Origin of the sequence: Shewanella sp. DNRA4, assembly GCF_012843185.1 — a bacterium.
GTDB lineage: Bacteria > Pseudomonadota > Gammaproteobacteria > Enterobacterales > Shewanellaceae > Shewanella > Shewanella xiamenensis.
The window spans coordinates 1-57,671 of sequence record NZ_JABAIP010000004.1 but is presented as its reverse complement, the minus strand read 5'-3'; the positions used below and the strand labels follow the sequence as shown (position 1 = coordinate 57,671).

Annotated in this window: 46 protein-coding genes and 1 rRNA gene (1 of these 47 running past the window's edge); 21 read left to right on the top strand and 26 right to left on the bottom strand. The window is 46.8% G+C overall.

Translation table 11 applies throughout. From position 1 onward, the window contains the following. On the top strand, positions 1-495 hold the 3' end of the coding sequence (locus HG547_RS05425) for a methyl-accepting chemotaxis protein (RefSeq protein WP_144345285.1). The gene continues 1,377 nt to the left of window position 1, outside the view; only the last 495 of its 1,872 coding nucleotides appear in the window; its start codon lies beyond the left edge, outside the window; it ends in the stop codon at positions 493-495. A 62-nt stretch (positions 496-557) separates the two neighbouring features. On the opposite strand, the gene HG547_RS05420 is transcribed toward HG547_RS05425, so the two are convergent. Continuing rightward, on the bottom strand, positions 558-1,523 hold the full coding sequence (locus HG547_RS05420; RefSeq protein ID WP_037426682.1) for a LysR family transcriptional regulator: 966 nt from the start codon (positions 1,521-1,523) through the stop codon (positions 558-560). Positions 1,524-1,638: 115 nt separating this feature from the next. On the opposite strand from HG547_RS05420, the gene HG547_RS05415 reads away from it, so the two are divergent. Next, positions 1,639-2,847 carry a multidrug effflux MFS transporter gene (locus HG547_RS05415; RefSeq protein WP_037423563.1) on the top strand — a complete coding sequence of 403 codons (1,209 nt, stop codon included), beginning with the start codon at positions 1,639-1,641 and terminating at the stop codon, positions 2,845-2,847. 72 nt (positions 2,848-2,919) lie between these two features. On the opposite strand, the gene HG547_RS05410 is transcribed toward HG547_RS05415, so the two are convergent. Continuing rightward, complete coding sequence (locus tag HG547_RS05410) at positions 2,920-3,756, bottom strand: putative porin (protein ID WP_099457259.1); 837 nt, start codon at positions 3,754-3,756, stop codon at positions 2,920-2,922. Positions 3,757-3,955: 199 nt separating this feature from the next. On the opposite strand from HG547_RS05410, the gene HG547_RS05405 reads away from it, so the two are divergent. Then, positions 3,956-4,549: a tRNA-uridine aminocarboxypropyltransferase gene (locus HG547_RS05405; RefSeq protein ID WP_169547225.1), complete on the top strand. Its 594-nt coding sequence runs from the start codon at positions 3,956-3,958 to the stop codon at positions 4,547-4,549. A gap of 299 nt (positions 4,550-4,848) precedes the next feature. Here HG547_RS05405 and pdgA read toward each other — a convergent pair whose 3' ends face one another. Then, the gene (pdgA, locus tag HG547_RS05400; protein ID WP_169547224.1) at positions 4,849-6,966 is read right to left on the bottom strand and encodes a diguanylate cyclase PdgA; all 2,118 of its coding nucleotides are present in this window, start codon (positions 6,964-6,966) and stop codon (positions 4,849-4,851) included. 282 nt (positions 6,967-7,248) lie between these two features. Between pdgA and HG547_RS05395 the strand changes: the two genes are divergently transcribed. Both HG547_RS05395 and HG547_RS05390 read left to right on the top strand, forming a co-directional pair. Next, positions 7,249-7,602, top strand: coding sequence for a hypothetical protein (locus HG547_RS05395; protein ID WP_037426688.1), 354 nt, complete (start codon positions 7,249-7,251; stop codon positions 7,600-7,602). A gap of 66 nt (positions 7,603-7,668) precedes the next feature. Then, a complete protein-coding gene (locus HG547_RS05390) occupies positions 7,669-8,307 on the top strand; it encodes a class I SAM-dependent methyltransferase (RefSeq protein WP_144345282.1) in 639 nt (212 codons plus the stop codon). On the opposite strand, the gene HG547_RS05385 is transcribed toward HG547_RS05390, so the two are convergent. Next, complete coding sequence (locus HG547_RS05385) at positions 8,304-8,618, bottom strand: hypothetical protein (RefSeq protein ID WP_211164562.1); 315 nt, start codon at positions 8,616-8,618, stop codon at positions 8,304-8,306. The two genes, HG547_RS05390 and HG547_RS05385, sit on opposite strands and share 4 nt — an antisense overlap. Before the next feature lie 87 nt (positions 8,619-8,705). Here HG547_RS05385 and HG547_RS05380 point away from each other — a divergent pair, with 87 nt between their 5' ends. Together HG547_RS05380 and HG547_RS05375 are read left to right on the top strand one after the other, a co-directional pair. Next, complete coding sequence (locus HG547_RS05380; protein WP_169547223.1) at positions 8,706-9,683, top strand: transposase; 978 nt, start codon at positions 8,706-8,708, stop codon at positions 9,681-9,683. 328 nt (positions 9,684-10,011) lie between these two features. Then, complete coding sequence (locus HG547_RS05375) at positions 10,012-10,512, top strand: hypothetical protein (RefSeq protein WP_169547222.1); 501 nt, start codon at positions 10,012-10,014, stop codon at positions 10,510-10,512. Positions 10,513-10,804: 292 nt separating this feature from the next. On the opposite strand, the gene HG547_RS05370 is transcribed toward HG547_RS05375, so the two are convergent. Further along, complete coding sequence (locus tag HG547_RS05370) at positions 10,805-11,695, bottom strand: LysR family transcriptional regulator (protein ID WP_050991407.1); 891 nt, start codon at positions 11,693-11,695, stop codon at positions 10,805-10,807. Between the two features lie 280 nt (positions 11,696-11,975). Between HG547_RS05370 and HG547_RS20905 the strand changes: the two genes are divergently transcribed. From HG547_RS20905 to HG547_RS05350, 4 genes are all read left to right on the top strand, one after another. Further along, entirely contained in the window at positions 11,976-16,871 is a 4,896-nt protein-coding gene (locus tag HG547_RS20905; RefSeq protein WP_169547221.1) for a S8 family serine peptidase, read from the top strand. Between the two features lie 205 nt (positions 16,872-17,076). Then, positions 17,077-18,489, top strand: coding sequence for an amidohydrolase (locus HG547_RS05360; protein ID WP_169547220.1), 1,413 nt, complete (start codon positions 17,077-17,079; stop codon positions 18,487-18,489). A gap of 136 nt (positions 18,490-18,625) precedes the next feature. Then, on the top strand, positions 18,626-19,957 hold the full coding sequence (locus tag HG547_RS05355) for a pitrilysin family protein (protein WP_169547219.1): 1,332 nt from the start codon (positions 18,626-18,628) through the stop codon (positions 19,955-19,957). Next, positions 19,954-21,447, top strand: coding sequence for a pitrilysin family protein (locus tag HG547_RS05350; protein ID WP_248278699.1), 1,494 nt, complete (start codon positions 19,954-19,956; stop codon positions 21,445-21,447). The genes HG547_RS05355 and HG547_RS05350 overlap by 4 nt, the downstream gene beginning before the upstream one ends. 81 nt (positions 21,448-21,528) lie before the next feature. On the opposite strand, the gene HG547_RS05345 is transcribed toward HG547_RS05350, so the two are convergent. Next, on the bottom strand, positions 21,529-23,556 hold the full coding sequence (locus HG547_RS05345; RefSeq protein ID WP_169547218.1) for a S9 family peptidase: 2,028 nt from the start codon (positions 23,554-23,556) through the stop codon (positions 21,529-21,531). Between the two features lie 245 nt (positions 23,557-23,801). On the opposite strand from HG547_RS05345, the gene HG547_RS05340 reads away from it, so the two are divergent. After that, positions 23,802-24,356: a hypothetical protein gene (locus HG547_RS05340; protein ID WP_169547217.1), complete on the top strand. Its 555-nt coding sequence runs from the start codon at positions 23,802-23,804 to the stop codon at positions 24,354-24,356. Positions 24,357-24,820: 464 nt separating this feature from the next. Here HG547_RS05340 and HG547_RS05335 read toward each other — a convergent pair whose 3' ends face one another. After that, the gene (locus tag HG547_RS05335) at positions 24,821-25,444 is read right to left on the bottom strand and encodes a hypothetical protein (protein ID WP_169547216.1); all 624 of its coding nucleotides are present in this window, start codon (positions 25,442-25,444) and stop codon (positions 24,821-24,823) included. A gap of 315 nt (positions 25,445-25,759) precedes the next feature. Beyond that, positions 25,760-26,737, bottom strand: coding sequence for a transposase (locus HG547_RS05330; protein ID WP_169547215.1), 978 nt, complete (start codon positions 26,735-26,737; stop codon positions 25,760-25,762). A 216-nt stretch (positions 26,738-26,953) separates the two neighbouring features. Here HG547_RS05330 and HG547_RS05325 point away from each other — a divergent pair, with 216 nt between their 5' ends. Then, on the top strand, positions 26,954-27,268 hold the full coding sequence (locus HG547_RS05325) for a hypothetical protein (RefSeq protein ID WP_211164560.1): 315 nt from the start codon (positions 26,954-26,956) through the stop codon (positions 27,266-27,268). A 258-nt stretch (positions 27,269-27,526) separates the two neighbouring features. On the opposite strand, the gene trmL is transcribed toward HG547_RS05325, so the two are convergent. Beyond that, entirely contained in the window at positions 27,527-27,991 is a 465-nt protein-coding gene (trmL, locus tag HG547_RS05320; RefSeq protein WP_011624457.1) for a tRNA (uridine(34)/cytosine(34)/5-carboxymethylaminomethyluridine(34)-2'-O)-methyltransferase TrmL, read from the bottom strand. A 196-nt stretch (positions 27,992-28,187) separates the two neighbouring features. Here trmL and HG547_RS05315 point away from each other — a divergent pair, with 196 nt between their 5' ends. Continuing rightward, entirely contained in the window at positions 28,188-29,042 is an 855-nt protein-coding gene (locus tag HG547_RS05315; RefSeq protein WP_169547214.1) for an EamA family transporter, read from the top strand. Continuing rightward, entirely contained in the window at positions 29,043-29,999 is a 957-nt protein-coding gene (locus tag HG547_RS05310; protein WP_169547213.1) for a LysR family transcriptional regulator, read from the top strand. Here HG547_RS05310 and HG547_RS05305 read toward each other — a convergent pair. Continuing rightward, a complete protein-coding gene (locus HG547_RS05305; RefSeq protein WP_169547212.1) occupies positions 29,964-30,833 on the bottom strand; it encodes a patatin family protein in 870 nt (289 codons plus the stop codon). The two genes, HG547_RS05310 and HG547_RS05305, sit on opposite strands and share 36 nt — an antisense overlap. Positions 30,834-30,913: 80 nt before the next feature. Beyond that, positions 30,914-31,876: a LysR family transcriptional regulator gene (locus HG547_RS05300; protein WP_169547211.1), complete on the bottom strand. Its 963-nt coding sequence runs from the start codon at positions 31,874-31,876 to the stop codon at positions 30,914-30,916. Positions 31,877-31,997: 121 nt separating this feature from the next. On the opposite strand from HG547_RS05300, the gene HG547_RS05295 reads away from it, so the two are divergent. Further along, entirely contained in the window at positions 31,998-33,989 is a 1,992-nt protein-coding gene (locus HG547_RS05295) for a ligand-gated channel protein (RefSeq protein WP_169547210.1), read from the top strand. Positions 33,990-34,046: 57 nt separating this feature from the next. Here HG547_RS05295 and HG547_RS05290 read toward each other — a convergent pair whose 3' ends face one another. From HG547_RS05290 to HG547_RS05280, 3 genes are all read right to left on the bottom strand, one after another. Next, the gene (locus HG547_RS05290) at positions 34,047-34,988 is read right to left on the bottom strand and encodes a DUF4424 domain-containing protein (protein WP_169547209.1); all 942 of its coding nucleotides are present in this window, start codon (positions 34,986-34,988) and stop codon (positions 34,047-34,049) included. A 30-nt stretch (positions 34,989-35,018) separates the two neighbouring features. Next, positions 35,019-35,252, bottom strand: coding sequence for a hypothetical protein (locus HG547_RS05285; RefSeq protein WP_037423496.1), 234 nt, complete (start codon positions 35,250-35,252; stop codon positions 35,019-35,021). 117 nt (positions 35,253-35,369) lie between these two features. Then, the gene (locus tag HG547_RS05280) at positions 35,370-36,707 is read right to left on the bottom strand and encodes a coproporphyrinogen III oxidase family protein (RefSeq protein WP_037423493.1); all 1,338 of its coding nucleotides are present in this window, start codon (positions 36,705-36,707) and stop codon (positions 35,370-35,372) included. A gap of 386 nt (positions 36,708-37,093) precedes the next feature. Here HG547_RS05280 and HG547_RS05275 point away from each other — a divergent pair, with 386 nt between their 5' ends. Then, positions 37,094-38,020 (top strand): bile acid:sodium symporter family protein, encoded by a 927-nt coding sequence (locus HG547_RS05275; protein ID WP_169547208.1) that lies wholly within the window; start codon positions 37,094-37,096, stop codon positions 38,018-38,020. Positions 38,021-38,864: 844 nt separating this feature from the next. After that, entirely contained in the window at positions 38,865-40,922 is a 2,058-nt protein-coding gene (locus tag HG547_RS05270) for a TonB-dependent receptor (protein ID WP_169547207.1), read from the top strand. Between the two features lie 80 nt (positions 40,923-41,002). On the opposite strand, the gene HG547_RS05265 is transcribed toward HG547_RS05270, so the two are convergent. From HG547_RS05265 to HG547_RS05210, 12 genes are all read right to left on the bottom strand, one after another. Further along, positions 41,003-41,986, bottom strand: coding sequence for a formate dehydrogenase subunit gamma (locus HG547_RS05265; RefSeq protein WP_037423443.1), 984 nt, complete (start codon positions 41,984-41,986; stop codon positions 41,003-41,005). 76 nt (positions 41,987-42,062) lie between these two features. Beyond that, a complete protein-coding gene (gene fdh3B / locus HG547_RS05260) occupies positions 42,063-42,632 on the bottom strand; it encodes a formate dehydrogenase FDH3 subunit beta (protein ID WP_037423445.1) in 570 nt (189 codons plus the stop codon). A 29-nt stretch (positions 42,633-42,661) separates the two neighbouring features. Next, positions 42,662-45,514 carry a molybdopterin-dependent oxidoreductase gene (locus HG547_RS05255; protein WP_037429193.1) on the bottom strand — a complete coding sequence of 951 codons (2,853 nt, stop codon included), beginning with the start codon at positions 45,512-45,514 and terminating at the stop codon, positions 42,662-42,664. 17 nt (positions 45,515-45,531) lie between these two features. Continuing rightward, the gene (locus HG547_RS05250) at positions 45,532-45,732 is read right to left on the bottom strand and encodes a twin-arginine translocation signal domain-containing protein (protein ID WP_037423451.1); all 201 of its coding nucleotides are present in this window, start codon (positions 45,730-45,732) and stop codon (positions 45,532-45,534) included. A gap of 379 nt (positions 45,733-46,111) precedes the next feature. After that, complete coding sequence (locus HG547_RS05245; RefSeq protein ID WP_037423454.1) at positions 46,112-47,140, bottom strand: formate dehydrogenase subunit gamma; 1,029 nt, start codon at positions 47,138-47,140, stop codon at positions 46,112-46,114. Positions 47,141-47,189: 49 nt separating this feature from the next. Beyond that, positions 47,190-47,786 (bottom strand): formate dehydrogenase FDH3 subunit beta, encoded by a 597-nt coding sequence (gene fdh3B, locus HG547_RS05240; protein WP_011074129.1) that lies wholly within the window; start codon positions 47,784-47,786, stop codon positions 47,190-47,192. A 26-nt stretch (positions 47,787-47,812) separates the two neighbouring features. After that, positions 47,813-50,662 carry a molybdopterin-dependent oxidoreductase gene (locus tag HG547_RS05235; protein ID WP_037423458.1) on the bottom strand — a complete coding sequence of 950 codons (2,850 nt, stop codon included), beginning with the start codon at positions 50,660-50,662 and terminating at the stop codon, positions 47,813-47,815. A 17-nt stretch (positions 50,663-50,679) separates the two neighbouring features. Then, positions 50,680-50,877, bottom strand: a complete 198-nt coding sequence (locus HG547_RS05230; protein WP_011074127.1) for a twin-arginine translocation signal domain-containing protein — start codon at positions 50,875-50,877, stop codon at positions 50,680-50,682. Positions 50,878-51,044: 167 nt separating this feature from the next. Then, positions 51,045-51,722, bottom strand: a complete 678-nt coding sequence (locus tag HG547_RS05225) for a molecular chaperone TorD family protein (protein WP_037423461.1) — start codon at positions 51,720-51,722, stop codon at positions 51,045-51,047. Between the two features lie 10 nt (positions 51,723-51,732). Further along, positions 51,733-53,409, bottom strand: coding sequence for a 4Fe-4S binding protein (locus tag HG547_RS05220; protein ID WP_348981356.1), 1,677 nt, complete (start codon positions 53,407-53,409; stop codon positions 51,733-51,735). A 171-nt stretch (positions 53,410-53,580) separates the two neighbouring features. After that, positions 53,581-54,237, bottom strand: a complete 657-nt coding sequence (locus tag HG547_RS05215) for a DUF3306 domain-containing protein (protein ID WP_037423464.1) — start codon at positions 54,235-54,237, stop codon at positions 53,581-53,583. Then, entirely contained in the window at positions 54,237-54,701 is a 465-nt protein-coding gene (locus HG547_RS05210) for a DUF3305 domain-containing protein (protein ID WP_037423466.1), read from the bottom strand. Before HG547_RS05210 ends, HG547_RS05215 begins: the two co-directional genes overlap by 1 nt. Before the next feature lie 298 nt (positions 54,702-54,999). Between HG547_RS05210 and HG547_RS05205 the strand changes: the two genes are divergently transcribed. From HG547_RS05205 to HG547_RS05195, 3 genes are all read left to right on the top strand, one after another. Next, a complete protein-coding gene (locus HG547_RS05205) occupies positions 55,000-55,896 on the top strand; it encodes a formate dehydrogenase accessory sulfurtransferase FdhD (RefSeq protein ID WP_037423471.1) in 897 nt (298 codons plus the stop codon). 54 nt (positions 55,897-55,950) lie between these two features. Continuing rightward, a complete protein-coding gene (locus tag HG547_RS05200) occupies positions 55,951-56,856 on the top strand; it encodes a helix-turn-helix transcriptional regulator (protein WP_037423474.1) in 906 nt (301 codons plus the stop codon). 718 nt (positions 56,857-57,574) lie between these two features. Continuing rightward, a 16S ribosomal RNA gene (locus HG547_RS05195) occupies positions 57,575-57,671 on the top strand; the annotation flags it as partial.

Here is a 57,671-nt window from a genome sequence, read left to right as displayed (position 1 = left end):
ATTCAAGGGATTGCTGAGCAGACTAACCTGTTAGCCCTCAATGCGGCGATTGAGGCTGCCCGTGCGGGTGAGCAGGGCCGTGGCTTTGCGGTGGTGGCCGATGAAGTGCGGGTGTTATCACGCCGAACACAAGATTCGACCCAAGAAGTACATGCGACCATTGAAACTCTGCAACGTACAACGGCGAAGGCGGTGAGTTTGATGGAAAGCAGCCAAGTGTTAGCGGGTCATAGTGTTGAAGACGCTAATGCCGCAGCGAAGGCACTGGAGGAGATTACTCAAGCCGTACATGTGATTTCGGACATGGCAGGCCAAATTGCGACCGCGGCTGAAGAGCAAACCCAAGTAACGGGTGAAATCACTCAAAATACGGTGGCCATTAAGGATGTGACCGACGAAATTACCGAAGCAGCGAAGTCGGATCTGACCCAAGCTCAGGCATTAAAGGCGCGTGCTAATGATCTCAATGCGCAGGTCGCGACGTTTATTCTGTAAGTTTGCTTGAATAAAACAGCCCAGAATACGTCAGTGTTCTGGGCTGTTTATTACTCACTCAATTAACCCTGCGGCAGCATCAGCTTTTCGACACTCTGGCAGATAGTGTCGCGCATCCATTTATGGCCTTGATCTTCATCGTTGCGTTGATGCCACAGTAACACATAGGCCATTGGCATAAACTCAAAGGGTAAAGGCAACAGCTTTAATGGATAGAGTTTACAGGCATGTAGGGCAAAGCTAGAAGGTAAGGTAAAAATCAAATCACTGTGGGCGCAAACACTCGCCGCGCCATAAAAATCTGGCACAGTGGTGCTAATTTTGCGCCTGTGCCCTAGGTCTGCCAGAAAATAATCCAGCGCCCACCAATCACTCCCTTCACAGCGCACTTGCACATGCGCCATCTCTAAGTACAAGGATAAATCCCATTGGGGCGAGGTGAGAGCGGCCATCAAGGGATGAGCTTGGCGCACCAAACATACCTGTCTATCGGTAAACAGGGTTTGGCAGGCAATGCCTTCTGGTAGTCGGTCAGTGTGTGAATCTGAGAGTGGGTGTAGATCCCGTCCTGAAATCCCAAAGTCAATTTGCCCTTGCTGCAAGTCATGCATAGATTTTTCGGTCCAGACATAGGAATCGAGCTTGATATTGGGCGCACTATTTAATAGTGGACCTATAAAATAGGGGATCAAGGTTTCGTAGGCACTTTCGACCATGGCAAAGGAAAACTGCCTATTACTGCTGGCTGGAGTAAACGTCGGTGGCTGAGTCAGTTGATATAAGTCCTGCAGAATATTCGGCAGCTTTTGTCCAATATTGAGCGCATGTGCTGTGGGTTTTAGGCCATGGGCAGTACGTTGGAATAGGGGATCATCTAACGTTTCTCGCAGGCGATTCAAGCTCTTGCTCAACGCCGACTGGCTAATGTGTAATCGGCTCGCTGCGCGGGTGACACTTTGCTCTTCGAGCAAAACCTTCAATATCACCAGTAGGTTGAGGTCGATTCTGGCTAAGTTGTCGAGATTCATAGATATTCCTCAAAGGAAATTCACTTTGGAAATTATACCATTTCTGTTCATACCTTGAGTTATTTAAACTACCGCCCACTGAAATACCTTTTACTGTTAAACCGAGATACATGTTATGCGGCGCAATCTGTTACCTATTTTGATGTCTTTGGTGCTACTCAGCCCATTGGCAATTGATATTTACTTACCTTCTATGCCCACCATGGCGGCAGAGTTCGCCGTATCTGCCAGCGAAGTGCAGTCGACACTGGTATTATTTTTATTTGCTATGGGCGTTGGGCAGATATTGATTGGCCCATTAGCAGACCGTTATGGTCGTCGCCCTGTGGCACTCTTTGGCGTGTTGTTATATGGCGCCAGCAGTTTGCTTGCGGCCGCCGCGATTGAATTCCATTGGTTACAAATTGCCCGGGTATTACAAGGTTTGGCTGCCTGTTCGACCTCCATTGTGGTCTTTAGTGCAGTGCGCGATTGTTACTCACCAAAAGAAGGCGCCAAGATTTACAGTTACTTAAATGGGGCTATCTGCGTGATCCCTGCACTGGCGCCAACCTTAGGGGGTCTATTGGCCATGCAGTTTGGCTGGCGATCAACCTTTGTATTTATGACCTTGTACGCGATTTTAATGATGCTCTTGGTCGGCTATCGTCTACCCGAAACTCGTCCAGCCAATACCGTTAGTACTGGCCCTCTTTATCGTTGGAGTCGCTATAAACCTGTGTTAAGTAATACGCATTTCTTGTTTTATGCTTTTGCTTGTATGTCAGCTATGGCGGCGATTTTAAGTTATGTGTCCTACTCACCCGTGTGGCTTATTGGCCATTTAGGGGTATCCGAGCTGGCCTTTAGTGGGTTATTTGGATTGAATGCATTAGTCAATATTGCCGCGTGTTTTGTTGCGCCAGTAGTGATCCGTAAATTAGGTAATCGTCCCACCGCGATCTTCGCATTAGCACTGCTGGTGCTCTCGGCGATATTAATTGTCACAGCGCAAGCCTTTGGCCCGAGTGTAGGAATGGCTGCAGCTTTTGCCTTTATGTTGCCTATGATGTTGTTGTGTATTGGTTTTGCATTCTTGTTAGGCCCAGCAACCAGTATGGCGCTCTCTGCCTTTGGCGAGCGAGCGGGAACAGCAACGGCAATGTTAGGTTTTATCCAAATGAGTGGCGCATCAGTGATTGCAGGCCTAGTGCAGCAAACAAGCCTGACTGCACCCTATGCGGTGGCGTTAGTGATGGGATTTTTCTCTATCGGGTTGCTGTCAATGATGGCGTTAAGCCGATTCGACCACTGGCACCAAGAGCAATTAGCCGCCGAGCATTAATACGCCCTAATCGGCTAATTAAAGAAACACCCTTTGCCCGTAGCTTATTTGACCATAGCTACGGGCATTTTTTTAGAAGCGACCGTTAATTCCCAAGCTTAAACTAACGCCATCTTCATCGGGCTCGAAGGATTTTGAGGCGCGGGCGATGGCACTAAATGAATCGCTAATACGCCAATGATATGTTGTGTTGATACCGTAAGGGTCGGTTTCTTCTTGGACGCTATAATTGGCGCCTACAGACCAAGATCGTGTGAGATACCAATCTGCTGACAACATAAGCGCTGTGGTTTCATCGCTGTCCCTGACATCGCCGTTAGGGGTATTCTTTACCGTGAACTCCGATTGGCCAAAATAGAGTTGTGCGGTTAAATCTACGCCTGCGGTGCTTTGTAATGGAAGAAAACTTCGAACACCGAGGCTCAAGGTATCAAGGTCTGCACTCGCTCTGTCATCGAAGCCAATATCATAGTCTTTGTCGCTCTTGGTATAACCCAAGTAAACGCTTGAAGTTGAATTGAAGTAATAACCTACTGAGACACCATAAGTATCACTGTCAAATAAGTCTGTGCCTAGATTTTGGTAATTCGCACCTACAAACCATTTGGAGGTAAACACGTATTGGCCGTTCATTCCATAAGCATCTAAGTCGCCCTCAAAACCAGCATATTTGGCACCAATATTAGATGTTTGCGCTAAAAATCCGCTAAGTGCATAGGGAGTCGTCTCTTGGCTCACCGCGGTAAAGTAATAGCGGTAACCCGCATTCCAAGTGCCCTCACTGAATTCTTCCGTTGAGCTAACGTAATCTAAGCTTGCATCGTGCTGATAAATATTATCTGTTGCGGCGAAGGTTGTTGAGCTGGCAAGAGCAAATAGAAGGGCGAGGTTAAGTCTTTTAATAAGCATTGCATTTCCTTTTGTTATGCTGACTGAGAGTGGTTTCCGGCAGTAGTGGAGACTTTTATCAGTCGTTGCGTCCTGTTAGCGGAAGATACACTTTGTTAATTTATTGTCAATAATGCTTTAGATTCAACCAGTAAACTGGATGTGATTCTTGATAATTCAAGCTGCTATACTGCTAGAAATTGTTTATCGAGAACGCGCTTTGAGCCGCCATTATTGCCCTACTTGCTGTTATCCAATCAATGCGTGCTTATGCTCCCATGTACAGCAGATAAAACCGCAGACGCAGCTGTTGGTATTACAGCACCCCTCTGAAGTCGAACATAAAAAGAATAGTGTTAGGGTGTTAAGCCTAGTGATACCCAATACTCAAGTGTATGTGGGTGAGTCTGAAGCGGATTTTGCCTCGCTGCGGGAGCAATTAAGCCGATGTCAGCGCCCTGTTTATCTTGTATATCCCTCAGAGCAGAGCGCGAGTGTTGAAAGTCAGTCTATATGCGCTGATTGTGTGTTGCTTTTAATCGATGGTACCTGGCGAAAAGCCTTTAAAATCTTGCAATTAAATCCATGGTTAACACAATTTTCGGCAGTGCATTTGGCCGAAGGCTATACGTCAAGATACAAGATCCGCAAATCAAGCCGCAGCGATAGTCTCTCAACCTTGGAGGCGTGTGCTTATATGTTAAAAGCGCTTGATGAGGGTTTAGATGTGAACCCGTTATTGGTCGCCTTTGATGCTATGGTTGCGATGCGATTGCAGGCGATGCCCGCAGAGGTGAGGTTACGCTATGATTAATTTCACTTTTTAGAATTGCGGCAAGTGATTTTCATTTTTTGCATTTTTGAGACTCTGTACGAATTAAAATAGTTAAAATCTTATTCAGATCACGCTAACGTAACGTAAAACAAGGTTTAATAGTGACGATTCATTTGCACAGCAAATGATGAGATAGCTTTGCCAGCCAATTGCTTTGCAGGGGAGTGATTCCATATTTTATGGTGTGCTGGCAGGGCTATCGAGCCTATCGATAGCCAATCTATATTATCTTAATAAACAATCAGTCACTGTGTTTAAGCGCCTTTAATCGTCTCTATTTAAGCAATGTATTTCTCGGCTAAATAGGACTGAGTAAACTGCTCAACATAACTTGGATAACCAAATAAAAAGCCTTGGGCAAAGCCTTGTCCCATATGGGTAATAATGTCTTTTTGCTGTTGTGTCTCAATGCCTTCCGCCACAAAGTGAATGTTGAGCGCCTGTGCTAATTGCACAATGGCATGGCAGAGTTTTTGGCCTGATACATCATTCAAACGTAGAACAAACTCAGCATCAATCTTGACACTATCAATGGGCAAGGTACCTAAGCGGCTTAAAGAAGAAAGGCCAGTACCAAAGTCATCAATGGCAATGCCTACACCTAAGGCTTTAATACGTTCTAGCGTATAGCGAGCCTGTTCTGGTTGGCGTAGCAGTGCAGATTCGGTGATTTCTAAAATTAAGGCTTCAGCGGGTAGGGCGACCATTTCCAGCGCACTGACGACTTGGCCGACAAAGTCTACATGCTCTAATTGCAACGGAGAGACGTTAACCGAAATCTTAAAATCGGGCTGATATTGTGCGCGCCATAGTGATGCTTGCTTGCAGGCTTGTTCGAGTACCCATTGTCCTATGCTGACAATGAGCCCCGTTTCCTCCAATAAAGGCACAAACTCAGCTGCCTCATAGTGCTCGCTGGGAGACTTTTGCCAGCGCAGTAGTGCCTCAGCACCAATGGGGGTGTTGGTGTGCAAATCCACAATGGCCTGATAGGCGAGTTTAAACTGCTTTAAACTGTGGGCATGTCTGAGATTATTGATGAGTTTTAACTTAAGCTCAGCCGCTTGGCTCATCGCTTTATCATAAAACACTAAATGAGGCTGGTTCTTCTTTGCGCAATACATGGCGGTGTCGGCCAAACTAATCAGTTGGCCAGCCTGATCACCGTGTGTAGGAAACAGCGCGATACCAATACTGGTACCGAGGAAAAACTTTTGCCCTTCGATTTCGAACGGACTGTCGAATAAACTTAAAATTTGCTCTGCGAACTCTTGGATTTCTTCCTTACAACTACAATCTTGTAGCACTAAGGTAAATTCATCCCCACCCATACGGGCAATATCCGCTTTTTCGATACAACCCGCTTCTAAACGGGCGGCAACGAGTTGTAATACTCTATCGCCCATTGAATGGCCAAAGCTGTCATTGATATTTTTAAAGCCGTTGAGGTCTAAAAACATCAGTGCGCCGAGGGCGAGAGGATCGTCTTTTAATTTCTCAAGTGCGCCATTAAGTATCTGTTTAAGATGAAAACGATTTGGTAACCCCGTTAACGTATCATACATGGCGCGGGTGGTAAGTTGTGTCTCGAGCAGCTTTTTGGTGCTGATATCACTAAAGATATTCACATGATATTGAATGCCATCCGCAGCGATGCGCCGACTACTCTGCCATGCGGGAAACGTGCTGCCATCTGAGCGTTGTTTTAAGGCTTCACCCTGCCAAAACCCGCGCTGTTTTAAGGCCTGCAAATACTCGCTTTGTTCACTGAGATTAAGCGGGTTGGCTTCTAAAAAATCGGGCGTTTTATTGATTAATTGTTCCGCGCTATAGCCACAAATACGACACATCGCCTTATTGACCGCCAATACCTTATTGTCGGTGTCGGTGATATAAACGGCCTCGGCACTTTCCTCCAAGGTCGTCGAGAGGATTTCTTTCGGGATATGGGCAAAACCATCGGCAATGGCTGGCCTGACTTGAGTTCTACGGTTTAATGCTTGTAACTCGACCAGTACAACAGGTTGTTGCTGTAAATAACAACGATAGAGGTTTACTCGGGTGGGCAGTTCATTCCCTTGATGATTAAGGTGGAGCCAACTGAATTCGACATTAACCCCCGAGACGGCTTCAAGGATCATCTCCCGCGCAAATTCAACACTGTTACGCCCAGATGATTGAATTCTAGGGGAAAAATCATAAGGTGTGGCATTGACAAAGATGTCATATTCAGTACCAAAGTAGTCTAAGGTGGCACTGTTTGCGCTAATAAAACTAAAGCCTTGGATCAGCGCGAGGGGTGTTTTATGGGGATGGGCTCGCCAAATAGAGATTTTCTCTTGCAACAGCGGATCATCTGTTGTGAGTTTATTTAGCAAGTGCTGCCATCGAATCATTAGGATACTCCCTCGGTGACACAGATTAAGGTCACATCCTTTCCCTTAGTTTTTGTTTATATCAAATCGTACATCATTCATATGGGGTTAAAAATAAACCGAATCGATGTTTTGCTCAAATATAAATTAAAAAATAACAGTTTAAGATAGGTTCATTTGATTTACTTCAGCGAAAATCATGCTAACTCATCACGGCAAAATAATGTTTTATGCTATGTTTTGCCATGCAGGCTCAGTTTGGCCTGGCCATTTGTGAATTAAGGACTCTAGAGAAGGTGTAGGATGCAAAGACTAGTCAAAACTATCGTTTTAGGTATGTGTCTCGCCGCAGTGTTGCCCGCGGCGCATGCTGCTGAACAACCCAAACCTCGGTTAACCTTGGAGCAAAGGGCTGATAAGGCGCGTATCGACTCTGAGCGGATTGAACAACTGCAACTTGAAAAGGCGCGCCAAGCAGCCAAAACAACCTCAGCACGGGAAGAAACAATAAAACAGCAAACCAATCCGCAGGATTGGGAAGTGCAACAAAAGCTCAAGGCGCAAAAGCAATTTGATGAAAGGGAAAGCCGTGAGCAAAAATATCTGCAAGAAGCCAAGGAAGCTGCGGCCAAAGAGCGTAAAATCCCTAAACCTTAGCTGTTAATCGCGATCTATTTAAAGGCAATCTCTGCCGTTTGCCTTACGACTTTTTAGGAACTGCTGTTGAATACCTGTCCGCTGTGCCATAGCACCGATTTAGTGGCTTATCATCAAGATAAACGTCGTTGTTACCAACAATGCCAGCGCTGTGCTTTGGTGAGTGTCCCCGCCGAGTTTTATCTAAGCTCTGAAGCCGAAAAAGCCGAATATGACAAGCACGAAAATCACCCTCAGGACCTCGGTTATCAGCAGTTTTTAGATAGAACTCTCGCTCCTTTGTTGACCCGCTTTACTCCATCGGCGTTAGGGCTCGATTTTGGTTGTGGTGAAGGCAAAGTCTTAAGTCTGATGGCCAAAGCGCGGGGTTATCGGGTCGAGAACTACGATCTTTATTACGCTAACCACCCCGAGTTACTGACTCGGCAATACGATTTTATTACCCTGACCGAAGTTATTGAGCATGTGAGTGATGCCGATGCTTTGCTGACTCTGTTGAAGGGGATGCTCAAACCTCAAGGCATTTTGGCCGTGATGACCAAGCGAGTGCTTAATCCCACGGCATTTAGCGCTTGGCATTATAAAAATGATCCCACTCATATTAACTTTTACTCCGAAGCCACCTTTCAATGGCTCGCCGAGCATTACGGCTGGCGGCTCGAAGTGATAGATAAAGACGTGGTGTTTTTGCACCAAGCCCACTAATGCGTTGGAGGCTTTTGCTGTCGCAGATAAGTTGGGATTTGCAACTTGTCTAAATCAAACTTCGATTGTGCTGGTTCGGGTAAAGGTAAGGCTGGACGCTTAATAAAATCATGCACATTGATATAGCTATCATCAACAATCTGCACAGGGTCTGGTTTTGCTGTCTGCTCTAATCCAATTCCCGTGGTAATCACCATGATTTCGAGCTCTGACTCGAGTTCAGGATCTATGGTAAGCCCAATAATAACAAGCGCATCCTTGGGTAATTGCTCATGCACTGTCGCACCGATTTGGTTGTATTTGCGCGGCAATCGCGCGGCAATCGGACACCCAACCTTAATCGCGCGGTAGTTAATCTCCGACTATGCTTTGGTTAAGCATTAAACAAGGAGGTTTGTATGCCGCGCCCTCGTAGAACCCAGATAAGCCTTGAAGACACGCCTTATTACCATTGCTGTAGCCGAGTTGTTCGGCGGGCTTTTTTATGTGGCGATGATAGTTACTCGGGTAAAAACTATGACCATCGCCGCGCTTGGGTAGAATCGCTACTGTTTGAACTTGAAGCCGTTTTTGCTATTGATGTGGCGGCCTTTGCGGTGATGTCGAATCATCTGCATCTGGTGCTACGAGTCGATATCGAGACGGCAAATCACTGGACTGACCGCGAAGTGCTTGAGCAGTGGCATAAGTTGTTTAAAGGCGATGCGTTAACGCAAAAGTTCGCAAAAGGTGAGTTGGTTGAAGCGCATGAGGTGAGCAGATTAAAGCATTCAATCGCCCTTTATCGTAGTCGTTTGTGTGATATTTCATGGTTTATGCGCTGCCTCAACGAACCGATTGCAAGGCAAGCAAATCAAGAAGATAACTGCACAGGCAGGTTCTGGGAAGGTCGTTTTAAATCGCAAGCCCTACTCGATGAAGCTGCGGTATTAGCCTGTATGGCCTATGTTGATTTGAATCCGATTCGAGCGCAACTTGCTGATACACTAGAACAATCCGACCATACCAGTATCCAACTACGTATTCGGGCCGTATTAAAAGGTGAGCAGCCGAGCAATCTCCTGCCTTTTATTGGCAACGAGTGCAACAACCAACCCAGTGGCATTGCGTTTTCATTAACTGATTACCTTCAATTGGTGGATGATACCGGCCGAATCATTCGCAATGATAAACGCGGAAACATCAGTGAAAGTAGCGCCAAGATACTGAACAGATTAAATATCCCCCATGATAATTGGCTCAAGCTGACCACCGAGTTTGGCAAACTATTTCATGGTCCAGTAGGCACATTGCAAGAACTGAGCGATTACTGCGAACATCTCGAAAAGCGACGACGGCACTTTGCTGCAAGTTGTCAGCATTTTCACAGTAACTGATAACTGCTTATATTACTTCGAAAGCAATGCTTACCTTGCATCCCAAAAACACGATGGGATAACTTACCTCGTCTAAAACACTCTATTTTTGAAAGAATTAACTCAATTTATTGCCTCAGATACTGCCCCTGTGACTTTTGCTCTCTCATTTAGGCAATTTTTAGATCTTACAAGTTGTAGACAAACGTAAAGTACATTATGTTGTTGATTTATATTGGGTGGCTAGGTTTATTCTTTTTATACTCATGAGTTTGCGTGTTTTCATTGTTCTAATGAGGTAAATGCGCATGCGAAAAAATACTAAGACCTTAGAGGCTAAGGAAAGCATATGCAACATTTGGATTCGTTTCAGGAAAAAACGATTGGAGCTATAAACCTTCTACATCAGCATGGATATGTTGAAGCGATGCTTACGCTAACTTTCGCAGCTATTGACCAGATGGCTTGGTTAACGTTTGCTGGCGATGAATCAAATGGAGCACATTTCAAGGATTGGGTTAAAAGATATATTGACCCTGATACAAATCTGGACTGCACTGCTGACGATTTATGGGCTGCGAGATGTGGTTTAGTGCATACAGCAACTGCTGAATCACGACACAACATAAAAGCGACTGCTAGCGCAAAGAAAATTTTTTATACAACTGGGCCTGCAAAATGCAGTGTCAGTAAATCTTCAGATGTAATTTTTATTGATGCTGATAAATTAGTTAAAAGGTTTATATGTTCCTGGCTTCAATATAGGCTTGATATAGCTTCCGATCCTAAGCTTAAAGATTTAGCGATAAATAAAGCAAATAAAATTTTGAGTTATGTTCAAAGCTTCTAACGGTCGCCATCAAAAATGCGCCCGTAGGGCGCTCGACTGGCAACAAGTTGCTCGCTTTTGTCCAAAATCTTGTCCGGTAAGGATGTCTATTCTTCGTTGTCTGATCATTTAACGGGGCGTAACTAATTCTGCATTCTTGATAAATTCCAAGGTTAATAAACTATATTTAACAGAATGTATGGCTAAAAATTATCTATAGCTTAATCGAGTGTTATCTTGTTTTTAATGCTCATTTTTATACTCATTTTAATGTCAGTGGCGCTGTATCTTCCGTAGTAAATCCAAACATCACTTAAAGTAGCAAACTTAAAAGGCGTTTTGCGGGAGCACTGATTTGGTTTTTAAGCATTACCACACTAAAAAATACGTTTAGTTTAGGCATATCGATGGGGGTTATTACTCGTACCGCATGCTTAATATCATCATCAAATAAGGTGATTTGTGGTGTTAATGCGACAATTTGAGAGTGTAATAGGGCGCCTTTTATCGGTGGGAAAGAATCGTAATGTAATAATCCCGAAAAGTCATTGCGATATTTATTAAACAGATCGCCAAATTGTTCACTGACGCCATAAGGTAAGTTTTTGGGTATGGCGAGTGGATATTTACGAATATCTTCTAGGGTTAAGCGATCTAAATACGTCAACGGATGTCCAGCTCTGGTACAAAAAACCGCTTCAAAAGAAGGTAAATTAAAGGATTGTATCGAGCTTTCGTGGCCAATAATCTCACCTTCAACATCAGTAATTAATAGTGTGAGTTCTCCGCGTAGCAATTTTTCCAGTTGTTGTTGCCAGGTACCAACTTCGAGATCGATATGAATGTCTGGGTATTGCTCAAAAAAACGTCCGAGAATCGGCCCTAGAATGGTATTTGCCGGTACAGGGCTTGCACCTATTGATAAATAGCCACTGCTCTTACCCTGCATATAGTGTAATTCTTTTCGAAGGGCTTCGACGTTTTGCAAAATATGCTGACTATGGCTGAGAACGAGCTCCCCAGCAGGGGTTAAAGAAGTTGATTGATTTCCCCTCAGCAACAGCTCTGTACCCAGTATATGTTCGAGTCGTTGAATGCTTCGGCTTAATGAAGGTTGAGCAAGATTTAATTTTTGGGCAGCTTTTTGAAAATTACGCTCTTTGGCTAAAATCTGGAAATTTTTAAGATGCTTAAACTCAATCACAAGTTATTTGTCAAGTAATTACAACATGTGTGCAACATACCCTTGTGGCTCAGTATCGACAAGTAGACGTTGGTGACAATTTGTATCTTTATCTTCATATGAATAATTAACAATTATGAGTAAGTGTTTGTTTTGATTTTTTAATTATTTGGCTCTGTTCTCGTATAGTTTTTTGTCATCAACTGATACGTAAAATGCATTGGCTTTAAAGTATTGCTGACGGTAACTATTCATTCTGCAAATAACAAATTTGCAACATAAATCTAACAAGGAATGAGTAATGAAATTGAAGAAGATCAGCATAATGACCTTTGCGGCGCTATATGCGACCGGAATAGGGACGTTAGTTGCCAATCCTTTAGATAGGAACCAAGCCGAGCAAAAACTTATTGGTATCAAGCTGGCACCCGAACAAATATTAGCCAATAAAAATAAACCAACCCATCCGGCTTTGAATCGCGCTAATAGACCGGGTCAAATTGGTATGAACGTCCATCGCGCTGTAAATGGGAGTAGCAATAAGGCGCCATTTGCATGGGAAAAGGACATTGATGGAACGCATACCTATATTATTCAATTAATGGATGCTCCTGTTTCACTTTATCAGGGTGATAGACCTGAGTTTGCCGCCACGTCGCCTCGTAGCAATCAGCCCGCAATACGTTCTAATGAGCGTTTTGGGACAATCGATTTAAAGAGCAAAACCGTTAAAAACTACCAAGCTTTTTTAACGCGATCTCAGGATGAAACGGCTAGCCAAATCAAGCGTGTTGCGCCAGATGCTGAAATAAAACGTCGCTTTAATGTGGCGCTAAACGGCATGACCATGGTGTTAACCCAAGAACAAGCCGCTGAAGTGGCTAAGTTGCCCAATGTTAAGGTGGTGACTCGGGCGAAGGAATACCAATTATTCACCGATGTCGGCCCTAAGCATATTGGCGCTGATATGATTTGGCAGGGCACGAGCACTCCCGATGGCGTTGCTATGCGCGGTGAGGGCATCATTGCCGGTATTATCGATACTGGGATTAACTCAGATCACCCCTCTTTTGCCGCAGTCTCGGCAGACGGTTATAAGCACGTAAACCCATTAGGCGAAGGAAAATATCTGGGCGACTGCCAAGAATATCCTTTGATGTGTAACAGTAAGCTTATCGGTGTTCGTTCTTACGATATCATTACCGATACCTATAAAGATCCGATTTTCCAACCCGATCTGCCGCCATGGGAAGTGGATTATAAACGCCCTCCAAACGGTGAAGATTACAACGGCCATGGTTCACACACTGCCAGTACCGTTGCGGGTAACGTGCTCTACAATGTGCCCTTTAAGCTCAATGGAACTGATGAAAAATCAGATGGTTTTGATACCTCTTTAGTCTTCCCCGAAATTTCAGGCGTTGCCCCAAGGGCCAACATTATTGCCTATCAAGTGTGCTATCCCGGTGGCGGCTCTTACGGCGAAAACTACGGTGGTTGTCCTGGCGATGCCTTAGTCGCTGCGATTGAAGATGCCATTATCGACGGCGTTGATGTGATCAACTTCTCCATCGGTGGACTTGAACATCTGCCTTGGTACGATGCGGTTGAAATGGCGTTTTTAGCGGCCCGCGAATCAGGGATCTCTGTTGCCGCCTCGGCGGGTAACTGGGGACGTTACGGGCCAGGTTATATCGACCATGTATCACCTTGGTTAACATCCGTTGCCGCCAGTACCCATGGACGCCAAATTGAACCTGTTGAAGGCAAACTGTCTTTTGTGGGGGAAAATGCTCCTGAAGATATGATTGGTTATGCCGTAACAGGTGATATCACAGGTAACTTAGTTGATGCAGCGGCTCACAATGATCCTCTCTGCTTACAACCCTTCCCCGCAGGCACCTTTAAAAGTGATGATGTTGTCATTTGTAAGCGTGGAGAAAATGGCCGAGTACAAAAAGGGATTAACGTTGCAGCGGGTGGCGCGGGTGGCGTGATCCTGTATAACGCCATTTCATTTGATGATGGTACTGGAGCTAATAGCCTAAATTTAAACCCTTTCCCTATCCCTGGAATGCATATCGATGCGGCATCAGGCAATCAGCTAGTGGAATGGGTTGCTAGCGCTACAGAGCCTAAAGTCACTATCACCGCGGGTAAGATTATCACCACTGAGCGTGAAGCCGATGTGTTAGCTGACTTCTCCTCCCGTGGCCCTAGCCATACCAACCCCAATGTGATGGTGCCGAACGTGTCTGCCCCTGGGGTGGATGTGTTTGCTGCCTACTCAGATGAAATGCCCTTCAATCTGTATCCATCGCCCAGCGATTATGTGGCAATCAGCGGTACATCGATGTCAGGCCCCCATGTTGCAGGTGCATTAGCACTGCTTACTCAGGCGCACCCACAGTGGACGCCTGCGATGATCCAGTCAGCACTGATGACCACCGCCGTGTTAGGTAAAGCTCCAACCTACGATAATCCGCCAAAATTAGTGGATGCAACATTCTACGATATGGGTAGCGGAGTGATTAACGTTGCTAGAGCGGTAAAAGCGGGTCTGGTGATGGATGAAAACGGTGACAATTATCGCGCAGCTAACCCGATGGAAGGCGGTGATGTAACCGCGTTAAACGTGCCTTACTTAGTCAATGCGGAATGTAAAAGTAGCTGCACTTGGATGCGTACCTTTACTGCTACGACTGATGGCGAGTGGAACGTGAGTGCGACGGAAATCACCACAGAAGGCGCGCCTTTCCTTGAGTTAAGTGTTTATCCGCAAAAGATTAAGTTAAAAGCGGGTGAGCAACAAAGCATTATGGTGACCGCGAAAATCCTCGATGTGACTTCAGTCAACGCTAACTCTTCCTCAAACGAAGTATTTGGAAAAATTGACTTGAAACCAACGGATGCCAGTTTGCCAGATCAATACTTGCCCGTTATGGCACGTTTTACTGGTTCTAGCTTGCCTGAAATTGTCGCAGGAAAAATTCACCGCGATACTGGCACTATGCTAACGCCTGAGTTGATGACCAAAGAAATCAGCGAGCTAAATGTCAAAGTGAGCGGCTTAACCGCAGGTACAGTCACAGAGCACAAACTTAGTGCCGCCTATGTTGACTTTACAAAGCCTGAAACATTGGAAAATAATCCAGGTGTTTCGGTGCATTTCTTTGACGTGCCGGAAGGTACTCGCCGCATCGTATGGGAAGAAGTCTCTGCAGATAATGCCGCATCAACGTCTTTAGATATTGGTATGGACTTGAATAACAACGGCAAAGTGGAATGGTATGACGAGGCGATTTGTTACTCCTATACCGATGTTACCGACTATTGCGCGATAAATGATCCCACACCTGGTCGCTATTGGGTGATGCTAGGCAACTTTAAGCGTCCATGGGGAGACGAGATTGATACTAAAGACAGCATTAAAGCGAGTCTGGCGATTATCTCCGACACTGATACTAAGCAACTTAATGTGACAGGGCCTGCCAGTACCAATGGTATCGATCCTTACCAATTACAAATGAACTGGTCTGCCACAGGTAGTAAAGCGGGTGATCGCTTATACGGTTTGGTTGAAGTGGGTAATGGTGCACAAAACGTAGGTAATATTGGCAAAATGGCCGTGCATTTAGTGCATGAGGGCGATGATGTCAGTATCACGACCAGCCAACAGCAGGCCAAAGAAGGCGATGTTGTTGAGGTCAAGATGGTGATGGCACCAAACCTACTCGGATTAGAGCGCGATGTGAATATTGCCTTAACGTTGCCCGAAGGTCTGCAAATATTGCCTGACACGTTAAAAGCGACCAGCAATAACCAAGATCTTAAAGCTGGTCTGACTGTTGCTGCACAGCAAATCACCCTGAAAGCGATGCAACAGGCGAGCAATGCGCAAAAACGTCAATATCTCTTTACCACGAGCGAGACCGATGAGAGTTGTCGAATTCCTATTGGTTCGAATCCCTATTATTTGGATTTATTTACTGAGGCTGGCATTCAGTCTGAAACTGCGATTGCTGGTCGGGTGAATGAAACGGTAACCGTGCCATTAAGTACCTTTGGTATTGATCGTATCCCGTTGTATAACAACCCTGAAGAATATTCACACAAAGATACCTTAAGTATTTCTCCTGGTGGATTTATTCAGCTCGATCAACTACCGCTGTTCTGGGCTGCTCATTATCCAATGGAAGAGCAATATTTCCCCGATACAGTGATTGCACCATTATGGCGTGGAGATGGGTTAACTATTCCAGAATATAATTTGGATACTGAGAGCTTTGACGGTGTATCACTTGCCGTTACGAACGACCGTCGCTATCTAATTGTTGAATGGGACAATATGCGTCAGGAGTTTGCCTTTGGTATTAACCATGATCCTGACTACGATGCCCGTTACAGTTTTGAGTTAATAGCCTCAACGCAGCTTAATTTTGCTCCCGGTGAACATGAGTTTATTTTCGCCTACGACAAATTAACGGGTAACAAAGCCCATTTAGGTTCAATTGGTTTACATGGTTACCATGGACCACGTGGCACCTTTGGTCCTGCGTATGGTTATATCGGTGATGGTTTTGCTTTTAATAATCTGGATGAGAAAATTGCAGAGGGCTTAGTGGTCTGTGCTAACTACACTGGACCGGAAGCAACGGCAATTGAAGTATCATTCTCAGCCCGTGTGGGCGCCAAAGCGGTAGGTCAAGATCTGCAGATTATTGCTAAAAGTGATTACACTGGCAGCAGTAGTGTGACCTCTACTGGAAGCCTCAAAGTACCTTCAAACCTTGCGATAGGTGCTTTAGGCGATATGTCTGTTGCTGAAAACACCAGCATCAGTTTTGAGGTGCTAGTGCAAGACAAAGAAAATACCGCTAATGGTATCCAAGTCACAGGCGCGCATATCACCTCAGTTGTTAATGGTAACCAAGTAACCATCACTCCCGAAAAAGATTGGCACGGCACAACCACTGTCACAGTGAAAGCCTTTGATAAGGTTTATCAAAATGACATGGTGCAAACGAGCTTTAACTTAGTCGTGAACTCTGATGGTGTAGAACCTACGCCACCAACACCTCCAACACCACCTGTTGAAGAGACTAAAGAGAGCGATGGCGGTAGCTTGGGTTGGCTTGCCATCCTGATGCTTGGCTTGATGGCCGTATCACGTCAAAAATGGAATGTTAATAAGTAAACTTCACCTTTAAGTAGTACCTTGTCTTTGGGCCTTCTAACGGAGGCCCTTTTTTATGCGTCCAAGTGTGGATTGTCATCGGCCATAAATGATGTGTTTATCCCACAATAATTCTTCGTTACAAGCCTTACTATTAAATCTATTAACAATTCTGTGATGTGCGTGTAGTTTAGATAGCTTATAAAAACAACAATAGGTTATCGCTATGACTGTATCCTCGGTATCGCGCGCTTTATCAACATCCTCTGTAGCCACATCTTTTGCACCTTATGTGAGTTCATTCGGTGTGAGTACATCAAAACTGACCAAGAGTTTACTCGCTTCCATCGTCACCTTGAGCTTAATGGGCGCTGGGCTAAGTTCTGCCTATGCGGCGCAGCCAGACGCGGCCAAGTTAGCGGCGGGTGTGGAGCAAAAGGTGCTCGACTGGCGCCGTGATTTTCACCAGCATCCTGAGTTATCTAATCGCGAGTTTCGCACCAGCAAGATTATCGAAAAGCATCTGAAATCCCTCGGATTAGAAGTACAAACGGGCATCGCCCATACTGGGGTTGTTGCTATCTTGAAAGGCGGAAAGTTAAAGGGCGGTAAGCCCGGCCCTTTGATTGCGATCCGCGCTGATATGGATGCCTTGCCCGTGACCGAAGTCGTCGATCTGCCCTTTGCCTCTAAAGCAACAGATACCTATCGCGGTCAAACCGTAGGGGTGATGCATGCCTGTGGCCACGATACCCATGTGGCTATGTTGATGGGCGTGGCCGAGAACTTAGTGAAAGTGAAGGATAGCCTTGCCGGCGATGTTATGTTTATCTTCCAGCCTGCTGAAGAAGGTGCGCCAGATGGCGAAGAGGGCGGCGCGGAATTAATGCTCAAACAAGGGCTGTTTGCCAAGCGTAAACCCGACCAAGTGTTTGGCATGCATGTGACTTCGAGTATGCCAAGCGGCATGATTGGGGTGCGTAGTGGCCCTGCCATGGCGAGTGAAGATTCCTTTACGATCAAAGTGAAAGGCCGCCAAACCCATGGTTCGCGCCCTTGGAATGGCGTCGACCCTATCGTCGCCGCGGCGCAAATTATTACCAATGTGCAAACTATTGTGAGTCGTCAGGTGGATATTACCAAAGCGCCCGCTGTAGTGAGTTTTGGTGCAGTAAATGGTGGCATTCGCTCAAATATTATTCCCGATGAAGTCGAGCTGATTGGCACCATCCGCACCTTTGACCAGCCTATGCGTGCCGATATTAAAGTGCGCTTGGCCGAAATCGCCGAGTTATCGGCAAAAACCTTAGGTGCCACCGCGACAACCGAAATCCATCAAGGTTATCCCGTAGTGGTGAACAATCCCGAATTGGTCGCCAGTATGCGCCCCGTGCTTGCCAGTGTGGTCGGCGATAAGATGCTGATTGAACCGGGATTAATCACTGGTGCCGAGGACTTTTCCTTTTATGCTTTGGAGTCACCTGGGATGTTTTTCTTCCTCGGGGTGACGCCAAAGGGCACAGATCCTGAAACGGCGGCCAGTAACCATTCGCCAGCATTTTATGTGGATGAAAGCGCGTTAAAAGTTGGCGTTGAGGCCATGACCAAGGTTGCCCTTACGGCACTGAAGGCGCAATAAACCGTTTAAGTCTTATTCCGTCAGCTTTTCGGTATAACTTGAGCTTACAAAAAATTGGGCGGGAAGATCTTTTCGCCCTTGATTTGTTAATCAATATGCCCTCTTATGTGAATTTTTACAGCAAGGAGCGAACAAGATGAAGCGTACGCTATCGGCGCTGGTGTTGGCGATGGGACTCTTTAATCCCTTAAGCCAAGCACAGGCCACCATGGCAGAAGACATCAAGAGTTTTACACTCGCCAATGGTATGAAAATCATGGTGCTAGAGGACTCTTCTATTCCCAATGCCAACATGTATCTATTTTGGAAAGTCGGTTCCCGCAACGAAGTGCCGGGGATTACCGGTATTTCACACTTTTTCGAACATATGATGTTTAACGGCTCGAAAAAATATGGCCCTAAGATGTTCGACCGTACGATGGAAGCCGCGGGCGGGGCTAACAATGCCTACACCACAGAGGATATGACGGTTTACACCGACTGGTTCCCAGCGAATGCGCTAGAAACTATGTTCGATCTTGAGGCTGACCGTATCGCCAACTTGGATATCAATCCAGAAATGGTGGAAAGCGAGCGTGGCGTAGTGCAGTCGGAGCGTTCGACTGGGCTTGAAAACTCCAACTGGAATACCCTCGAAGGCGAAATTAAAGGCGTAGCGTTTTTAGCGCATCCCTATTCTTGGTCTGTGATTGGCCATGAGTCGGATATTGCCGCTTGGACCCTAGAAGATTTAGTGCAATACCATAAAACCTATTATGCGCCGAACAATGCGGTCGTGGTGATTGCCGGTGATGTAAAGCTGGCTCAAGTTAAAGCATTGGCCGACAAGTACTTTGCGCCTATTCCTGCGCAAATACCGCCAAAGGCCGTGCGTACTGTGGAGCCTAAGCAAAAGGGTGAGCGCCGTACCTTCGTTCAAAAAGCCTCGGTCAGTACGCCTAATGTGATGCTGGCTTACCATATTCCGGCAGCGACTCACGCAGATTTTTATGCGCTGGATTTATTAAGTTCGATTTTAAGCCAAGGCAATAGCTCGCGTTTATATCAAGCGCTGGTGGATAAGCAAGTGGCTTTAGAAGCGCAAACCTATATGCCGATGTCGGTCGATCCCAATCTCTTTTACGTCATGGGTGTGGCTACACCAGAGGTGAAAGCATCGACGCTAGAGCGGGCACTGATTGAACAAATCGATGCCATTGCGACCAATGGCGTTAGCCAGCAAGAATTGGATAAAGTCAAAAATATCAAGTTGATGGATTTTTACCGCGCGATGGAAACCATTAATGGCAAGGCTAACACCATCGGCACCTATGAAATGTATTTTGGCAGTTACGATAAATTATTTAATGCGCCAGAGGCCTATAACAAGGTCACACCCGCAGATATCCAACGTGTTGCCCAAACCTATTTACGCAAATCGAATCGCACGGTAGCGGTATTGGCGGCAAACGAGGAGAACTCTCAATGAAATCGATGGCAATGAAACTCTCCTTTATAAGATCAGCCTTTGTAAGATCATCCTTTGTCAAATCATCTTGGCAACCGACTAAGTTAATGGTCGCATTGGCCCTAGGCACTAGCTTAGCCTTATCCGGCTGCGCTTCCACCACGGCACCCAAACGCGTCGATACTGGCAGCTTTGCCATGCCAAATTACGACAAGTTAGTGCTGGATAATGGCCTAACCGTGTATTTAATGCCGCAGCGCGAAGTGCCGTTAATCACCTTAAACGCAGTAGTGCGTGCCGGGGCGGTAAACGACACCACAGCGGGTATTGCCCAAATGACCGCCGAAGGTTTACTCCTTGGCGCGGCGGGTAAATCCAAGGCCGAGATTGAGCAGCAAGTGGATTTTCTCGGTGCTAGCTTAGGGGCCGAAGCCGACAAAGAAGGCAGTTATCTGGCCGCCGATTTTATGGCGAAAGATACCGATGTGATGCTCGGCCTATTCAGCGCCGCGCTATTAAGCCCAGACTTTGATTCGGCCGAGTTTGATAAACTTAAGCAACGCGCCATTGCGGGTTTGCAGCAGGATAAAGAAAGCCCGCGCGCCGTGATTGGTCGCTACTTCGATAAACTGGTGTTCGGTGCCCATCCCTACGGTAATGCCTCATCGGGTAATCGCGAGTCACTTGAGCAAGTCACAGTGTCGCAGCTACGCGCCTTCCATAAGAGCTACTATCAACCCGCCAATACCGCATTAACTGTAGTGGGGGATTTTGATGTGGCGGCGATGAAGGCCAAGCTAACCCAGACTTTTGGTCAGTGGAAAGGCAGTGAACAACTGGTTCAGCCCGACTTAAACCAAGGTTTACCTAAGTTAACTGAGGCCAAAGTGCTGCTGGTGGATAAGCCTGATGCGATGGAAACCACCTTTGTTATCGGCGGTTTAGGCATTAGTCGTGATAACCCAGACTATGTGGGGCTAACGGTAGTGAACACTATTTTAGGTGGTCGCTTCACCTCTTGGCTGAACGATGAACTGCGAGTGAATGCGGGGCTAACCTATGGCGCGCGCTCCGGCTTTAGTCCTTATACCGACTCGGGCGTGTTTACCATTAGCACCTTCACTAAGACGGAAACCACTCAACAGGCGATTGATTTAGCCCTGAAAACCTATGCTCGTTTATGGGAAAAAGGCGTCGACCAAGCGACTCTGGATTCGGCTAAAGCCTATGTTAAAGGTCAGTTCCCGCCTAAGTTCGAAACCTCGGACCAATTGGCAGGCCTGTTATCTGGTATGTATCTCTATGGCTTCGATGATAAGTTTATCAACGAGTTCCAAGCCAAAGTGGACGGCTTAACCTTAGAAGAAACCCAAAGGTTAGTGAAAACTTACTTCCCGCAAAAGGACTTACAGTTTGTGCTGATCGGCAACGCCAGCAAGATTGCGCCTATCGCGGCCAAGTATGGCCAAGTGCAAACCGTTGATATTAATGCGGTGGGTTTTGGTCAATAACCACTGGCGTTAGTCTATTTCGCCCAATAAAAAGGTCTGCATAGTGCAGACCTTTTGCTTTTCTGTTCTAGGTTCTAGGCGTTATTGCGCACCTGGCTTGGCGTAGTGAGCCATCCAATCTTTCACTTGGTTATACCAATAGATGGAGTTGTTAGGCTTCATAATCCAATGGTTTTCATCGGGGAAATAAATCATCCGCGATTCAACATTACGGGTTTGTAGAGTACGGAATAGCTCAAAACCTTGGCCGACAGGCACACGGTAATCGAGCTGACCATGGCTGACTAAGGTTGGGGTGTTAAAGTTGGCGGCAAAGTAATGGGGCGAAATGGCTTTATACAGCTCAGGATTATCCCAGTAGTTACCAAAGCGAGTGCTGTGGACGGCGAAGTCCGCCGACATTTGTGAATACATGTCGTATACCGCGGCATGGATCAGCAGCGCCTTAAAGGGATGCGGCTGGCCTAAAATAATCGAGGTTAAGTAGCCACCATAGCTGGCGCCGCCGGCGACCATACGATCGCTATCGATCCAGCTTTGTTGCTTAAACCAGTCTGCGGCTTTGAGCACGTCTTCGAGGGATTTATTTTTCCAATCTGGGTTAATGGCATCGGCAAAGTCTTGTCCGAAACCGCTAGAGCCGTGGAAGTTTGGCCATGCGGTGACATAACCCCAAGATGCAAAGGTTTGCGCATTCCAGCGGTAGTGGAAACCATCGCTAATGGCGTTGTGCGGGCCGCCGTGGATCAACATAAACAGCGGATACTTTTTGCTGCGGTCGAACCCAGGTGGATAGTGCACCCACATTTGAATGTCTTGGCCCTGGTAACCTTTGTAGGTGACCGACTCATAGGTGCCTAAATCGACATCCTTTAAAATATCGTCGTTAAACTGCTCTAAACGCTCAGTTTTACCATTGCGTGGGTTGATGCTAACTAAACGCGCTGGGTACAAAAAGCTTTGATTAGTCGCAATCAACTGACCATCTTTAGCGATAGTAGGCTGGCTAAAGTCGGTAGCTTGAGTGATGGCCTTGGCCTTACCACTCTTGGCATCGATATGATAAATACGGTTTGTCGCCGCATCATCAATGCTGGCATAGAACCCCTTGCTGTCGGGTGTCCAGTTGAAGTCGGACACTGAGCGATCCCAATCGGCGGTGAGTGTGGTGAGTTTGCGGCTGCTCACATCCAGCAACATCAACCTTGCTGTATCGGCATAAAATCCGGGGATTTTTTGGCGAGTAAAGGCTAAGGTTTTACCGTTAGGACTAAAGGATGGATTGAGATCCGGCGCGGGGTTTTCTGGAGTGATGTTTTCAGCCTTGTTGCCACCGATGGTGGCGAGGAACAAGTCTAATTTTGGATCGACCCGATTATCCGAACCATAGGCGCTAAAGGCGATTAAGCGTTCATCGGGGGAAATATCATAGCTTGAACTGCTTTGGCTTGAGCGTGGCAGTTCATGGCCTAAAGGCTGAGTCACGGCTTCAACCGCGCCACCTGTGGCTGGGATCCTAAACACATGGGCCTGACGGCGCTCATCTAACCAATGATCGAACTGCGAATAGGGCAGTGCATTCCACTGGCGGGCGGAGACTTTATTATCTTTATCAGTCTTAAGCTGGGCCTTCATTTGCTCCCAATTCTGTTCAGGAAAGATATTGCTAATAAAATACAAATGCTTGCCAACCCACTTGATGCCATTGACGCCGGTGGGAATGTCCGTGAGCTTGCTGGCTTCTCCCGGACCATCCATCGGTAGTAGGTAAATTTGGCCCGCGTCATCATCGTTACGTTCGCTGATAAAAGCTAAGGTTTTACCATCTGGCGAAAACACCGGCTCGCTGACTTTTAAGCCTTTGGCGGTAATCGCACGGTTATTTTTACCTTCACCGTCGAAGCGCCACAGTTGGGTTGAACCTTTGTCTTCCTTAAGGTCGTATTCAGTCACAGGCGCAATAATGTGCTCGCCCGTGGAGGACACCACTGGACTACCTATGCGCTTGAGTTGCCAAAGTAATTCGACTGAGAGTGGTTTGCTTGCTTCTGCAAATGCCGTGCTGAAAGGCATGAGTAAGCTAAGCAGTAAAATGCCTGCCTTCTTCACTAGATGTCTCCTTATCATTCAGAGTGTTATCGTTATTTTGTCCCGTTAAACATCACAGTATAGAAACTGAGCATGAAATCAAACTGAGTCTATCGGTGGCGAGAGTGACTTTTATGTAAGTAACTGTAACCACTGGCCGCATTTTGATGACGAGGTAGGTTGGGTATGGCGCAAAGTGTTATGGCGTATTTGTGGCTAAGGTGTTTTAACGCTAATGTATTGGGAGATTGAAATAGGACTCGAATATGGCGTTAATCATCCCGCAAAAACTGGGCAAGCTATTGATCAAAAATGTATTGATACTCGCCTTGGGCAGCTTGGCTATCTTTCCTGCGCTAGCCGCTAAGGTCAGTTTTAAAGCCTTTTGCCCGCAAATGGTGGGGCAGTGGCAGGGCAATGCCGCTAAGGCAAGTGACACCCCTAGACAAGTGACGGTCAATGGATTTTGTTCCCACGATCAGCGGCAGTTGATCCTCTCCGTAAGTGTAGGAACGCACGCTCCCTACAGCGAGACATGGTGGTTTAGGGAGCAAGGCGAGCAAGTGCTGTTAACTTACTACGACGGTGTCTCGCAGGAAAAGCAGCAACTCTTTAGTTTATATCAACAAAATGGCGATTATTCCCTGCTGGGCGAGGGAGTTGTGAATGCGCGCGCCGCCTTAATCCAACTGTTATTCGAAGCTAAATCGCCCCAGGGCGCATGGCAGTGGATGCAAAATATCCAATATTTAGACGATGATATCGACCGCTATCAGCTCTTTCGTGGGATAGAGATGGCGCCTGTCGCACCAACTCATTAAGCTGACTAATTCATGCTCGACAATACGCAACTCACTTTGGGACAAAAGCGTGATAGATTTTTACTCTAGTCCATTAGTTTCGGATTAATATTTGTAAGGCAACTATTGAACGTTAGTATTAAAACCGATGAACAAGCCATCCTAAAGCGAATGCTCTTCTAAAACTCATTTTGTCAACACTTGCAGCAGACTGAGCAGCTCAAAGCAGTAGAAGTGATCACCCAGAAACAGCAGAAGTGATCAATTGTGCCAGTGCCACCAGCTGGCGGCGCTGCACTAAACTGCCCGCCCTGCTGGCAGACCGTGACCACTTCTACCGGCAACGGCTGCCCAGTCTGCTGGTCGAATTGCCCAATTGCAGACAAGAAAAAGCCCCATCTCCTTGGGGCTAACTTACAAAAGTGTTGTACCTGTTCTATCTCTTTTGGTTAAAAAGCTGCCATTTATTCCGTTCGCGGGCTTTTCTAGGACAAGCTATTCGTAAAGCTTACAAAATCCGAGAGGCCAAAATCTTTCCTTTCTTCAAGAAACTTCCTTCTTGTAGATATTTGAGCCTGAATATCCGAATGCCCCAAGAGTTTCGCAATGGCGACTGCTTTCTTCGCTCTAGTTGCATGAAAAGGGCAATGCTTCCATACATGCTTTTCATCGCTAGACAGCAGTTCATAAGCAGAATCCATAGCAGAATATTTCATCAAATATGGATTTCCAAACTCGTCAAAAGCTTCCAATATTGAATCAGCAACTGAAGGTATCTGCTCTTGAGAGGAAACATTCCAACGCTTCTGTTCCCCAATGGATAAATTACCAAGTTCAACACCAAGTGTACTAGTCGCTTCCTTTTCCTTTTGAGTCTGTAGGTTATTTTTAGCATTCACTAAATCCTCAACCACATTAAACCGAATAGACACACTTACTGTCACATCAAAATCATCAGCATGCTGAATAAAAGAGAGGTGTACTGCGACCCAACCGCCTTCGATTGGCCGGTAAAAGGACTGCTGTTTGGCCTTTTTCCCAAAGCCAAAAGCAGCCAACTTTTCGCCAACATTCAACAGTAGTTTTTTTTGTAATTCTTTATTACTCATAATGCTCTCAGCTACTTAATAACGCCGTTCAATAGTCTCAATAACCATGGTTTGACCTCTCAGCTCACCGGCATTTTTACCACAATAAATCCGGCTACCCAATATAAATCAATAACATAATGCACTTTATGTTTGCCTACAACTTGTCCGAGTTAAAATGGTTTAAATAGGAACAATCAACAATCGCGGGGACAGCATCTAAGACAATAAATTGCGCTAACTCCTTAAAAAATGGGGTATTTCAGACGAAATAAATTGGCCCATAGTGCTTGGGATGTGTTCTGGATGAGGCTTTTGAAGTGATATAAGCAGTTGTCAGTTACTGTTAAAGTGCTGGCAGCATTTAGCAAAATGCCGTCGTCGCTTTTCTAAGTGTTCGCAGTAATCGGTCAGTTCTTGCAAGGTGCCCACAGGACCGTAAAATAGCTTGCCAAATTCGGTTGTCAGCTTGAGCCAATTGTCATGGGGAATATTTAATCTGTTCAGTATCTTGGCGCTACTTTCGCTGATGCATCCACGTTTATCATTGCGAATGATTCGGCCGGTATCATCCACCAATTGAAGGTAATCCGTTAAGGAAAATGCAATGCCATTGGGTTGGTTGTCGCACTCATTACCAATAAAAGGTAGTAGATTGCTCGGCTGCTCACCTTTTAACGCCGCCCGAATGCGTAGTTGAATACTGGTATGGTCGGATTGTTCTGGTGTATCAGCCAGTTGTGCTCTAATAGGATTTAAATCCACATAAGTCATACAGGCTAACACGGCGGCTTCATCCAGTAAGGCCTGAGATTTAAACCGACCTTCCCAGAACCTGCCTGTGCAGTTATCTTCTTGATTTGCTTGCCTTGCAATCGGCTCATTCAAACAGCGCATAAACCATGAAATATCACACAAACGACTGCGATAAAGGGCGATTGAATGCTTTAATCTGCTGACCTCATGCGCTTCAACTAACTCACCTTTGGCGAACTTTTGCGTTAACTCATCGCCTTTAAACAACTTATGCCACTGCTCAAGCACTTCGCGGTCAGTCCAGCGATTGGCTGTCTCGATATCCACCCGCAGCACCAAATGCAGATGATTCGACATCACCGCAAATGCTGCCACATCAATAGCAAAAACAGCTTCAAGTTCAAATAATAATGACTCGACCCAAGCACGGCGATGGTCATAGTTTTTACCCGAGTAACTATCATCGCCACATAAAAAAGCCCGCCTAACAACGCGGCTACAGCAATGGTAATAGGGAGTGTCTTCAAGACTTATCTGAGTTCTGCGAGGGCGCGGCATTCAAACCTCCTTGTTCAATGCTTAACCAAAGCATAGTAGGAGGTTTACTACCACGCTATTAAAGCTGGGTGTCCAATTTTGGAAGTCGTCCAATTTCGGAAGTCGGGAAGCTCTCAGGGATGAGTTTATGGCGTGTCACTGGGGAAACAATGACAATTCATCCTACACACCTGACGACAAACTTATCTCGTTTTGGGGCATTAGCCTTTTAGTCAGATGAACAGTTCAGTGGTCGTAAAGATTGTCATTGTTGCGACTGTGACCGTTGGCGGCATGGATGCCGCCGTCGAGCCCTCAGGGATGAGTTTATGGCGTGTCACAGGGGAAACAATGGCAATGAATATAACGAAGTATACGATCAGTCGTTTTGCTTTGGGGCAAAAAGCTTTTAGCCAGATGAACAGTTCAATGGTCGTCAAAATTGTCACTGTTGCAACAGTGGCCGTTGGCGGCATGGCCGCTCTTTCACATCTGACCCATAGGGATATGGGAAATGCCTCAATGATGTTGGGAGCATCATTGGCCATGTGATCGCGGCATTTACACTTCCGTGTGTTGCAGATGCCGCCGTCGAGCCCTCAGGGATACTTCTTGTGAAATAAAAGGGTGGCGTGTCACAGGGGAAGCAATGACAATTCATACCGCATACCTAACTACCAAAGTTATCTGGCTTTCAGGCCGAATTGAGTTAAAAGCAATCTTTAAGGGCTGATTGCTGAATGACTTGGCTTAGTAATTGGAAAATTGGCTGGTTAAGTCCAGCCTAATTCAAATCAGCATTCCTAGGTATTAAATAGCGCCTTCAAACCCGAGCTGACGCCAGGCTTCGTAGCTGATAATCGCCACTGCATTGGAGAGGTTGAGGCTGCGACTGGTAGCCGCCATCGGAATACGTAATCGCTGCTCGGTTGGAATCGACTCGATAATTGGCATAGGTAGACCACGGGTTTCAGGGCCAAATAACAGCACGTCATCTTTGGCAAAACTGAGTTCAGTGTGAGGGCGACTGCCCTTAGTGGTGCAGGCCATAATGCGTTTACCTGCCATGGCTTCGAGGAAGGCATCGAAGTTTTTATGGCGAGTCACATTGGTTAAATCGGCATAGTCTAGGCCCGCGCGGCGCAGTTTTTTCTCTTCAAAATCAAACCCAAGCGGCTCAATTAAATGAAGTTGGCTGCCGTTGTTTGCGCAAAGGCGAATGATATTACCCGTGTTGGGTGCGATTTCTGGCTCATAGAGTGCGATATGGAACATGCTTGCCCGCCTATAAAAAATGACGCCCGATTATACGGCAAACAAGCCTTAAGCGCAGCTCCGCGTGCGCATATCTACAGCGGCATAAACGCCAGTCTATTTTTCTTTTTCCCTATTAACCTTATCTCTGCACTTGCCTGTTTTATTCTCTCAAAGTAATATATCTCAATATCAAGATACTTTTTAAGAAGTCATTATGCCGTTTGTGATTGCGTTACTCGCCCCGGTGTTTTGGGGGACCACCTATGCACTGGTAAGTCTTTACTTACAGGATATGTCGCCCTACTGGGTGGCGGTTTGGCGCGCGCTGCCTGCGGGCATATTGTTGCTGATGCTGCGACCACGTTTACCGACACTGGCATGGTCTAAATTAAGCTTGCTGGCATTTTGTAATATTGGCGCCTTCTTTGCGCTGCTGTTTATTGGCGCCTATCGGCTACCGGGTGCCGTCGCGGGCACGCTGGGGGCGACATTGCCATTAATCTTTTTGATCCTCGCTTGGCTGAACGATAAAAAACGCCCGGGGATGAAGTGGTTACTGCTCGGTTTGATGGGCCTCGCAGGAGTGATTTTATTGCTTAATCCTTCGGCGGATCTCGACCCGATTGGTGTCCTGTGTATGCTGAGCGCGACAACGTTGATTGCCTTTTCTTCCCGTTGGATGCAGCGCTGGGATGTGGGCGATTTTTTAGTGCTGACCGCTTGGCAATTACTCTTGGGGGGATTGATGTTGATCCCGCTGGCTTGGTTTATGGCGGGGCCGCCACAGATACCGAATATGGATGTGGTTCCCTCGTTAATCTGGTTGGCTACCGCCAATACCGCGGTGGCTTATTGGGCTTGGCTGTGGTCAATGCGAAATTTAGGGCCAGAAATCATGGGGATGGTGGCTTTAGTCAATCCCGTGGTTGCCGTATCATTAGGCGTATTGATTGTGGGTGAAGCCTTAGATATGCGCCAGTGGGCAGGGATTTTAGTGATTTTACTGTCGCTACTGCTGATGAAGTTGCCGCAAAACTTGAGGTGGAATCCCTTAAAAGCGAGGGGTTAAATGCTAAAACACTTAGACTTAAACTTACTGCCCGTACTGGAAATTCTCCTCGAGGAGCAGAGTGTCACGGCCGCAGCGGCACGGCTGCATTTAAGTCAGTCGGCTGTGAGTAAGCAATTGACTCGCCTGCGCGAAGTGTTTGATGACCCCTTATTCGAGCGCACCGCCTACGGGCTAAAGCCGACGCCCAAGGCGTTGTCGCTGGCGCCCGACTTACGCCAATGCTTACAGCAATTAGCGCAATTTACTCGGCCCGATAGTTTTGAGCCCGCCTTAAGCCAAAGACAATTTCGAATGCATCTGGTCGAAACCACCTATTCGCTGACCTTTCCACATTTTATGCCTTCGCTATTGGTGCAGGCGCCCGGTGTGAGCATCAATTGCCAAACCTGGCGGCTCGATACCATGGACAGATTGCTGCGTTGCGATATCGACTTGGCTATTGGCTGCCGCGAATGGGATGAACGTTCGCCCATGCATGTAAACCATATTCCGGACGATATCCATTATGTTGAATTGGTTCAGGATTACATAGTGTGTCTGATGCGCAGTGACCATCCTGCACTATCGCAGGAATGGAATCTCGATACCTTTTTAAGCTATCGCCAATTACAGGTCGCCTTTGGTGGCTTGGAATATTGGTTGTTAGACGATGTGCTGCAAATCCAAGGGCGTAAACGGGATATTGCGGTGAATATGACCGACTTCCAGAGTGCGCTGGCCCTGTGTGAGCAAAGCGATTTGATTCTCTGCGCTCCTTCCCGTTATGCCTTAGCGGTCATGAAGTCATTTGATCTTAAGTATTTACCTTCACCCATTAAGCTGATCCCCGGCGCTTACCTGCTGATGTGGCATAAGCATTTTGAACACGACCTTAGCCATAAATGGTTGCGAGAACTGATTATCGACAATGTCCGTGCCTCACTGCCTAACATCAGTGCTAAGCCAAGCCTGTAACTTGGGCAGAATCGTCTGACCATCCGCCAGCCCTTGGTGATATACGGCGGTCACTTTATCGATATTGCGGTCAAGTCGTGAGAGATTAAGTGGTGCAGCAGGGCGGACCACAAAGGTATGGCCGCTGGCAACACTCTGGGTGAGTTCCTCGAGGGAGTGGTTATAACGTTGGTGGCGTACTTTGAGCGCAGCGGCCACTGCTGGATATGTTTGATAACGCTTGCGAGCTAACCAATTGAACTTCATCGGCGATTTTCGATAGTTTGCGTCCTGAGTCAGGATCACCACCTGCCGCTTATAGCCCTCTTGCTGCGCCTTCGCTACCGGAATGGGCGCGGCGATACCGCCATCGAGGTAGGTTTGGTGGTTTATCCGATAGGGATTGGCCATAAAAGGCAGGCTAGAGGAGGCGATCAGCACGTCGAGCAATTTATCGTGCTCCTGAAAATCGGCCATGCCAAAGTAATCGGTTTGTCCTGTCTGGCAGTTAAACGCCCCGACTTTAAACTCGGTTCCGCTACCTAAAAAGGTTTTAAAATCAAAAGGCAGTAACTCATAGGCCATGCGCTTATAGGTAAAGTCGGTGTTGACATAATTGCCCGTGGTCAACCAGTGGCGTAGCCCCATATAGCGCTTATCCCGCAGATATTGCTGCTGAATTTGTAAATTACGGCCAAATTGGCGTGAAACATAAGAAGCGGGATAAATCGCCCCCGCCGATACACCTATCACATAGGGGAAGTGCAATTGTTGCTGCAAAAAGGCATCTAACACGCCGGCGGTATAAATTGCCCTCAGGCCGCCGCCCTCTAACACTAAGGCCACATCTTGCATTACGTTACTACTGCTTAATCAAATGGATAAAACAGCATACTCTAACTCACCTGATAAATGAAACGCATGCCTACGAGTGCTTAGGCGGGTATGGCTAATCTCGGTGTGCGCTCGCAGGCGCTGGACAGAGTTAGTGATGCTGGGCTTGGGTTAAAATCCATCTGGCTAAAATATTGGCTAAGGGCTGCGATGGCTTCTTTCACTTTGGCGGGCTGTTTATCCCGCGCCGAGGTCACGCTATAAACACTGTAGGTGCGTAGCGACCATTCGGGTAAAAGTGTTACCAGTTGGCCAGATGCAAGGTATTGATACACTTCGGGTTCTGGCAATACGGCATAGCCCAATCCATCGAGGGTGAGTTGGATCAGCGTCTGCATATTATTGACGTTGATGCGCTGGGCTGAGAGTTCGACTCGCTCTTGAGTCTGTGAATGGGTTAAAAACTCGGGCTTAGCATAGCTGTGGCTAATACGGTTGAACCCTTGTAACTCGTGAGGATGCTGTAGGCTATGATGCTGGGGAATATAGCTCGGAGCGGCGCACAGCAGCATGCGCCAATCTGCCAAGGGGCGAGCGATAAGGTTCGAATCCGACAGCGGGCCGATGCAAATTGCCAGATCGATTCCTTCATTAACTATATCAATTGGGCCGTCCTGCAATTGCAGATTGAGACTGATCTGTGGATGGGCTGCCAACAAGTGCGCTAATGGTTGGCTGAGTAAACCGCTGCCAAAGCCGACTGGGGCGGCAATTTTAAGCTCCCCCGAAGGCGTGCCCTTTAATGCATGCAGCTGTTGTTCGGCGCTTTCTACTATTTTTATGATTTTAATGCAGTTTTCATAGAATAACGTTCCCGCCTCTGTGAGTGTGAGGTGGCGGGTATTACGGTGAAACAGACTAATTCCCATATCCATTTCAAGCTTGGCGACTTGTTGGCTCACCGCCGATGAACTCAGATTAAGCTGTGTTGCCGCAGCGCTCATCGAGCCTTTTTCCGCGATGGCGGCAAACACGATCATGCCCTTGACCATATTTCTATTCATTCTTAAGCAACTCTTACAAGTGATTACTCAAAGTCTAACTTGAGCCGATTGTAACATAGGGATACATTGGCGTATTGAAAATTATTATCATTTACAAACGGTCAAGGGAGATTTGTTGGTTATGTTGTTACGTCGTAAAAAGATCCTCGCACAGCTAGTTTCTGCCGCATTATTGCTACCAGCCACTCAGGCTTTGGCGGATGCCGCACTCGATCAAGACAAGATGATGGAAAGAATTGTCGTCACCGCATCGGGCTTTGAGCAGCAAGTGCGTGACGCGCCGGCATCGATTAGCGTGATTACCCGTGAGGATCTCGATACTCGTTTTTACCGTGATTTAACCGACGCAATGTTAGAGGTGCCCGGCGTGGTGGTGACTGGTGGTGCCGACCGTCGGGACATTAGTCTGCGGGGCATGGGCAGCCAATACACGCTGATTTTAGTTGATGGTAAGCGTCAGTCTTCCCGCGAAACCCGCACCAACAGTGATGGTCCTGGTGTTGAAGGCGCTTGGACGCCGCCGCTCGCCGCAATCGATAGGATTGAAATTGTCCGCGGCCCCATGTCATCGCTTTATGGCTCTGACGCCATTGGTGGGGTGATCAACATCATTACCCGTAAAGTGCCCAATGAGTGGCAGGGGGAACTGCGCCTCGACACCACGCTGCAGGAAAAGTCGGCCTCGGGCAATGTGTATCAGGGCAACTTTTTTGTGAACGGTGGCTTGATTAAAGATCTGCTCGGCGTGCAGTTATACGGCCAATATACCCAGCGTGAAGAAGATAATATCTACGGTGGTTACCGAGGCCGTGATGCGGATAATCTCACCGCCAGATTTGCCCTTACGCCGAATCAAGACCATGACATCATGTTGGAAGTCGGTATCGCCAACCAAGAGTTGGATAGCACCTTAGGGAAAACCGTTGCGCCATTAGCGCCGGGGGCCAGTTGTGGCCGCAGTGGTTGCCCTGCATCGTCGACAACCGAGTATGAAAACAGCACGATTTCGCTATCTCACACCGGACGTTGGGACTTTGGCACCTCGGATACTTATATCAAGCACGAAGTGTACGATAACAAGTCCCGCAAGATGAAAATCAAGAATACCGATGCTCAAACCAGTGTGATCGCCACCCTAGGTGAAAGCCATACCGCCACCTTTGGTGCTGCTTTCAATTATCAAGATCTCACCGATGAAACTGGCAATCAGGTCAGTGACTTAACCGATATTAGTCGCCGTCAATGGTCGGTGTTCTCAGAGGATGAATGGCGTATTGTCGATAATTTTGCCTTAACCTTGGGCCTGCGTTTAGACGATGATGAAAACTTTGGTGACCACCTTAGTCCACGGATTTATGGTGTTTGGGGGCTGACCGAGCACACTACCTTAAAAGGCGGTGTGTCGACGGGCTTTCGGGCGCCGAGCCTAAGGCAAACCGTGCCAGATTGGGGGCAGGTGAGCCGAGGCGGCAATATGTATGGTAATCCGGATTTACAACCCGAAACCTCTGTGAACTATGAGTTAGGCATTTACACGGATTTGACCGATTCCATCACGGCCAGTGCTGGTGTGTTCTATAACGAGTTTGAGGACAAGATCACCCGTGTCGCTTGCCCTGCGACTCAATGTACTGATGGGCCGAATCAGTTTGGTTCCGACCCAACCACCTATGTGAATATCGATGAGGCAGTCACCCAAGGGGTTGAGCTGAGTATCGACTATAAAATCCTCAGCAACTTGGCGCTCACGGGTAACTACACTTATACCGATTCGGAGCAAAAAACGGGCGCTTACAAAGGGAGTCCATTGAACCAGCTACCTAAACATCTGGTGCAATTGTCGGTTAACTATGAGCCGATAGATAAGTTAAGCACTTGGCTGCGGGTTAACTATCGTGGTGAAGAGAGCCAACCAACCACAGGGCCTTCCTCAAGCAGTTTGATTGCGCCGTCCTATACGCTGTTAGATTTAGGGGCCAACTATCGCGTTAACGACAGCATTAAGTTCAGCGCAGGTATCTATAACGCCTTCGATAAAGAGATTACTCAAGATGAGTACGGCTATATTGAAGATGGTCGCCGTTACTGGTTAGGTATGACCTATAGTTTTTAGCCGCGCTTAAAATTAGTCGCTTAATACAAAAAGCCAGCTTTTAGCTGGCTTTTTCGATTATTCAAAATCCGGTTTACGGATAAATAGGATGCTGAGATCCTGCGTTGGCGTGAATTGTTTTTGCTGAAACTCAAAGGTGAGTGGATCGGTTTTTTTTAGTTCACCATCAAAACACAAACTGACGAGATCAGTCGGTTGGGATTTTTTCAGCGTCAGTTTAAAGTCCTTAATCGCTCCTTGCCAGTTATTGGCCGTGACCAAAATATAGCTAAGGTGGCTCCATTCCACGCCATATTCAACATCTTCGCCGTCTTGTTTAACGACGAGATTACGCTTCCGAATACCTTGCTTGGCGCTTTCATCTAAACAGGCAAGTTCAGTGTAAGTATCGATAATACTATTGGCAGTATCGGGGATGCCTGTTGAGAGGCTAGGCGTGTAACTGTGGCTGATGGAGACAGATTGGCCCGCGGGAAAGGTTTGCTGCCACACAAAGTAATCACTTAGGGTAAAGGCGATTTGTTGGTCCTCATCCAACCATTGACTGGGGAGCGCAGGTTTGCCCTTGGGGACTTTGCTATATTCGGCAAAATAGGCGACTTCCTCTACACCCCAGCCGAGTTTTTTAAGCTCGGCAGAAATATCGGTTTTATCGGCAAGTTGGGCGACGAGCCTGTGCTCGGTTGGCTGGGTTTTGCCATTCACTTTTAGGGTGAAGTTATCGATGCTGCTGTGATCGGCGGAGCCAAAAAACATCGGCGGCATAGGGAAGGCGATGGGGACGATAAGATCCTGCGAACTGGTGTTGGTAAACACATAATCGACCCTGATTTCGGCCTCGCTGATAAAGAGTGACTCTTTGTCCATACTGATATGCGGCTGATATTTAAGGGTGATTGAACCATTGGCATCACCAAAACTGCTGTCGTTGGCAAAAACCGATGTGCTAAATAACAACGCGGTTAGAGTGCAAGCTAAGATGCGTAAATAAGATGGCATAAATATCTCAACGAATTGGAAATCAAAAGATTATTGATGGCGTGCAAGTTCGATGGCTGCGGCAATAGCATTGCGTGCTTGCGGGCTGTTTTTCCAGCAAGTGGTGCGTAACATGCTAGCGACGAGGTTGGCGATATCCTCGACCTCATGCTCGGCCAACTGCGCAAGTGAGCTAATACCGATTTCTTCAAAGCGTTTAATGACAGTCGGGCCAACGCCCTTAACGGCGAGTAGTGCTTGTTTTTCTTGATCAGTAAAACCCATAACGAATACTCCTTTATTACTGGGTTGGTCACGAATGCGAATAAACCGAGGCAAGAGTAGCGCGAAATCACCTTAACAAAAAGGCCCATAAAGGGCCTTTAGTGGTTTTACTCTTGCTTACATATCGCAGGGTTTGAGCGGTTTACGCAATTGCGCGCGCACGTTATCCATGCCAGCGTAGAACTCTTTCATCATTAACAGACCCATCATCTTGCCGTTATCTGTGATGATCAGATTATCGGGATCGGTGGGGTCGTTCTTGATGGCGCCAATCAGCTTCATCGAGGTCATTTCCTTAAACAGGGCTGTGTCTAAGTTAACGCCAAAGGTTTCGCGGAAATATTTGCGCGACAGGCGACCGGAGAACATCCCCAGCAGGAATCGATATTGCATCACATCTTTTTTGTTGTAGTTCTTCTGTTGCTCGACGCCCATCTTGCCTGCGGCGATCCGCTCTTGGTATTTACGTAGCGAGAAGGTGTTAACGTATAAAGTGTCGTTCAAAAAGCTAAAGGAGCCTGAACCCACCCCTAAATACTCATCGTAGTCGATTACATATTCATCAAAACCTTCGTCATTTGCTTTACCAAATGCCCATGCAGATAACTGATTATATTGACCATTTAAGCTGTTTAAGATCTGGCGATATTGGTTGGCCATATCTGCTTGTGGTGCGGCGAGCTTGCCTTTAACACTCTTACGCGTTTGGTGCGTAATCATCAGTGGATAGGTGGTGATCTGTCTTGGGTCGAGGCGCGAGGCCATATCTAAGTCGTGCTGGATCACTTCATCGGTTTGACCGCGGAAGCCAAAAATCAGGTCGACGTTGATAATGGGGAACAGCTCTTTAGCCGCCATGATCTTGTCGAAGGTTTGTTGACCTGTGCCGAATTTTTCGAGGCGGTCGGTCATTTTTAAAATGTCATCGTTAAAGCTTTGTACGCCGATGGACATACGATCCACTAAGCCCTTGAGTTGCTTAAAGCCTGGGCTGTCTAAATGCTGTGGATCCGACTCGCAAGACACTTCTTTAATGCTTGGGAATAAGGTCTTGGCATGCTCAATCGTACGGGCGAGTTCGTCTTCTAATACTGTGGTGGTACCGCCGCCAATGTACATAGATTCAAAGTCATAGCCTAAGGCTTTGACCATCTCCATCTCTTTACGTAGGGAGATAAAGTAAGCGCGCGCCTTGTCTTCCTTAAACATAAAACGATGGAAGGTGCAGTAAGAACACAAGGTATGGCAGAAGGGCACATGGGCATAAAGCATGTACTTTTTGCCTTCGACTGGAGCGGGCATGATGTCGGCGGAGAGCGTATCAAGGCGAAGATTCTTATCGACATAATACTGCATGACTCGTTCCATCGAGCTGAGCATCCAGTTAGGGACGGTAATATTCGCTTGATAAGGCGTTGCGATCGCGCCGCTGAGCGTTTGAATAACTGAAGACATAACGATTCCTATCTGAGAGTGCTAACCGTAAACACCAAAATTGCTTTAGGTAATTCACGACCACCTAGCGCAATTAGACTACCTCGTATGGAGTAAATAAAACGTGAACTGGTTATAAGTTACGGTTTCCTAACAAGGAAATCACGGGCTTTTTGTTAAGCAGATCATGTTTTAGTAAACATAGATGCATATTTACTGAGGTTTTTGGCTCTTTGTTATTGAATTTGAGCGATTAACTTAAGAGCTCAATCGAAAGGCTGAAATGATTAAAAGTTGAGGTTCTTACTTGTGGACGCTTTGGCTTGTGCTGAGGGAGTCAGGCTGTCATTATCCCTGCTGACATTGCTCAATCTCCTCAAATCGCCTGAAATCTTGGAGGATCCCCATTGGTTAATATCAACCGCTTTTTTCCGCTATTTGCCTTACTCGGGGCGGGTACGGCGTATTTGATGCCAGCATGGTTTAGCGGATTAAAAACCATCATAGTGCCGTTGCTGGTGGTGATTATGTTATCCATGGGATTGACCTTAGATTTGCGGGATTTTGCCAATGCATTTAAGCAGAAACGCGCCGTTATCACAGGTTTAATCTTGCAATTTACCCTAATGCCCTTAAGTGCCTTAGCCATCAGTTTGCTATTAGGGCTCAATCGGGAGTTGACCATAGGCATGGTGCTGGTGGGGAGCGTGGCAGGTGGCACGGCATCGAACGTGATCTGCTATTTGGCCAAGGGCGATGTCGCCTTATCTATCACTATGACGGCGCTATCCACCTTAGCGGGTGTGGTGCTCACACCATTGATTATTGAGCTATTAATCGGCGAGATGGTCGCCATTCCTTTAATGGATATGCTAGTCAGCCTCGTTAAAATCGTGCTTATTCCTGTGACTGTGGGTGTGGTATTGAATCATTTCTTTAAACCGCAGGTGGCTAAACTTGCCCCCGCATTACCCATCATTTCCATCGTGGCGATTGTGCTGGCCATCAGCATTATTGTGGCCTTAAATGCGGGGCAATTTGCGCAGGTGGGGCCTGTGATTTTACTCGCGGTGTTTCTACATAATGGCTTAGGACTCGCCTTGGGTTATACCTGTTGCCGCTTGCTCGGCTTTAACCATACAGTGTGTAAAACCATTTCGATTGAGGTGGGGCTGCAAAACTCTGGTCTCGCGACCGCTCTGTGTATCAAGTTTTTTAGCCCACTCTCCGCCGTCCCCAGCGCGATTTTCTCAATTTGGCATAATCTCTCAGGCGCCATGCTGGCAGGATATTGGGCGAGCCGAGTACAGAAACAGGCAGATGTATTGAAATAATTCCTGTAATGGTAGCGCTCGATTTATGGATTGATAAGGCGAGAGTTACTGAGGGAAGATTTTTGCTCTGATTAGGGAAAACTTTGGTATCTATTGCGTTTAACCTCGGGACGAACAAGCAGAATATCAACTGCATTCAAAAAGATTTGTACCCGCGGAATAACCGTCCGACGCCAGTGTTGGTCATGAATTTACGACTGACTATTAGCTTCACGACTATCACTTCATTCAGTAAGCATGTGATCGAAACCCTTATCGCCAATACAGGACAAAAATATGGCCACTAGGCGCTTAATTGGACGTTATATAAATCCACCACGACACAGGTAGTAGGCTGATTGATATAAAGAAAGTTGCAATTCGAAATTGATGACTATTAGAGGGAGGAATTCCGACCATTAGTACTAACCAGCCTAATATGGATGCAATTCCTAAAAATAAATTGCTTATCGATAGTGATAGGTTGCCAATAATGATCCCCATGAACACTCCTATCGCTAGGTACATCAATTTTGCTTTTGAAATATCACCCATGGTTTCCGTGTTTCCGCTAATCCTCCTATTAGCAACTTAGAATATAGGCAGAAACAGAAGAACGCTATAGGGTGACTGCTTAAGTCTTTGTGGCCGAATATCTGTAGATATAAAGTTATTGTAACTGACTTATCTTATTAACACTTAAAGTGTTTTTCCTTTCAATACCTAATGTATTTGCGTTATATCACAAAGTGATTTGTTGAATGTAAATGATATCGATTATCAATTGCGGTTAAGGTTGTTTTAAGATAAATTGTCGGCATTTTTAGTTAATACCTTTTTATCAATGAGTGCCGTCGAGGTTTTTATGGAATGCAGGGCGTTTAACAAAAGTGTAATTGCTGCAATGGTTTCGAGCTTACTAATATCGTCAGCTTATGCGGGCGTGGATGCAGAATCTTCAGAACCGATTGAAAAAATTACTGTTTATGGCGAAAAAATTGAGCGTAGCCTGAAGGATACGACGTCATCTATTTCAGTGATTGATAAGGAAACCCTCGATAGCGGCCAATACCAATCAACCTCAAGTGCCTTATCTGAGGTGCCGAACGTGGTGGTGTTATCCGGCTCTGTGCCCGATATTCGTGGGGTTTCTGGTAATGGTTCGGCCTCCGGATTTAACTCTTTCACCGGTGGGGCTCGTGCGCGGGTATCAACCTTAGTCGATGGTGTGGCGGAGCCTTTTGTTGCTGATCTTACTGGTGATACTGGGCTGTGGGATATTCAACAAATTGAGGTTTTCCGCGGTCCGCAATCGACGATTAATGGTCGTAACAGCATTGGCGGTACGGTATTTATTAAAACCGAAGATCCGACCTTCGATTGGCAGGGCGCGGCTCGCGTGGGTTATCGCAATCAAGATAACTTTATCGACAGTGCAGTGATGCTCTCAGGCCCCATCCTCGATGATGAGTTAGCATTTAGGGTGAGCGGGCAAAATGTGACGGGCGAAACCTACAATAAAGGCTTGGAATACGAGACGAATCCCGCCACATTTGATCAAAATGAACTCATTACCAATCGCTGGCGCGGCAAATTTTTGTGGCAACCGAGCGCAATTGAAGACCTAAAAGTGCTCTACAGCTTTTCATACAATGATGAGAAAGGTGACTCAGGACGTAACTATTTTACCGGTGACGATCCATGGGCATATAAGCCGATTTCCCAACGTTATATCGAGACTAAATCGACAACTCACTCAGTGAAAGTGGATTATGACCTCGGGGAAGGGCAAGCCCTCGATCTGATTGTCGCCTATATGGATTACGATTGGGGCTTTGAAACCTATGAGCCTCTCGTGACCGCCCAGCAATATGTTGATATGGAGGACAAGAGTTATACCGTAGATGGCAAATATAGCTTTGGCCTTAAAGACAAAGATTTCAACGGTTTTGTTGGTTTAGCCTATTTTAAACGTAGCCAAGATTTTGGTAGTACTGGCAGCTCAATCTATAGTGGTGATGACAGCACTAAGTCAGCCTCCGTTTATGGTGAAGTCACCTATGGGCTCGCCGACTCGCTCTGGATTACTGTTGGTGGCCGCGTGATGCGTGAGGAGCAATTACGTAACTTCAACATGCGCTATCAAGGTAGTCTACTTGAGGAAAAACTCGATGACGCCAATACCGTTACCCTGCCGAAGTTAGTACTGCAATACGCGCTGAATGATAATACCACCTTAGCGGCCAGTGTTCGTCGTGGTTATAATTCGGGTGGTGGCGCGCTGTCTTTGGTGGAAAGTGAGTATTACTACTACGATGAGGAGTTTGTAAATACCTATGAACTGAGTAGCCGTAGCGTATTTGCCAATGGCGATGTCAACTTAAGTGCTAATATCTTCTACAACGATTTTGATGGTTATCAAGCGTCTAATAGCGCTCGCAAAATTACCAATATCGATAAAGCCGTCAGTTACGGTATTGAAGCCGAATTCAGTGCCATGTTAACTGAAAACTGGCAGTTTATTTCGGGCGTAGGTTTACTCGATAGCGAAATCAAGCAAGCCGACCCTAGCTATGGGGATATTATCGGTAATCAGTTGAACTCAGCCCCGCACATTACTGCTAATGCCGGATTCAAGTATTGGATGAATGATGCGTTTTCTTTCGGTTTTTCAGGCAACTATGTTGGCGAGTATTTTGCGGATATTAATAATACCGAATCTAGAATAGCAGGTGATTATGTTGTTGCGCGTGTGAGCCTTGATTATCAAACCGATAGCTGGAGAGTTAGCGGCTTTGTCAACAACCTGTTTGATGAGCAAGCGTTGACGGTAAATGAACCCGCCAGCCGCAGTTACCCCGATGGTTATGCCGCGATTATCGACCCCAGAAATATCGGTGTCTCTGTGATGTATCGCTTCTAATCACTCGAGTTAACGCACTTATTTTTCCCATAAAAAAACCTCCACAATATGCTGTGGAGGTTTTTTATTTTCAGCGACTTTTACTCTTTATATTTCAACGTGCCGTTAGCTTTGATTTCGTCGTACCACAGGTTGTGGTGTTGGGTTGCCCAGTTTTCATCACAATAACCAGACACCATACACTCCATACCGCCTTCTGACATTACCGTTGCCATGAAGATATGCACGATAGAGAAAGCACAGATCACGATGGCGCTCACTGAGTGCAATACCAGCGCGATTAAGCTTAAGGTGCGGCTTGGTTCGAAAAGATTTGGGAACAGTAACAACATGCCAGATGCTGAAATGATTAACCCGAACAGGGCAAAGGCCCAGAACCACATTTTTTCACCGGCGTTGGCAAAGCCTGCATCAGGGTGTTTACCTTTGAATGGACCAAAGTTGATGTAACCACCAACAACCAGAAACCACTTCACGTCGTACATTTTTGGCAGCTGGTTCTTCGCCCATAACACTGTCATCAATGCCCAGCCGATCATAAACGGAATCGCCATCACATCATGGATTTGCTTAGCGCCATAGACGATAGCTTCCCAGATGCCTTCGCCCAACCAAGGTTGGAAGAAGAAGCGACCTGCTAATAAGGTTAAGCCCGTTAATATCAATAGTAAGCACGGAATCGCACCTAACCAGTGAATAGAAACGTCGAATTTAGACCAGCGATGCACTAACTTGCCTGAAAAACCATGGTGCAGCTTAGAAATGCCGTTCACCTTGATAAATAAGACAAAGATAATGATCATGCCGAATAGCGCTGCCATTAAAGCCGGCGCTAACCAGTCGCTACGCAGCTCCAACACCCGTAGATCATAAGTATTGATCGGCTGTGCGTGGAACTCGCTTTGTGAGGTAGTGTATCCCGTCGCGCCATCCTTCAGCTGTGCCCAAATTTGGGCATCAGAGGCTTGAGGTTGGATCGCCTGTCCATCACCACCATTGGCTAGACACACGGCACTAAATAGCAGTGCTATGGCTAAACCTATGTGTTTGAACCATTTGTTCATCATACATCCTCTCTCGCTTAGTGGCGCCTGCAAGCAGGCACCAAGCTAAGTCTGTGGACAGATCCTGTGACCTGAATTAATTCCAAGCCGCGTTTTTAGCACCACGGTAAGCCACGCGCTCACGGAAGATGTTCGAAACAACTTCTGCATCACCCGCTAATAAGGCTTTAGTGGCGCAGAGTTCTGCGCACATTGGCAGTTTGCCTTCAGCAATACGGTTTGAACCGTACTTCTGGCGCTCTGCCTCTGAGTGGTTTTCTTCTGGGCCACCGGCACAGAAGGTACATTTATCCATCTTACCGCGGCTACCAAAGGCACCTTTTTTCGGGAACTGTGGTGCGCCAAATGGGCAGGCGTACAAGCAGTAACCACAACCGATACAGGCATCTTTGTTATGTAGCACAATGCCGTCATCGGTTCTGTAGAAGCAGTTTGCTGGGCAAACCGCCATACATGGTGCATCTGAGCAATGCATACAGGCGACAGAGATTGATGCCTCACCTGGTTGACCATCGTTGATGGTTACCACGCGGCGGCGTTGGATACCCCACTCGAGAGCGGAGTCGTTTTCGTTTTTACATGCGGTGACACAGCCGTTACATTCGATGCAGCGCTTGGTATCACACAAAAATTTCATTGTAGCCATAGTGGCAATTCTCCTAGCTTAAGCTGCACTTACGCTTTAACGATCTGACAGAGCGACGCTTTGGTTTCCTGCATTTGGGTCACAGGGTCATAACCATAGGTCAGTGCTGTGTTACAGGATTCACCGATAACGTAAGGCACTGTGCCCTCAGGGTAGTTAGGCGCTAAGCTTTCGCCGTGCATCACACCCGCAAAGTGGTAAGGCATAAAGGTCACACCTGGTTTAACGCGTGGCGTTACCATGGCTTGTACTTTAATGCGGCCACCTTCGGCGCCCTCTAACCATACAAACTCACCGTTGCGGATACCGCGGTCGGCAGCGTCGCCTGGGTTGATTTCAACAAACATTTCCTGTTGAAGCTCAGCCAGCCATGGGTTAGAACGAGATTCTTCACCACCACCTTCATATTCCACTAAACGACCAGAGGTCAGTACTAATGGATATTTACCGCTGAAGTCTTTCTCTTGGATTGACTTGTACAGTGTTGGTAGACGATGAACTTGCATATCGTCGTAGGTTGGGTACTTAGCGACTAAGTCACGGCGTGCGGTGTATAACGGCTCGCGGTGCACAGGTACTTGGTCTGGGAAGGTCCAAACGATACAGCGGGCTTTGGCGTTACCAAATGGGATACAACCGTGCTTAATTGCCACGCGCACGATACCGCCTGACAGGTCAGTCTTCCAGTTTTTACCTTCGGCTTCGGCTTTTTCCTCGGCAGTCAGATCATCCCACCAACCCAATTGCTTGAGCATATCGGCAGTAAACTCAGGATAACCATCTTGGATTTCCGCACCCTTAGAGTAAGTGCCATCCGCCAAAATGCTTTGACCGTTGTATTCAACACCATAACGAGCACGGAAGTTACCGCCGCCGTCTTTTACGTGTTTGGCTTGGTTATACAGAATTTGGGTACCAGGGTGTTTCGCCTCTGGTGTACCCCAACATGGCCAAGGTAAACCGTAGGTTTCGCCCTTCGCAGGACCCCCTGCGGCTTCAAGCGTTTTATTGCTGAAGGTGCCCCAGTTTTGGGTGTGCAACTTGATACGCTCTGGGCTTTGACCTGTCATACCAATAGTCCACATACCGCGGTTAATTTCGCGAGTAATGTCTTCGATTACTGGTAAGCCGTTTTCTTTGGCGATGCGTTTAGTGTACTGCTCGTCGATACCGAGTTTTTGCGCTAAACGGTACATGATTTCGATGTCGGTTTTTGACTCGAATAAAGGTTGGATAACCTGCTCACGCCATTGGATAGAACGGCCTGAGTTAGACACTGAACCTTGTGTTTCAAACTGAGTCGCAGCAGGTAACAGATATACGCCATTCTTACGACGGTGCATAACACCTGCCATTGTTGGGAATGGGTCGACAACGACGACTGTATCCATCTTGTCTAAGGCATCACGCACTTCACGTTGACGGGTTTCAGTGTTGACCGATTGACCCCAGAAGAAGGCCATACGGATATTGTCTTTCTGTGCCAGTTTGCTCTTGTCTTCTAACACGCCATCGTGCCAGCGAGAACAAGGAATACCTGGAGTGGTCATTGGATCTTTGCCTAAGTAGGCGTTTTGATCGAAACGGCTCTTCACCCATTCCATATCCAGATCCCACACGTGGGTCCAGTGAGTCCAAGCCGCAGAGGTTAAACCGTAGTAACCTGGTAAGTTATCGAATAACAGACCTAAGTCAGTCGCACCTTGTACGTTATCGTGACCACGGAAAATGTTAGTACCGCCGCCAGATACGCCCATGTTGCCTAAGGCTAATTGCAGAATACAGTAAGCACGAGTGTTAGCGTTACCGACGTGATGCTGAGTACCACCCATACACCAAATTACAGTACCAGGACGATTATCGGCCATCAGTTTAGCGGCTTGATAAACCACTTCTTCGCTTACGCCAGTGATATCCGCCACTTCTTTTGGCGGGAATTTTTTCACTTCTCTGCGGATACTTTCCATCTCGAATACGCGATGTTTGATAAAGGTTTTATCTTCCCAACCGTTTTCGAAAATGTGCCATAACATACCGTAGATAAACGGAATATCAGTACCAGGACGAATTGCACAGTGCAGATCTGAGTGCGCTGCAGTGCGAGAGAAACGTGGATCAACGACGATGATTTTCGCGTTGTTTTTCTCTTTAGCGATCAGAATGTGTTGCATTGAAACCGGATGCGCTTCCGCTGGGTTTGCCCCGATCAGGAAGATAGCATTGGCATTCTGAATATCGTTGAAAGAGTTAGTTTGCGCACCGTAACCCCAAGTGTTAGCAACACCGGCTACCGTGGTAGAGTGACAAATACGAGCAGAGTGGTCGACGTTGTTTGTGCCCCACATGGCCGCCAGTTTGCGGTACATATAGCAGCCTTCGTTAGAAAACTTAGCGCTACCCATGAAGTACACTGAGTCTGGGCCAGATTCTTTACGAATGTTGAGCATTTGGTCGCCCACTTCGTTAATCGCATCTTCCCAAGAGATTTTTTTCCACTTGCCATCAACCAATTTCATTGGGTATTTCAGGCGTTTTTCACCGTGGCCATGCTCACGCAGTGCAGCACCTTTAGCGCAGTGACCGCCGGCGTTGAATGGGTGATCAAATGCGGGTTCCTGACCTGTCCATACACCGTTTTGTACTTCGGCATATAGACCGCAACCGACGGCACAGGCACTACAAATCGTACGTTTAACTTCGATAGGCGCATCGTGCGGTACATCTTTGGCTTCTGCGCGGCGCATCATGCCAGTACCCATCAGAGAAGCGGCTGCGATACCACCGGTAGCAATACCAGCTTGCTTCATAAATTGACGACGGCTAATGCCTAACGTCGGTTTGTCGGCCACTTTGGCGACATCGGACTTGCGAGTTAACTTCATCGCTGACTTCTCCTAGATTAGCTACGCAGGCTATCGTAATAGCTGATAATGTGCGCAGTTTCGTGGTAACCCTTAGGTTCTTTAGTTGTTACCTTGCTGCTCTCGCTGGCTTGGGCTGCACTGATGCCGGTAGCGGCAATTGCGGCGCCGGCTACGCTGCCAACGGTGAGTGCTTTAAGCAAAGAACGGCGAGTTAAATCGCTAGGTTGTTGCTTCATGCTGACTCCTGAAATAGGGGTTATGGTTCTTGGGATGGCGCGACTTTTCGAGGAGTGGTGCTTGTTATCAAAAAGTGAAGATTAGAGGTGAAAAAGATAATAAAATCATCTTGCTTGCCGTTAATCATCGCGCGTGACGGCAATATAGTAGGAAAAGATTGAGTAGGATTTGATCTAGAACAGTTTGCGGTAACAGAAGATGATACGCCAATCCAAAAGCGTTAACTTGCTCATGCTTTGGCGGTTTATTTGAGATGACAAAAATGCCCGATTTCTACTTCAAAACAAAATGTTTGTTAATAAGTTGTTGGTTTGGTTTGGATAAAAAAACACCCCGCAGTGCGAGGTGTTTTTATCGGGTTAAGTATAACCCCTTGCGTTAGTCTTTATAACGCAAACTGCCGTTGGCTTTGATTTCGTCATACCACAGGTTGTGATGCTGGATAGCCCAGTTTTCATCACAATAGCCTGACTTCATGCACTCCATACCACCTTCACTGAGCACAGTTGCCATCCAAATATGCACAATAGTAAAGGCAATCAGGATAACGGCACTGATCGAGTGGATCAGCAGCGCGCCCATCGAGGCTTCACGGGGTAGGTCTAAGCCGGGTAATACCAACATGATGCCAGACACACTGATAAACAGCCCGAATAGGGTCAGTGTCCAGAACCACATTTTCTCACCGGCGTTGGCAAAACCACTGTCAGGGTGTTTACCTTTGAATGGGCCAAAGTTGATATAGCCACCGACCACTAAGAACCATTTAAGATCGTACATCTTAAAGGTTTGAAGTGGCATCCATTTCACTACGCAGACAATCCACGCCATGATAAAGACGGGGCCAGCCCAGTCATGTACAGTTTTACTACCGTAGATCAGTGGTGCCCAGATATCTGGCCCAAGCAGTTCCTGCACGACATGCTTACCGAGCATAATAGTTAAGCCAGTAAACATTAGTGCAAGACAGCTAATTGCCATGATCCAATGGATCCACAAATCTGCCTTTGACCAACGTACAACCATCTTGCCCGAGAAACCGTGGCTGAGTTTTGAAGGACCATTCACCAGATAAAACAGTAAGAAAGCACCAAATACACCCGTCACGGCCAAGGCCATAATCGGGGTGATATATTGATTCCTTATTTCTTTACCTTGGTTACCGGCAACGTTAATCAATACCCCAGTTTCGACCCCTTTGGCCGTGGTATAGCCAGTTTCACCTGACTTTACCGCACGCCACAGATCGGCTTCGCTGGTTTGCGCTTTCGCCTGCTGTTGGCTCGATTGCTGATCACTTGCCAGTACTGAGCCTGCGCTCATGACTGAGCCAAGTCCCAATCCCATCACGAGTACCATCAGAGCAAACAGACTGCGCAGTGATTTGTTTAACTGTTTGTTTAACATTTTCACTCCTTGCCAGAGGTTAGGGATCACTCCCTAACCTTCACTCTGCTTAGTTAATCTCACCGGTTTTTGGGTTGTAGCCCCAAATCACGTTAGGATTGCCTCGAGATGCCATACGTTGACGGTAAATGTTTGATACCACTTCCGCATCACCCGCGAGCAGTGCTTTAGTTGCACAAAGCTCTGCACACATAGGTAGCTTGCCTTCAGCAATACGGTTGGCACCGTATTTCTTGTGTTCGGCTTCGGAGAAGGTTTCTTCTGGGCCACCGGCGCAGAAGGTACACTTATCCATTTTACCGCGGCTACCAAAGGCGGTTTTCTTCGGAAATTGTGGTGCACCGAATGGACAGGCATAGAAGCAGTAACCACAACCGATACAGGTATCTTTGTTGTGCAGCACAATGCCATCGTCAGTACGGTAGAAACAATCTGCCGGACATACGGCCATGCAAGGAGCGTCGGTACAGTGCATACATGCGACTGAAATCGATGCTTCACCTGGTTGACCATCGTTAATTGTCACCACGCGGCGACGTTGAATACCCCACTCCAGCGCGGAGTCGTTTTCGTTTTTACATGCTGTGACGCAGCCGTTACACTCGATGCAGCGTTTGGTGTCACACAAAAATTTCATGACTGCCATAATGGCTTATCTCCTCATCAAGTTGGTTAGGCTTTGCTTATCTGGCATAAGCTGGACTTCGTTTCTTGCATCTGAGTCACAACGTCATAGCCGTAAGTTAAAATGGTGTTTGCCGACTCACCTATCACATAAGGCACTGTGCCTTCTGGATAGTTTTTCGCTAGGCTTTCGCCTTCAAATACCCCTGCGAAGTGGTACGGCATAAAACATTCACCCGGTACAACCCGTGGCGTCACCATTGCCTTCACTGTGATCTTGGCGCCTTCAGGGCTATGAACGAAGACATTGTCACCGTCACGAATACCACGGTCAGCAGCGTCTGCCGGGTTCATTTCGATAAACATTTCTTGTTGTAGCTCGGCTAACCAAGGGTTAGAACGAGATTCTTCACCACCACCTTCGTATTCCACTAAACGACCAGAGGTCAGTGTCAGTGGGAAACCTTGGGTAAAGTCCTTATCCTGAATCGACTTATAAAGTGTCGGTAGACGCGCAACCATACGGTCTTCGTAGGTTGGGTACTTAGCGACTAAGTCACGACGAGGAGTGTAGAGTGGTTCGCGATGCAGTGGGATATCATCTGGGAAGGTCCAAACGATACAACGTGCTTTCGCGTTACCGTATGGAATGCAGCCATGTTTAATGGCAACACGTTGAATGCCGCCAGAAATATCTGTCTTCCAGTTTTTGCCTTCGGCGTGTTTTTTCTCTTCTTCGGTTAAATCGTCCCACCAACCCAATTGCTTGAGCATATCGGCGGTAAATTCGGGGTAACCATCTTGGATTTCACTACCCTTAGAGTAAGTGCCTTCAGCAAGAATATTGACGCCATTGTGCTCAACACCATAGCGGGCGCGGAAGTTACCACCACCATCTTTAACATGTTTGGCTTCGTTATACAGAATTTGGGTGCCAGGGTGTTTCATCTCTGGCGTGCCCCAACATGGCCATGGTAAGCCATAGGTCTCACCCTTGGCTGGACCTCCCGGTGCTTCTAGGCTGTCAGCATTAAAAGTACCCCAGTTTTCTTGGTGCATTTTTAAGCGTTCTGGGCTATGTCCTGTGTAGCCGATTGTCCACATACCTTTGTTAAATTCGCGGGTAATATCTTCAATCAATGGCTCATCACCGTTGACTTTGATTTGTTTGAACAGTTCTTTATCTATGCCTACTTTCTTAGCGAGTTTGCACATGATCACGTGGTCTGGCAGAGATTCGAACAGCGGCTCTATCACCTTCGAACGCCATTGAACTGAGCGGTTTGTGGCTGACACTGAGCCGTAGGTTTCAAACTGAGTCGCAGCGGGTAGCAGATACACCCCATCCTTACGTTGATGCATCACGCCTGCCATGGTTGGGAATGGGTCCACAACCACCACAGTATCCATTTTATTCAGTGCTTCACGTACTTCGCGGCCACGGGTTTCTGTGTTGACCGATTGCCCCCAGAAGAACGCTAAACGAATATTGTCCTTTTGCGCGATTTTGGTTTTATCTTCAAGTACGCCATCGTGCCAGCGAGAGCAGGGGATACCTGTTGAAGTTTGTGGTGTTTGACCTAAGTATTCGCCTTGGTCGAAACGGCTCGACACCCATTTAGGATCGAGATCCCACACATTGGCCCAGTGGTTCCATGCTGCAGTGGTTAAACCGTAATAACCGGGTAAGTTATCGAATAACAAACCAAAGTCAGTTGCACCTTGTACGTTATCGTGGCCACGGAAAATGTTAGTACCACCACCAGGAACCCCCATGTTACCTAAAGCTAATTGCAATAAGCAGTATGAGCGGGTATTGGCATTACCGACGTGGTGCTGAGTACCACCCATACACCAAATAATGGTGCCGGGTTTGGTTTCAGCCATCATCTTGGCAACACGATACATTTGTGCCTTAGGTACGCCCACTACGTTTTCAACTTCTTCTGGGGTGTACTTTTTCACTTCCTCGCGAATACGTTCCATGCCGTAAACACGATGCTTGATAAATTCTTTATCTTCCCAGCCATTTTCAAAAATGTGCCATAACAGGCCATAAATGAACGGAATATCGGTACCTGGGCGGATATGCACGTACTCATCAGACTTAGCTGCAGTACGGGTGAAACGAGGATCAACGACAATAATTTTGGCGCCGCGCTCTTTACCAATCAAAATATGTTGCATTGCAACTGGATGAGCTTCACTTGGGTTTGCCCCAATAAACATGATGCACTTAGAGTTGCGAATATCGTTAATCGAGTTAGTTTGCGCACCGTAGCCCCAAGTGTTTGCAACACCGGCTACTGTGGTAGAGTGACAAATACGGGCTGAGTGGTCGACGTTGTTCGTACCCCACAATGCGGCAAATTTGCGATATAAATAAGCCTGTTCATTTGAGAACTTAGCACTACCCATAAAGTAGATAGAATCTGGACCTGATTCTTGACGAATCGCCATCATCTTATCGCCCACTTCATTGATGGCTTGATCCCAAGAGATCTTCTTCCACTTACCGCCTTCTAACTTCATTGGGTATTTCAGGCGTTTTTCGCCATGGCCGTGCTCACGCAGAGCTGCACCTTTAGCACAGTGACCGCCTTGGTTGAATGGATGGTCAAATGCGGGTTCTTGGCCTGTCCACACACCGTTTTGTACTTCAGCATAGATACCACAACCCACTGCGCAGTGAGAGCAAATGGTACGCTTAACTTCAGTCGGTGCATTGTGGGGGATATCTTTGGCTTCTGCTTTACGCATCATGCCAGTACCTAGCATTGACGCTGCAGCAATACCACCAGTGGCAAGACCTGCCGATTTTAAAAATTGGCGACGATTGAGACCGAGGGCGGGCGCTTTAGGCTCGACAACTTGGTCTGTTTTGCGGGTTAATCGCATCACACACACTCCTCTGGTTAGTTGTTCAACGACGCATAGTAATTACGGATATGGTCGGTTTCGCGATAGTTGTCACTCTTAGGTTCGCTTGGGGCAACTGTGGGGGTCGCAGCCAATGCTTGGCTACTCACAGTCGCTACCGCGCCAGCCGCACTGCCGAGTGCTAATGCTTTGAGCAGTTGACGGCGGCCCATGTCGGAAGCTTGCTTCTTCATAGTGTCTCCTTGTGTTACTAAATGAGGTGATACAAACCACGACCACCTCGGTTACTGTGGAAGCCTAAGCTTCCTTTTTGTGGCAAAGGTGAACGTTAAGTCCACCTTTGCCTATCAAACTAAAACGCGATAGGCACTGAATCTGCGTATCGCCAACCGTTTTCAGTTTAGTTCATTAATTCCACTTGTTTTTCTAAATCGCTGGCAGCGGGTTGTAGCTCCGCACTGCCAGGGCAATTCACAGGAATGTCTAAACTGAGTTGTTCAAACTCCGCAGCTTCCATCTCGAAAAACGCTTTAGCAAGCTGAGCAACCGTAGCGTAAAAGGCGGCACTAGGTGCTTTACCTAGGTTGTCGCAGAATCGCTGAATCCAGCTGCCAATATGGCGTTGGTAAAACGCTAGTTGACGATAACCTGGAGCCTCAAGAATTAATGTGCCCATCACTTCACACAGAGCAGCGACATGATCTTCGGGCTCTTTGACGTTTTCTTCGCGCTCAAAACCGAGTTGCATCAAGTCTTGGCGCAGCAGTGCTAAGGGTTTGTCCATTAATGAGCCAGTCATAAACCAACTGCCATAGGGCAGGATTTCGCCACAACCCACACCGAGGAACAGGGCAAAATACTCATCTTCTAATTGTTCACTGCTGAACTGCTTTGCAGCCAGTTGTACAGATAACCAAGCCTTGGTCATCTCATTGTCTTCATCGGCATCGATTTCAAGGTTGGCCAAAAATTGCAGCAGCTCAGGGCTAGGATGGCGACGCAAAAGGGCGGCTAACAGTTGATAGATATCGGCTCTCAACTGATCGTTTTCTGATACTTGTCTTACTGATTCGGTCATAGCGGATCTCTTATCGCAGTTGCTTTTCAGGATCTTGAAGAATGTCTTCAAACATGTCTTTTACCCGGCAATCACCACACATTTTCAAGCGTTCTATATTGGCTGAAAATGCACTGTGCGCGCCGACCATATCCAGCATCCGATGCACCATAGATTGGGTCGCAAAAGGAGAGCCACAGCGAATACATTCGAACGGGGCTTCTTCTTTCAGGGTTTGTAATTGCTGACGAGCAGCTTTATCAAAGTTAATTTGTGGCGTCAGGCAGATGACCTTTTCAGGGCAAGCCGCCTCACATAAGCCACATTGCACACAGTTTTGCTCAATAAAGTTTAGTGCAGGTTTGTCGCCACCATCTTGTAATGCCATGGTGGGGCAAATCGCCACGCAGGACATACACAGGGTACATTTCTCGACATTGACGCTGACGTTGCCGTAGGGAACGTTGTTGATACTTAAACAGCTGTTGATTTCACCCGCTTGGCTGTTTAGATGGTCAATCGCATCAAACAGAGTGTTACGTTTGCTGGTGGACGCAAAAGCGCCGGGCACAATCACTGGCCAATCGAGGCTGATGTCGAGCACAGGCTCCAAATTCGCCAGCATGCTTGGGTCGATAAGGCTCAGACGCTGCGGTTGGCCCATTTCATCTAAAATGCTGTTGGCTAAAGCCAGTTCACCTTTCAACATTTGTGTGAGCGTAGGGGCGGTTGCCTCGGTATTGAGGATTAACACTTGGCGTGCGCCCCAAGCCAGTGAAGCTAACCAATGGTCAATGCTGGCAACGGTGATTTCTTCAAGGGCGATAGGTAATACATCACCCGCTAAGTCGTTATCGATAAGGCTTGCACCAACCGCGTTGTCGTGAAAAAGGATCACTGGTGCTGTTTGCGCTTGCTCACGGTAACGACTGATAATTTTATTCAGGTAAGAATGCAATGCCTGTGGTGTCGGTAAGTCATAACCAATCGCACCCGTTGGGCAGGCGCTCGCACAGCTGCCAGCGCCGTGGCAGAGGTAAGGATCGACCTCAATTTTCTTGGCGACACTGCTAATTGCATCGGCAGGGCAAAAGTTGAGGCAACGGTTACAGCCGTTGATGCCATTACGGTCATGGGCGCACAGGTCGGCATTGATTTTGACGTAACGGGGTTTATCAAATTGCCCTACCAGTTCGGGGAGTTGCTCTAGTGCATCGGCGAGCTTTATGTCGTCTTGGCCAACATAGAAATATCCCGGAGGTAGCATTTCAAGATTCAAGCAAGGTGTGCTGCTTAAATCGAGTATCAAGTCAAAGTGCGGTTTACGAATGGCGACAACACTCAATTCCGCTGCACCGTTTTGATGCTCAACGCTAACTTGGAACTGCCCTAAAAATCCTTTAATACCGATGAGTTTGTTGTAGTAACTTTCGACATTCGTGGCGGCAGCCATCACTTGCTCAAGGTGTGCTTCATCTTGGCTGGTAATGGCTTCGTTCGCTAAAATGACGCGGCTTGCCATAGTGGACAATTTGTCCGCTGCGAGGCGTGCGAGATCCTCAGGGCCAATAATTAGCACTGTGCCTTCAGTGGTGTAACTCACTGTTGGCGGGATCAGATTCTGTAAAATCTGTGTTTGGGCTAACACATTTTGCCGCGCTTGTTTTAGCGCAGCCTGGGTTTGATTGGTTGTCAAATGAGTGCTCACATTGCGTTCCTGAACAGTACGTTGGCTGCTCTTTTATCGCTGTTTTGTTACAGATTCAGGCATTGATTTGATACTAAGTCATTGCCTTTTCTGCTTTTATCTAAGTTTTGTACTCTTAGTACAGCAATTCACATACCAAAGTTATAGACATAAAAATTAGCTAAACTGACATTAAACAACTGGCTTTTGCATCTGAGCTAATGGCTCTGGTGCATTTTGGGGTAGGTCATCAGTCTCCCCATCCAAATTGTCCGCAATCGGTATGGTGGCTAATTCGGTTTCGATATCACTGTTTTTTGATTCGATGGTATTTTCTGCACCGATCACTACATCGTCTGGTGTTGAGGTCTGTTCGATCTCTGATTCTTCACTGTCTTTGGTGATATAGCGGAATACTTTTTGGGCTAATTCAGCGGAGACTTCTGGTGTTAGTTTCGGTTGGTTGCTGTAATCAAGAGCATATTCCAAAAGACCATCTATCTCATTGAAATGCGGTTGTTTCCAAAGGGCGCGTAGCGCTGCCGTTTTTGCTGCTGGGTCAACATTCGCCCCCATAAACTGAGCGAAACTGCCACCAATCTCAATCTCGTCAGGATTAGGGAGATCTTCTGCCGTGAGAATGCGATGAGGGTCTTCATTTGCCTGGCTAAGCGCATCTTGTGATTCTTGCGCAGCGGTAGGCTCTTGAGTGATCTCTTCTGCCTTATTATCAACAAGTTCTTCCGCAGTCGTTTGCGTTTTAACAGCGGCTTCTTCAGCTGCCACTTGCTCACGACGTTGACTCCAACGGCTAAAAAAACCGTTTGCCTTTGGGGTTGAATCAGTCATTAGTCCCTCCGCAATGGATCGTGGCTTGGACCTTGATTTTTACGGTGATCGACATGCTTACGACGATAAGCAGCGATTTCAACTTCACCATATTGAGTGATAAAGGCTTCGATCCAACAGGCAATCGCTTCAGGCATAAGCGTGTTGATTACGGGCGTATTGCCTTCAAGACAGCCCGCAGCAACATTTTGATCTGCCGAAAGTAACGCGGGTACCCAAGTACCGTCTGCCATTTCATCACAGACTAAGTACAACATCGCATTGTCCATATCGAGGTTGATGCGGTAACTGGCGCGCTCATCTTTGTGCAGCTCTAGCAGTACTAAGGTCGCTCCTTCGGGGGCTTCGTGGGTTGCGGGAAGTAAATGATCGATTTCCCATTGTACTGAGGTCCAACGACCCACCTGTTTCTCTACTTTTTTGAGTGAAACGTACATGGGCCAAACACTAGTAGTATGTTGCATTGTCTCTCCGTTTCAACCGTAAGGGAGATAAGCCTTAGCATCCGGCGCTATTTCCCCTGCTTATCGTGATAAAAGGTCACTGCAATATTAATGCCATTAAACAAGGGGAATTAGTTTGAAGTGGATCATCAAAATAGGGTTAAAAGCGAGACATTTTGTCTGAATGGACATTTTGTCTGAGACATTTTGATGCGCCAGAATGTTTCGTATTGCGACGGATCACGCATTTAGCCCTGAGTTTTATACCTAGGTATAAATATTGCTATGCTGATGCCATCACTTGTAAAGCGGTAACATTATGATTTCTGATAACAGTTCTAATATTGCTCAGCAGATGCTCGCCAATGACCATCCTTCTCTACCCAAGCGAAGCTTTTCCTTTGTAAAAACTCAAGCTGAAGTGCCGTTAACTATTGCCGTCAAAGCAGTGGATGAGTCAGGAGTGGTAATTGATAAGCATGTTGCCTGTGAGCGACCTTTAACGGTTTATCTGAACTGGCGCCCGATAGTGACCCTGATGACATTGGGGGCAAAGCCTGAGTCATTAGCTCTTGGTTATCTTAAAAATCAGGGTTTTATCTCGGATGTTGCTCAATTAGAGTCTGTCATTGTTGATTGGGATGTGAATTCTGCCGCGGTATTAACGCATGAGCAAACCGCCGATCTCGAACAAAAGTTATCTGAAAAAACCGTTACGTCCGGCTGTGGTCAAGGGACTGTATATGGCAGTTTTATGCAGGATTTAGATGGTATTCAGCTACCTACCCCAAGCCTTAAGCAGAGTACGCTCTACAGCTTGCTCAAAAACATCAATGAATATAATGAGACCTACAAAAATGCAGGTGCCGTGCACGGTTGTGGTGTTTGTGAAGCTGACCAGATCCTTGCTTTTGTAGAAGATGTTGGCCGTCATAACGCGGTGGATACCTTGGCGGGAGATATGTGGTTAGCGCAGGATCGGGGCGATAACAAAATCTTCTATACCACAGGACGGTTAACCTCGGAGATGGTGATTAAGGTCGCCAAAATGGGGATACCTGTACTGCTGTCGCGAAGTGGTGTAACGCAAATGGGTCTGGAGCTTGCCCAAAAACTTGGTATCACGATTATTGCTCGGGCCAAAGGGCGTCATTTTTTGGTCTACCACGGCAGTGAAAATCTCGAATTTGATGTGAATACCAACTCCGATAAATAGCGACCTTATCAGATAGCGACCGGACTCAAAAGAGATAGACGACAAGGATATAAGATGACATCCGCTAGTGAATTGATTTACATGAGCGCGAAGCAAGTTGCTGAGTATTTAGATCTTAATGAGAAAAAGGTTTACGCGATGGCGAATGACCGAATTCTCCCCGCAACAAAAATCACCGGCAAATGGTTATTCCCTAAGGTGCTGATTGACCGCTGGGTGATGGACTCCTGCCATAGCGGTATGTTAACTGACAGACTATTGATTACTGGTAGTGATGATCCTCTGTTGTCAATGTTAGTGGCGCGTTTGATGGCGCAGGTTGGTAGTCGTGAGCTTATTAGCTACAGTGCAACAGGCTCTCGTTTGGGGTTAGAGTTATTAGCTAAGGGCTATGCTGATGTGTGTACCTTGCACTGGGGGAGTATGGAAGATAGAAATATCCGCCATCCAGCATTGCTTAAAGGTTATCAAAACCACCAACAATGGATCATGGTGCACGGCTATTCCCGTCAGCAAGGCTTGATCATGCGTACCGATATGCACCACAGATGTCAAGAAGAGGATAAAGTTCTCAGTTTGCCTTGGCGCTGGGTCAGTCGCCAAGGCGGCGCTGGCAGTCAGCAGCATCTAGAGCAGTGGCTATTAAAGCAAGGTGCACGTTTAGATCAGCTTAATATCATACTCACAGCTTATAGTGAGCGTGAACTTGCAGGCTATATTGCACGTGGAGATGCAGATATTGGTTTTGGTTGTCAGTCTGTTGCTTTAGAGAGCGGTTTAAGCTTTGTGCCACTGATCAGGGAGTCCTTCGACTTTGTGATGCCACAAAGTATTTACTTTCGCAGGCAGCTACAACAACTCTTTACTATGTTAAGCAGTGGGCATACTCGGCAAATGGCGGCTCTTTTAGGGGGGTATGATCTTACCGATTGCGGACAGCTTCTTTGGAGTGCAAGTTAAGTACCTTATATGTACGTATAAGTGCATCACTACACGCTACTTTATAGCTTATATATGTGTAAAGTAGCGGCTGACACCAATAGCCTTCATCTTGCTTAATCATGTAGAGCTCCAAATTTACCGCCTCATTTATTCTTTCTTCTATCTTTAGCACACACTCGTTTACTCAATAAAGGCTCGCTGTTAGGTTTGTTTTGCTCATAAATTCAGCGTTTGTGGATAACTCTGGGTATAACAAGTGTGTAGGTTGTGCCTAGCTTGGGTGTAACAATCTATTTGAAAATTAATCATAAAAACCTGAAAAAAGCGCTTGCACAAAAAGTTTCGCTGCCTATAATGCGCATCCACTGACACGGCACACAGCGAAAGCGAGCGCGGTTACAGTGCGAATCGAATGCAAATTGTGCAGTTGATTCGAAAGCCTCAAGAAGTTTGTAAAAACGCCTTGACGCGACAAGGGAAATGCGTAGAATACGCAGCCCTGACCTGCTGAGCGGTAACGCGAAGTGAATGGTCAAACGCTCTTTAACAATCTAAACAAGAAATCTGTGTGGACACTCACAGGTGTTGAGTTAATCGAAATTACTTTACTTTCGAGTGGGTAATCAAAAAATTAAATCAATGTAATAATGAGTGTTCATAGCAATATGTACAACGACTTATTAAGTTAAGTCGATTCAGAATTCATTGAGCTGAATCTTAGGATTCAAAAAAACTTTAATTGAAGAGTTTGATCATGGCTCAGATTGAACGCTGGCGGCAGGCCTAACACATGCAAGTCGAGCGGCAGCACAAGTAAGTTTACTTATGAGGTG

Bases quoted from the DNA above. Each gene is read 5' to 3' on its own strand.
- HG547_RS05215 (WP_037423464.1), bottom strand. From the start codon at position 54,237: ATGACTGATTCAACCCCAAAGGCAAACGGTTTTTTTAGCCGTTGGAGT.
- HG547_RS05300 (WP_169547211.1), bottom strand. From the start codon at position 31,876: ATGAATAGAAATATGGTCAAGGGCATGATCGTGTTTGCCGCCATCGCG.
- HG547_RS05280 (WP_037423493.1), bottom strand. From the start codon at position 36,707: ATGTCTTCAGTTATTCAAACGCTCAGCGGCGCGATCGCAACGCCTTAT.
- HG547_RS05245 (WP_037423454.1), bottom strand. From the start codon at position 47,140: ATGTTAAACAAACAGTTAAACAAATCACTGCGCAGTCTGTTTGCTCTG.
- HG547_RS05235 (WP_037423458.1), bottom strand. From the start codon at position 50,662: ATGCGATTAACCCGCAAAACAGACCAAGTTGTCGAGCCTAAAGCGCCC.
- HG547_RS05270 (WP_169547207.1), top strand. From the start codon at position 38,865: ATGGAATGCAGGGCGTTTAACAAAAGTGTAATTGCTGCAATGGTTTCG.
- HG547_RS05350 (WP_248278699.1), top strand. From the start codon at position 19,954: ATGAAATCGATGGCAATGAAACTCTCCTTTATAAGATCAGCCTTTGTA.
- HG547_RS05290 (WP_169547209.1), bottom strand. From the start codon at position 34,988: ATGCCATCTTATTTACGCATCTTAGCTTGCACTCTAACCGCGTTGTTA.
- HG547_RS05255 (WP_037429193.1), bottom strand. From the start codon at position 45,514: ATGAAGTTAACTCGCAAGTCCGATGTCGCCAAAGTGGCCGACAAACCG.
- fdh3B (WP_011074129.1), bottom strand. From the start codon at position 47,786: ATGGCAGTCATGAAATTTTTGTGTGACACCAAACGCTGCATCGAGTGT.
- HG547_RS05200 (WP_037423474.1), top strand. From the start codon at position 55,951: ATGACATCCGCTAGTGAATTGATTTACATGAGCGCGAAGCAAGTTGCT.
- HG547_RS05355 (WP_169547219.1), top strand. From the start codon at position 18,626: ATGAAGCGTACGCTATCGGCGCTGGTGTTGGCGATGGGACTCTTTAAT.
- HG547_RS20905 (WP_169547221.1), top strand. From the start codon at position 11,976: ATGAAATTGAAGAAGATCAGCATAATGACCTTTGCGGCGCTATATGCG.
- HG547_RS05420 (WP_037426682.1), bottom strand. From the start codon at position 1,523: ATGAATCTCGACAACTTAGCCAGAATCGACCTCAACCTACTGGTGATA.
- HG547_RS05230 (WP_011074127.1), bottom strand. From the start codon at position 50,877: ATGAAGAAGCAAGCTTCCGACATGGGCCGCCGTCAACTGCTCAAAGCA.
- HG547_RS05265 (WP_037423443.1), bottom strand. From the start codon at position 41,986: ATGAACAAATGGTTCAAACACATAGGTTTAGCCATAGCACTGCTATTT.
- HG547_RS05410 (WP_099457259.1), bottom strand. From the start codon at position 3,756: ATGCTTATTAAAAGACTTAACCTCGCCCTTCTATTTGCTCTTGCCAGC.
- HG547_RS05225 (WP_037423461.1), bottom strand. From the start codon at position 51,722: ATGACCGAATCAGTAAGACAAGTATCAGAAAACGATCAGTTGAGAGCC.
- pdgA (WP_169547224.1), bottom strand. From the start codon at position 6,966: ATGATTCGATGGCAGCACTTGCTAAATAAACTCACAACAGATGATCCG.
- HG547_RS05340 (WP_169547217.1), top strand. From the start codon at position 23,802: ATGGCGTTAATCATCCCGCAAAAACTGGGCAAGCTATTGATCAAAAAT.
- HG547_RS05330 (WP_169547215.1), bottom strand. From the start codon at position 26,737: ATGCCGCGCCCTCGCAGAACTCAGATAAGTCTTGAAGACACTCCCTAT.
- HG547_RS05250 (WP_037423451.1), bottom strand. From the start codon at position 45,732: ATGAAGCAACAACCTAGCGATTTAACTCGCCGTTCTTTGCTTAAAGCA.
- trmL (WP_011624457.1), bottom strand. From the start codon at position 27,991: ATGTTCCATATCGCACTCTATGAGCCAGAAATCGCACCCAACACGGGT.
- HG547_RS05375 (WP_169547222.1), top strand. From the start codon at position 10,012: ATGCAACATTTGGATTCGTTTCAGGAAAAAACGATTGGAGCTATAAAC.
- HG547_RS05325 (WP_211164560.1), top strand. From the start codon at position 26,954: ATGAACAGTTCAGTGGTCGTAAAGATTGTCATTGTTGCGACTGTGACC.
- HG547_RS05360 (WP_169547220.1), top strand. From the start codon at position 17,077: ATGACTGTATCCTCGGTATCGCGCGCTTTATCAACATCCTCTGTAGCC.
- HG547_RS05205 (WP_037423471.1), top strand. From the start codon at position 55,000: ATGATTTCTGATAACAGTTCTAATATTGCTCAGCAGATGCTCGCCAAT.
- fdh3B (WP_037423445.1), bottom strand. From the start codon at position 42,632: ATGGCTACAATGAAATTTTTGTGTGATACCAAGCGCTGCATCGAATGT.
- HG547_RS05285 (WP_037423496.1), bottom strand. From the start codon at position 35,252: ATGGGTTTTACTGATCAAGAAAAACAAGCACTACTCGCCGTTAAGGGC.
- HG547_RS05310 (WP_169547213.1), top strand. From the start codon at position 29,043: ATGCTAAAACACTTAGACTTAAACTTACTGCCCGTACTGGAAATTCTC.
- HG547_RS05305 (WP_169547212.1), bottom strand. From the start codon at position 30,833: ATGCAAGATGTGGCCTTAGTGTTAGAGGGCGGCGGCCTGAGGGCAATT.
- HG547_RS05315 (WP_169547214.1), top strand. From the start codon at position 28,188: ATGCCGTTTGTGATTGCGTTACTCGCCCCGGTGTTTTGGGGGACCACC.
- HG547_RS05210 (WP_037423466.1), bottom strand. From the start codon at position 54,701: ATGCAACATACTACTAGTGTTTGGCCCATGTACGTTTCACTCAAAAAA.
- HG547_RS05380 (WP_169547223.1), top strand. From the start codon at position 8,706: ATGCCGCGCCCTCGTAGAACCCAGATAAGCCTTGAAGACACGCCTTAT.
- HG547_RS05295 (WP_169547210.1), top strand. From the start codon at position 31,998: ATGTTGTTACGTCGTAAAAAGATCCTCGCACAGCTAGTTTCTGCCGCA.
- HG547_RS05335 (WP_169547216.1), bottom strand. From the start codon at position 25,444: ATGAGTAATAAAGAATTACAAAAAAAACTACTGTTGAATGTTGGCGAA.
- HG547_RS05395 (WP_037426688.1), top strand. From the start codon at position 7,249: ATGCAAAGACTAGTCAAAACTATCGTTTTAGGTATGTGTCTCGCCGCA.
- HG547_RS05415 (WP_037423563.1), top strand. From the start codon at position 1,639: ATGCGGCGCAATCTGTTACCTATTTTGATGTCTTTGGTGCTACTCAGC.